At 63.2% G+C, this 56036-nt stretch carries 58 protein-coding genes, 1 tRNA gene and 1 pseudogene (1 of these 60 running past the window's edge); 20 read left to right on the forward strand and 40 right to left on the reverse strand.

The window, feature by feature from the left end:
- Nucleotides 1-193 (reverse strand): annotated as a pseudogene (locus VME63_RS01865) (OmpA family protein); the annotation flags it as partial.
- Between the two features lie 203 nt (nucleotides 194-396).
- Nucleotides 397-1848, reverse strand: coding sequence for a bifunctional 2-methylcitrate dehydratase/aconitate hydratase (locus VME63_RS01870; protein WP_325429671.1), 1452 nt, complete (start codon nucleotides 1846-1848; stop codon nucleotides 397-399).
- Nucleotides 1849-2138: 290 nt separating this feature from the next.
- On the opposite strand from VME63_RS01870, the gene VME63_RS01875 reads away from it, so the two are divergent.
- Nucleotides 2139-2810: a TerC family protein gene (locus VME63_RS01875; RefSeq protein WP_325429673.1), complete on the forward strand. Its 672-nt coding sequence runs from the start codon at nucleotides 2139-2141 to the stop codon at nucleotides 2808-2810.
- A 153-nt stretch (nucleotides 2811-2963) separates the two neighbouring features.
- Here the strand turns inward: VME63_RS01875 and VME63_RS01880 are convergent, their stop codons facing one another.
- The 7 genes from VME63_RS01880 to prpB all read right to left on the reverse strand — a co-directional run bounded on the left by VME63_RS01880 (nucleotide 2964) and on the right by prpB (nucleotide 9635).
- Nucleotides 2964-4358 (reverse strand): acetate kinase, encoded by a 1395-nt coding sequence (locus VME63_RS01880; RefSeq protein ID WP_325429675.1) that lies wholly within the window; start codon nucleotides 4356-4358, stop codon nucleotides 2964-2966.
- 32 nt (nucleotides 4359-4390) lie between these two features.
- A complete protein-coding gene (locus VME63_RS01885; protein ID WP_325429677.1) occupies nucleotides 4391-4927 on the reverse strand; it encodes a hypothetical protein in 537 nt (178 codons plus the stop codon).
- A complete protein-coding gene (locus VME63_RS01890) occupies nucleotides 4924-5616 on the reverse strand; it encodes a C39 family peptidase (protein WP_325429679.1) in 693 nt (230 codons plus the stop codon). Before VME63_RS01890 ends, VME63_RS01885 begins: the two co-directional genes overlap by 4 nt.
- Nucleotides 5613-6014, reverse strand: coding sequence for a hypothetical protein (locus tag VME63_RS01895; protein WP_325429681.1), 402 nt, complete (start codon nucleotides 6012-6014; stop codon nucleotides 5613-5615). The genes VME63_RS01890 and VME63_RS01895 overlap by 4 nt, the downstream gene beginning before the upstream one ends.
- 124 nt (nucleotides 6015-6138) lie before the next feature.
- Complete coding sequence (locus VME63_RS01900; protein ID WP_325429683.1) at nucleotides 6139-6894, reverse strand: hypothetical protein; 756 nt, start codon at nucleotides 6892-6894, stop codon at nucleotides 6139-6141.
- A gap of 630 nt (nucleotides 6895-7524) precedes the next feature.
- Nucleotides 7525-8676 (reverse strand): bifunctional 2-methylcitrate synthase/citrate synthase, encoded by a 1152-nt coding sequence (gene prpC / locus VME63_RS01905; protein WP_325429685.1) that lies wholly within the window; start codon nucleotides 8674-8676, stop codon nucleotides 7525-7527.
- Between the two features lie 71 nt (nucleotides 8677-8747).
- On the reverse strand, nucleotides 8748-9635 hold the full coding sequence (gene prpB / locus VME63_RS01910) for a methylisocitrate lyase (RefSeq protein ID WP_325429687.1): 888 nt from the start codon (nucleotides 9633-9635) through the stop codon (nucleotides 8748-8750).
- 166 nt (nucleotides 9636-9801) lie between these two features.
- Between prpB and VME63_RS01915 the strand changes: the two genes are divergently transcribed.
- The gene (locus tag VME63_RS01915; protein WP_325429689.1) at nucleotides 9802-11028 is read left to right on the forward strand and encodes a citrate synthase family protein; all 1227 of its coding nucleotides are present in this window, start codon (nucleotides 9802-9804) and stop codon (nucleotides 11026-11028) included.
- A gap of 414 nt (nucleotides 11029-11442) precedes the next feature.
- On the opposite strand, the gene VME63_RS01920 is transcribed toward VME63_RS01915, so the two are convergent.
- The 7 genes from VME63_RS01920 to VME63_RS01950 all read right to left on the reverse strand — a co-directional run bounded on the left by VME63_RS01920 (nucleotide 11443) and on the right by VME63_RS01950 (nucleotide 17669).
- Nucleotides 11443-11535: transfer RNA gene (locus tag VME63_RS01920), tRNA-Ser, on the reverse strand.
- A 67-nt stretch (nucleotides 11536-11602) separates the two neighbouring features.
- Nucleotides 11603-11806 (reverse strand): carbon storage regulator CsrA, encoded by a 204-nt coding sequence (gene csrA / locus VME63_RS01925; protein ID WP_325429691.1) that lies wholly within the window; start codon nucleotides 11804-11806, stop codon nucleotides 11603-11605.
- Between the two features lie 267 nt (nucleotides 11807-12073).
- A complete protein-coding gene (gene alaS / locus VME63_RS01930) occupies nucleotides 12074-14710 on the reverse strand; it encodes an alanine--tRNA ligase (RefSeq protein WP_325429693.1) in 2637 nt (878 codons plus the stop codon).
- An 82-nt stretch (nucleotides 14711-14792) separates the two neighbouring features.
- Nucleotides 14793-15314 (reverse strand): regulatory protein RecX, encoded by a 522-nt coding sequence (locus VME63_RS01935; RefSeq protein ID WP_325429695.1) that lies wholly within the window; start codon nucleotides 15312-15314, stop codon nucleotides 14793-14795.
- 52 nt (nucleotides 15315-15366) lie between these two features.
- Nucleotides 15367-15984 (reverse strand): short chain dehydrogenase, encoded by a 618-nt coding sequence (locus tag VME63_RS01940; protein ID WP_325429824.1) that lies wholly within the window; start codon nucleotides 15982-15984, stop codon nucleotides 15367-15369.
- Nucleotides 15985-16001: 17 nt separating this feature from the next.
- Nucleotides 16002-17036: a recombinase RecA gene (gene recA / locus VME63_RS01945; protein WP_325429697.1), complete on the reverse strand. Its 1035-nt coding sequence runs from the start codon at nucleotides 17034-17036 to the stop codon at nucleotides 16002-16004.
- A 123-nt stretch (nucleotides 17037-17159) separates the two neighbouring features.
- The gene (locus VME63_RS01950) at nucleotides 17160-17669 is read right to left on the reverse strand and encodes a CinA family protein (RefSeq protein WP_325429699.1); all 510 of its coding nucleotides are present in this window, start codon (nucleotides 17667-17669) and stop codon (nucleotides 17160-17162) included.
- A gap of 90 nt (nucleotides 17670-17759) precedes the next feature.
- Between VME63_RS01950 and mutS the strand changes: the two genes are divergently transcribed.
- From mutS to katG, 3 genes are all read left to right on the forward strand, one after another.
- Complete coding sequence (gene mutS, locus VME63_RS01955) at nucleotides 17760-20333, forward strand: DNA mismatch repair protein MutS (protein ID WP_325429701.1); 2574 nt, start codon at nucleotides 17760-17762, stop codon at nucleotides 20331-20333.
- A gap of 239 nt (nucleotides 20334-20572) precedes the next feature.
- The gene (locus tag VME63_RS01960; protein ID WP_325429703.1) at nucleotides 20573-20812 is read left to right on the forward strand and encodes a hypothetical protein; all 240 of its coding nucleotides are present in this window, start codon (nucleotides 20573-20575) and stop codon (nucleotides 20810-20812) included.
- Nucleotides 20813-20892: 80 nt separating this feature from the next.
- Nucleotides 20893-23088 (forward strand): catalase/peroxidase HPI, encoded by a 2196-nt coding sequence (gene katG, locus VME63_RS01965; RefSeq protein ID WP_325429705.1) that lies wholly within the window; start codon nucleotides 20893-20895, stop codon nucleotides 23086-23088.
- 87 nt (nucleotides 23089-23175) lie between these two features.
- Here the strand turns inward: katG and VME63_RS01970 are convergent, their stop codons facing one another.
- Entirely contained in the window at nucleotides 23176-23754 is a 579-nt protein-coding gene (locus tag VME63_RS01970; protein WP_325429707.1) for a response regulator, read from the reverse strand.
- A gap of 117 nt (nucleotides 23755-23871) precedes the next feature.
- Nucleotides 23872-24276 (reverse strand): RNA-binding S4 domain-containing protein, encoded by a 405-nt coding sequence (locus VME63_RS01975; protein ID WP_325429709.1) that lies wholly within the window; start codon nucleotides 24274-24276, stop codon nucleotides 23872-23874.
- Nucleotides 24277-24368: 92 nt separating this feature from the next.
- Between VME63_RS01975 and VME63_RS01980 the strand changes: the two genes are divergently transcribed.
- Entirely contained in the window at nucleotides 24369-24980 is a 612-nt protein-coding gene (locus VME63_RS01980) for a trimeric intracellular cation channel family protein (RefSeq protein WP_325429711.1), read from the forward strand.
- Here the strand turns inward: VME63_RS01980 and VME63_RS01985 are convergent.
- The 3 genes from VME63_RS01985 to htpX all read right to left on the reverse strand — a co-directional run bounded on the left by VME63_RS01985 (nucleotide 24977) and on the right by htpX (nucleotide 28871).
- A complete protein-coding gene (locus tag VME63_RS01985; protein WP_325429713.1) occupies nucleotides 24977-25882 on the reverse strand; it encodes an AEC family transporter in 906 nt (301 codons plus the stop codon). The two genes, VME63_RS01980 and VME63_RS01985, sit on opposite strands and share 4 nt — an antisense overlap.
- Before the next feature lie 127 nt (nucleotides 25883-26009).
- Nucleotides 26010-27875: a molecular chaperone HtpG gene (gene htpG / locus VME63_RS01990; protein WP_325429715.1), complete on the reverse strand. Its 1866-nt coding sequence runs from the start codon at nucleotides 27873-27875 to the stop codon at nucleotides 26010-26012.
- Between the two features lie 105 nt (nucleotides 27876-27980).
- Nucleotides 27981-28871, reverse strand: coding sequence for a protease HtpX (htpX, locus tag VME63_RS01995; RefSeq protein ID WP_325429719.1), 891 nt, complete (start codon nucleotides 28869-28871; stop codon nucleotides 27981-27983).
- Nucleotides 28872-29065: 194 nt separating this feature from the next.
- Here htpX and gluQRS point away from each other — a divergent pair, with 194 nt between their 5' ends.
- Nucleotides 29066-29929 carry a tRNA glutamyl-Q(34) synthetase GluQRS gene (gene gluQRS / locus VME63_RS02000; protein ID WP_325429721.1) on the forward strand — a complete coding sequence of 288 codons (864 nt, stop codon included), beginning with the start codon at nucleotides 29066-29068 and terminating at the stop codon, nucleotides 29927-29929.
- A gap of 146 nt (nucleotides 29930-30075) precedes the next feature.
- A complete protein-coding gene (gene phbB / locus VME63_RS02005; RefSeq protein WP_325429723.1) occupies nucleotides 30076-30816 on the forward strand; it encodes an acetoacetyl-CoA reductase in 741 nt (246 codons plus the stop codon).
- 101 nt (nucleotides 30817-30917) lie between these two features.
- Here phbB and VME63_RS02010 read toward each other — a convergent pair whose 3' ends face one another.
- Nucleotides 30918-31703 (reverse strand): tRNA threonylcarbamoyladenosine dehydratase, encoded by a 786-nt coding sequence (locus VME63_RS02010; protein WP_325429725.1) that lies wholly within the window; start codon nucleotides 31701-31703, stop codon nucleotides 30918-30920.
- A 153-nt stretch (nucleotides 31704-31856) separates the two neighbouring features.
- On the opposite strand from VME63_RS02010, the gene VME63_RS02015 reads away from it, so the two are divergent.
- Nucleotides 31857-32249, forward strand: coding sequence for a cytochrome C (locus VME63_RS02015; protein ID WP_325429727.1), 393 nt, complete (start codon nucleotides 31857-31859; stop codon nucleotides 32247-32249).
- A 244-nt stretch (nucleotides 32250-32493) separates the two neighbouring features.
- On the opposite strand, the gene VME63_RS02020 is transcribed toward VME63_RS02015, so the two are convergent.
- The 3 genes from VME63_RS02020 to VME63_RS02030 are packed head-to-tail and all read right to left on the reverse strand — an operon-like array spanning nucleotide 32494 to nucleotide 33608.
- Nucleotides 32494-32931, reverse strand: coding sequence for a hypothetical protein (locus VME63_RS02020; protein WP_325429729.1), 438 nt, complete (start codon nucleotides 32929-32931; stop codon nucleotides 32494-32496).
- Nucleotides 32932-32967: 36 nt separating this feature from the next.
- Complete coding sequence (locus tag VME63_RS02025; RefSeq protein WP_325429731.1) at nucleotides 32968-33225, reverse strand: hypothetical protein; 258 nt, start codon at nucleotides 33223-33225, stop codon at nucleotides 32968-32970.
- A 14-nt stretch (nucleotides 33226-33239) separates the two neighbouring features.
- The gene (locus VME63_RS02030) at nucleotides 33240-33608 is read right to left on the reverse strand and encodes a helix-turn-helix domain-containing protein (RefSeq protein ID WP_325429826.1); all 369 of its coding nucleotides are present in this window, start codon (nucleotides 33606-33608) and stop codon (nucleotides 33240-33242) included.
- Between the two features lie 23 nt (nucleotides 33609-33631).
- Here VME63_RS02030 and VME63_RS02035 point away from each other — a divergent pair, with 23 nt between their 5' ends.
- Nucleotides 33632-33835, forward strand: a complete 204-nt coding sequence (locus tag VME63_RS02035; RefSeq protein ID WP_325429733.1) for a hypothetical protein — start codon at nucleotides 33632-33634, stop codon at nucleotides 33833-33835.
- A 63-nt stretch (nucleotides 33836-33898) separates the two neighbouring features.
- Here VME63_RS02035 and VME63_RS02040 read toward each other — a convergent pair whose 3' ends face one another.
- The 7 genes from VME63_RS02040 to VME63_RS02070 all read right to left on the reverse strand — a co-directional run bounded on the left by VME63_RS02040 (nucleotide 33899) and on the right by VME63_RS02070 (nucleotide 39810).
- Nucleotides 33899-35440, reverse strand: coding sequence for a glycosyltransferase family 39 protein (locus VME63_RS02040; protein ID WP_325429735.1), 1542 nt, complete (start codon nucleotides 35438-35440; stop codon nucleotides 33899-33901).
- Between the two features lie 299 nt (nucleotides 35441-35739).
- A complete protein-coding gene (locus VME63_RS02045) occupies nucleotides 35740-36042 on the reverse strand; it encodes a DUF962 domain-containing protein (RefSeq protein WP_325429737.1) in 303 nt (100 codons plus the stop codon).
- Between the two features lie 59 nt (nucleotides 36043-36101).
- Entirely contained in the window at nucleotides 36102-36977 is an 876-nt protein-coding gene (locus VME63_RS02050) for a pirin family protein (protein WP_325429739.1), read from the reverse strand.
- An 11-nt stretch (nucleotides 36978-36988) separates the two neighbouring features.
- Nucleotides 36989-38047 (reverse strand): NADH:flavin oxidoreductase/NADH oxidase, encoded by a 1059-nt coding sequence (locus tag VME63_RS02055; RefSeq protein WP_325429741.1) that lies wholly within the window; start codon nucleotides 38045-38047, stop codon nucleotides 36989-36991.
- 54 nt (nucleotides 38048-38101) lie between these two features.
- Complete coding sequence (locus tag VME63_RS02060) at nucleotides 38102-38992, reverse strand: alpha/beta fold hydrolase (protein ID WP_325429743.1); 891 nt, start codon at nucleotides 38990-38992, stop codon at nucleotides 38102-38104.
- 106 nt (nucleotides 38993-39098) lie between these two features.
- Entirely contained in the window at nucleotides 39099-39308 is a 210-nt protein-coding gene (locus tag VME63_RS02065) for a cold-shock protein (protein ID WP_325429745.1), read from the reverse strand.
- A 292-nt stretch (nucleotides 39309-39600) separates the two neighbouring features.
- Nucleotides 39601-39810, reverse strand: a complete 210-nt coding sequence (locus tag VME63_RS02070) for a cold-shock protein (protein ID WP_126671911.1) — start codon at nucleotides 39808-39810, stop codon at nucleotides 39601-39603.
- Nucleotides 39811-40088: 278 nt separating this feature from the next.
- Here VME63_RS02070 and VME63_RS02075 point away from each other — a divergent pair, with 278 nt between their 5' ends.
- Entirely contained in the window at nucleotides 40089-40484 is a 396-nt protein-coding gene (locus VME63_RS02075; protein ID WP_325429747.1) for a hypothetical protein, read from the forward strand.
- Nucleotides 40485-40496: 12 nt separating this feature from the next.
- On the opposite strand, the gene VME63_RS02080 is transcribed toward VME63_RS02075, so the two are convergent.
- Nucleotides 40497-41756, reverse strand: coding sequence for a winged helix-turn-helix domain-containing protein (locus VME63_RS02080; RefSeq protein WP_325429749.1), 1260 nt, complete (start codon nucleotides 41754-41756; stop codon nucleotides 40497-40499).
- 171 nt (nucleotides 41757-41927) lie between these two features.
- Between VME63_RS02080 and VME63_RS02085 the strand changes: the two genes are divergently transcribed.
- Together VME63_RS02085 and VME63_RS02090 are read left to right on the forward strand one after the other, a co-directional pair.
- Entirely contained in the window at nucleotides 41928-42338 is a 411-nt protein-coding gene (locus VME63_RS02085; protein ID WP_325429751.1) for a hypothetical protein, read from the forward strand.
- A 170-nt stretch (nucleotides 42339-42508) separates the two neighbouring features.
- Entirely contained in the window at nucleotides 42509-43567 is a 1059-nt protein-coding gene (locus VME63_RS02090; RefSeq protein WP_325429753.1) for a phospholipase A, read from the forward strand.
- Nucleotides 43568-43651: 84 nt separating this feature from the next.
- Here VME63_RS02090 and VME63_RS02095 read toward each other — a convergent pair whose 3' ends face one another.
- The gene (locus VME63_RS02095) at nucleotides 43652-44134 is read right to left on the reverse strand and encodes a peptidylprolyl isomerase (RefSeq protein WP_325429755.1); all 483 of its coding nucleotides are present in this window, start codon (nucleotides 44132-44134) and stop codon (nucleotides 43652-43654) included.
- Between the two features lie 107 nt (nucleotides 44135-44241).
- Here VME63_RS02095 and VME63_RS02100 point away from each other — a divergent pair, with 107 nt between their 5' ends.
- Together VME63_RS02100 and dacB are read left to right on the forward strand one after the other, a co-directional pair.
- Nucleotides 44242-44472, forward strand: coding sequence for a hypothetical protein (locus tag VME63_RS02100; protein ID WP_325429757.1), 231 nt, complete (start codon nucleotides 44242-44244; stop codon nucleotides 44470-44472).
- 69 nt (nucleotides 44473-44541) lie between these two features.
- The gene (dacB, locus tag VME63_RS02105; protein WP_325429759.1) at nucleotides 44542-46062 is read left to right on the forward strand and encodes a D-alanyl-D-alanine carboxypeptidase/D-alanyl-D-alanine endopeptidase; all 1521 of its coding nucleotides are present in this window, start codon (nucleotides 44542-44544) and stop codon (nucleotides 46060-46062) included.
- Between the two features lie 22 nt (nucleotides 46063-46084).
- Here dacB and VME63_RS02110 read toward each other — a convergent pair whose 3' ends face one another.
- On the reverse strand, nucleotides 46085-46561 hold the full coding sequence (locus VME63_RS02110) for a glutathione peroxidase (protein WP_325429761.1): 477 nt from the start codon (nucleotides 46559-46561) through the stop codon (nucleotides 46085-46087).
- Nucleotides 46562-46659: 98 nt separating this feature from the next.
- Between VME63_RS02110 and VME63_RS02115 the strand changes: the two genes are divergently transcribed.
- From VME63_RS02115 to VME63_RS02125, 3 genes are all read left to right on the forward strand, one after another.
- A complete protein-coding gene (locus VME63_RS02115) occupies nucleotides 46660-47670 on the forward strand; it encodes a methionine ABC transporter ATP-binding protein (RefSeq protein WP_325429764.1) in 1011 nt (336 codons plus the stop codon).
- Nucleotides 47667-48353 (forward strand): methionine ABC transporter permease, encoded by a 687-nt coding sequence (locus VME63_RS02120; protein ID WP_325429766.1) that lies wholly within the window; start codon nucleotides 47667-47669, stop codon nucleotides 48351-48353. Before VME63_RS02115 ends, VME63_RS02120 begins: the two co-directional genes overlap by 4 nt.
- A gap of 92 nt (nucleotides 48354-48445) precedes the next feature.
- Nucleotides 48446-49243, forward strand: coding sequence for a MetQ/NlpA family ABC transporter substrate-binding protein (locus VME63_RS02125; RefSeq protein WP_325429768.1), 798 nt, complete (start codon nucleotides 48446-48448; stop codon nucleotides 49241-49243).
- Nucleotides 49244-49395: 152 nt separating this feature from the next.
- Here the strand turns inward: VME63_RS02125 and pncB are convergent, their stop codons facing one another.
- The gene (gene pncB / locus VME63_RS02130) at nucleotides 49396-50583 is read right to left on the reverse strand and encodes a nicotinate phosphoribosyltransferase (protein ID WP_325429770.1); all 1188 of its coding nucleotides are present in this window, start codon (nucleotides 50581-50583) and stop codon (nucleotides 49396-49398) included.
- 379 nt (nucleotides 50584-50962) lie between these two features.
- Between pncB and VME63_RS02135 the strand changes: the two genes are divergently transcribed.
- Nucleotides 50963-51790: a cytochrome c gene (locus VME63_RS02135; protein ID WP_325429772.1), complete on the forward strand. Its 828-nt coding sequence runs from the start codon at nucleotides 50963-50965 to the stop codon at nucleotides 51788-51790.
- Nucleotides 51791-51796: 6 nt separating this feature from the next.
- On the opposite strand, the gene VME63_RS02140 is transcribed toward VME63_RS02135, so the two are convergent.
- The 4 genes from VME63_RS02140 to VME63_RS02155 form a co-directional block, all read right to left on the reverse strand.
- On the reverse strand, nucleotides 51797-52897 hold the full coding sequence (locus VME63_RS02140) for an aminopeptidase (RefSeq protein WP_325429774.1): 1101 nt from the start codon (nucleotides 52895-52897) through the stop codon (nucleotides 51797-51799).
- 32 nt (nucleotides 52898-52929) lie between these two features.
- Nucleotides 52930-53319 (reverse strand): hypothetical protein, encoded by a 390-nt coding sequence (locus tag VME63_RS02145; protein ID WP_325429776.1) that lies wholly within the window; start codon nucleotides 53317-53319, stop codon nucleotides 52930-52932.
- Nucleotides 53320-53456: 137 nt separating this feature from the next.
- Nucleotides 53457-54152 (reverse strand): hypothetical protein, encoded by a 696-nt coding sequence (locus tag VME63_RS02150; RefSeq protein WP_325429778.1) that lies wholly within the window; start codon nucleotides 54150-54152, stop codon nucleotides 53457-53459.
- 77 nt (nucleotides 54153-54229) lie between these two features.
- Entirely contained in the window at nucleotides 54230-54838 is a 609-nt protein-coding gene (locus VME63_RS02155) for a rhomboid family intramembrane serine protease (RefSeq protein ID WP_325429780.1), read from the reverse strand.
- Between the two features lie 325 nt (nucleotides 54839-55163).
- Here VME63_RS02155 and VME63_RS02160 point away from each other — a divergent pair, with 325 nt between their 5' ends.
- Nucleotides 55164-56036, forward strand: partial view of a PhzF family phenazine biosynthesis protein gene (locus VME63_RS02160; protein WP_325429782.1) — the 5' portion only. The gene runs 9 nt beyond the window's last position; the window shows 873 of its 882 coding nt (coding positions 1-873); the start codon lies at nucleotides 55164-55166; its stop codon lies off the right edge, out of view.

The raw sequence follows: 56036 nt of genomic DNA on the forward strand, positions 1-56036 counted from the left end.
AGTAACCACCCACCGTCGGCGCAATGTACCAGCGGTCGTCAAATCCATTCGGCCACGCCGGCGCGCCAGCCGTCGAGCTGCTGCTGGAGCTCGTTGCCGGGGTTGCCGGGGCGGCAGTGTTGTCCTGCGCGTGAACGGCACTTACGCCGCCCAGGGCAAGCGCAATCAAAAAGTACAAGCCCTTACGTTTCATTAGGTCTCTCCTCTTCTTAATGATTTAGGGCATTCATCCCGCCAAAGAATGAAAGAAATCGCTTTGTTATTCCGCGACCCGGTATTAACGGGCCACGGAAATCCTTGCGACGGACTCAAACCCTGCATAATCGAGTTTAACAAAAACTAAATGTTTTGCAAAACCATCCCTAATTCACCATGAATTGTCTGCTCACGCTGTCTTTACAGTGTGAAGAGACCCAGAAATGCCTGGATGGGCATGGCGTCCAGCTTCGCCGGATCGGCCACAGCCTCCAGAATGGACTTAACCCGGTTGGCAGGCAAATGCCCGCGCATGGCGGCCTCGAATTTCTTCAGCAGCACCGGGATCCCCTCCGCACGGCGCTTGCGATGGCCGATGGGGTAGTCGATGGAGACCTTTTCGGTGCTGGTGCCGTCCTTGAAGAACACCTGGACCGAGTTGCCGATATAGCGCTTGTCGGGGTCGAAGTAGTCCTTGGTGAACTGCGGATTCTCCGTTACTTCCATCTTGTCGCGCAGGGCGTCGATGCGCGGATCGGCGGCGACGTCGTCGTTGTAGTCGTCGGCGGTGAGGCGGCCGAAGATCAACGGCACGGCCACCATGTACTGGATGCAATGGTCGCGGTCGGCGTAGTTGGCCAGCGGACCGGTCTTGTCGATGATGCGGCAACCCGCTTCCTGTGTCTGGATCACCACTTTTTCGATCTGCTCGAGCTTGCCGGCTACCTCGCCGTGCAGCTTCATCGCACACTCCACCGCGGTCTGGGCGTGGAACTCGGCCGGGAAGCTGATCTTGAACAGCACGTTCTCCATCACATAGCTGCCGAAGGGGCGCTCGAACTGGAATGCGTTGCCCTTGAAGGCCACGTCGTAATAGCCCCAGGTCTTGGCCGACAGCGCCGAGGGATAGCCCACCACGCCGCGGTAAACCGCGTTGATGGCGTGCGTGACGGCGCGGCGGCAGGCGTCGCCGGCGGCCCAGCTCTTGCGCGGCCCGGTGTTGGGGGCATGGCGATAGGTGCGCAGGGCGCCGTTGTCGATCCAGCTGTGCGAGACGGCCGTGGTGATCTGCCCCTTGTCGCCGCCCAGCATGGCCGTGGCGACCGCGGTGGAGGCCAGGCGCACCAGGATCACGTGGTCCTGGCCGACGCGGTTGAAACTGTTGAGCAGCGCGTAGCAGCCCTGGATTTCGTGCGCCTTGATGGCGTAGGTGAGCACGTCGCGCACGGTCAGCGCCTTGCCGCCTTCGCGTTCGGCCTTGCGGCTGAGGTAGTCGGCCACGGCAAGGATCGCGCCGAGGTTGTCCGACGGATGGCCCCACTCGGCCGCGAGCCAGGTGTCGTTGAAGTCCAGCCAGCGGATCTGCGTGCCGATGGCGAACGCGGCCTGCACCGGATCCAGCTCGTGGCTGGTGCCCGGCACGCGGGCACCGCCCGGCAGCGTCGCACCCGGCACCAGCGGGCCCAGGTGCTTGACGCACTCGGGAAACTTCATCGCCAGCATCGCCGTGCCCAGCGAATCGAGCAGCATGTAGCGCGCGGTGTCGTACGCTTCGGTCGAATCGATCGTGTAGTCGGCAACGTAGTTGGCGATATCGACCAGCGGCTGATCGGGGTCGGGACGCTTGGCGGAACGGATATCGTGCGCGCTCATGGCAGGCTCTCGGGGTAGGGAAAACGCCCATTGTATCCGGCCTGCCCGGCTTCAAGCACGGCGCGGCTTGACCGCCCGCCCTGCACCTGCCGACAATCGGCCGTGAACCATCATCCCAAAGGGGAGTAGTTCCGGATCCGGCCTGCCGCATCCGCGCGGTGTCCGTCATCACGAGCGAGGCTTCGCTCCGGGCGCCGCGGTGGCCATCGCCTCGAACGAGACTTTTGCGATGACCGCGGGCCGCGCGCGTCCGTCGTCATCGCTTGAGTCCGGCGCGCCAAGGACATCGCATGGCCTTCCCCACCCATCTGCTATCGGATCTGCTCACCATCGTCCTGCTGGACCTGGTGCTTGCCGGCGACAACGCCATCGTGATCGCGCTCGCCGCGCGCAACCTGCCCCGCTCGCTGCAGACCAGGGCGGTGTTCTGGGGCACGTTTGGCGCGGTAGCCGTGCGCATCGGGCTTACCGTGCTGGTGGTGTACCTGCTCAACCTGCCCGGCTTGATGCTGGCAGGCGGCCTGTTGCTGCTGCCGATCGCATGGAACCTCTTGCAGCCCGATCATGGCGACACGCACGACGTGGCTGCCGCCGCCGGCTTCTGGGCCGCGCTGCGCACGATCGTGCTGGCCGACGCCCTGATGGGCCTGGACAACGTACTGGCCATCGCCGGCGCCGCCAAAGGCCACATGGGCCTGGTGGTGATCGGTTTGCTGATCAGCATCCCGCTGGTGGTCTGGGGTTCGACCCTGATCCTGAAGCTGATCGAACGTTTCCCGATCATCGTCTACGCCGGCGCCGCCGCCATTGCATGGACGGCCGGCCGCATGATCAGCCACGAAAAACTGTGGTTGAAGTGGTTCACCGAACACGGATGGATGAAGCACGTACTGGAAGTGACGTTGGTTGTGTTCGTCTGCGGTGGGCGCTGGTGGCTCAACCGGCGCAGGCGAAGGGCCTGACACGGCACCGGCCGCGTGCGCGTGTAAACGGTGCGCATGCGCACCGCGCGTGGACAAACTCGCCGGCGGTCGCCCGAGCACGCATCATTGCGTGCGGCCAACGCAAGTTTCCACACGCTCAAAAGCGCAGGCGGTAGAACGCCTCAGGCTGCATCAAAACATCATGGGCACGCGAACCGTCACGGTTGCATCGGGCGTATCGCGCGTCACGCCCACACCCAGCGTAAAGTTGACGGTGCGCTTTTCGTTGAAGCGATACGAGCCGCCGATCAGCAGCGTACCCAGCCACACCTTGGTGGAGCCGGGCAACTTCTGGCCGCCCTCATAGGTGGTTCCAATGAAGGTCTGGTCGTAGCCGATGCTGAGCGAAGCCTTGTCGTTGAGCGCCATGCCCATGCCGATGCTGGCATCGGCCTCGTTGCCCACCTTCACATTGCCCACGTATTGCGTGCCGCCGAGCAGGATGTGCTCGTAAACGCCATGGCGCTCGACGTTGTACAGATAACTGAGGTTGCCGAAAAACACCACCGGATCGGACGGGAACAGCCAGGTCAGACCCGGCTGCAGCGTGTAAAAGCCCGTCCCCGTGGGTTGCTGCACGGGCAACCCGGTACCGGTGAGATTTTGCACGCAGCGAGTCAGGCAATCGGTCGTGACCTGGAACGGATCGGTACCCGTATGCGTCTTGAAGCGGAACCAGCCCACGTAATACGCCTTGTCCGCGCCGCCATCGTTGATCTGGTAACGCGCGGTGGCCTCGATGTCGCCCAGGCCCTTGCCGCTGGAACTGAACACGTTGTCTTCAGCCGAACCGGTCAGCACGGCGCGGCTCACAGTGTCGTCGTGCGTGTCCACATAGGGTACGCGTACCTCGATTTCCAGGCGATTGGTGATGCCGTAACGCCCGGTGAGAATGGCCGTCTGCGTGGTGTCGCGAACCTCGCGCACATCGATCAAGCCGATCAGGATGGCCGGTATGATGGTGTACCCCACCAAGGCGACGCGGTCGGCCGTCGAATAGCCAAACTGATAGGCGGGCTCCAGCACGAACTTTCCTTTCGGTGTCAGCACGCCAGGTTGCTGGAAGATCGGAGCCACCTCCGGTGGCCGGGAGTTTTGCGGCGGCGCCTGCCCCACCGGCGTGCTCGGCGTGACGCCCTGTTGGGGCGTTGCCTGCTGATCGGACGACGCATCGGGCGATGGCATCGGCAAGGCCGTCGCATTGGCTCCAGCCACGGCTATGTTGCCGCCGCGCTGCTGGTCCAGCACATCCATGCCCACGGCATGCCGAAGCGCTTTATAGTCGGCCTCCTGCTGCGCCAGTTGTCGCTGCAAGGCATCGATCTGCGTGCGCATGACTTCGATGCGCGCGTCCTGATCCTTCAGGCGCTGCCTGATCTCGGGCGAAGGCACTGTGCCCGTACTCGATGCCGACGCGGACTCCTGCGCGAACGTGCCCAAGGACAACACCAGGCACGCGCAACCGATCGCGCACGCCAACGGTGTGTGCGTTCCTGCCGTCCTGCCGCCCCCCAGCTTCCTGTTCATGTCCGCTCTCCGATAAAACCGCGCCCGGCGCCTCAGTGGCCCAACGCCTGCACTTGCACCGCCTGCAGCGCCTGCTGCAGGCCTTGACTGCGGAATGCATCGAGCGTGTTCACCGACACGTTCAATGTGGTGAGGCTTTGGATGGTCTGGTTATTGAGCGTGTTCTGGATCACCGTCGCCGCGGCCGTCTGGCCTATCGACGATGGATCGAAGGTATTGCCTGGGCCGTTCTGCACGACATTGACGGCGCTGAGCGCCGAGGCCAGCGACATCGCCTGCTGCGTGGTGATGTGGGCGACGTCGGGAATATTGATGCTGTTGTACGTCACCAGCGCGCCGTTGATGTACACCGCACGCTCGATGCCGAACGACACTTGCAAGCCATCGCCCAGATCGAAACCGCCACGTACGGCGTCGAGCTTTTCGGTGGAGATCGGAACCCCCAGATCGGCGACGCGACGTACCGACGCCGCCGATGATTGCGCATGCGCGAGAGCGGCACCGATCAGGCATGCGCCAAACAGCATCAGGCGCGGCAGGACATGTGTTCCATGCAAGCGCAGGTTCATATGTCCCCCGGCCCGTATTTGGACATGGTGATCGTGTCCAGCCCGCGCCGGTCGATGCCCACGCCCAGCGGCGCGATCGGCGCGTTGTGCCAATCGCTGTCGGTGTTGAAACGTGCGAACTGGCGCCGGTTGTGGATCACGAAGATCAATCCGTTCTTCCACAATTGGTCGAAACGGTCCAGCGGAATCGCCCGTGTGCCGCGCGCAGGATCGCCTACCAGCACGCGCCCGTAGCGAATCCCCTTGATCACCACGAAATGGTGATAGCCGCGGTCCTCGATCAGTACGATGGCCGGAAGATTGGCCTTCTGCAGTTGATCGAGCGACGCGCGGAAACCGTCGGCGTCGAAGCCGATGCTGGCCAGGTACAGCTTGATGTCCAGCAGCGAAAAGCCTTCCTTGTTGATCTTCTGGCGGTTGCCGTGCGCATACATCTGCTCGAACACCATCTGTTCGTTGACCGGATAGTTGTACTGGTAGGTCAGCAGCGTCGCCACGGCCGCCGAGCCGCAGCTGAAATCGTATTTTTGCCGCACGGTGTTGCGAAACTTCACTTCCTTCAACGTCGCGATGTGCAACGTATAGGTCTGTCCGGCGTTGTCGTTCAGCGCCATGGTGCCGGCGCGCACGCTGGTTGCCAGCCACATGCACAGCGTCGCGAACGCCAGCGTCGGCAGCCATCGCTTCATGGCTTCAACTGCACGTTGACGATGACGCCGTTCTGGATCAGCACGTTATTGCCCGTATTCTGGATTACCGAAGGCAAGCCCGATGCGCCGGAGAACGAATCGCCGGTGATCATATTGTTGCCCGTCGTCACCCGTTCGGCGCTATTGCCGGTCACCGCACCGTTGATGTTCTGCGTGCTCTGCACATTGCTGGAACCGCCGCTGTAATGCCCAAGCGTGCTGGCGCTCACAGCCTGGCCGAATCCTTCCAGGTACGCCGGCTGCGCGCTCGCCGGCTGATCGTTCTGTTGGGGTTGTACCGCACCGCCATGGCCGGGTGGATCAGACGCAAGCGCCCAGCCGGGCAATGCCACCATGCACGACAGCGTCACACCTACGAGAACTCTTGCAAGAGACATGGCACGACTCCGATCGCGTTGGCGCATTGAATGAGACCGTCCGCCGGCCGGCTGCATCGCAGTCGGCCGGCCCACATGGCAACGGCGAAGCGATGCGCGCCCCGCCGAGCCGATCAGTCATCGCTCAATGGCCACCCACATTCAGGTTCGCCTGCACGGTGACACCTTGCTGGATCAACGCGGCCGCACCGCTGTTCTGGGCAATGGTCGTGATGCCAGCTGCCGCTGCCGCGGTGCTATCCATCGTGTTGGACATGTCGAAGGTGCCCGCGTCGGCCGAGGTGCTGCCGCCCGCGCCGCCGCTACCGGCCGCGCCGCCGCTGCCCGCGCCGCCCGCGGCCATGCCGCCCGCGCCACCCGCGCCGCCGTCACCGCCGGCACTGGCTACCGTGCCGCTGGTTCCACCGGTGGACGTGCTGCTGCCGGTCGTCGACGATGCGGCACCGGCTGTTGCCGTACCGCCCGTACCTTGACCCTCGCCCGCGTCAGCCGAACCGCCGCTGCCGCCGTGGCCGCCGTTGGCCGTTGCGCCACCGCCGCTGCCTGACGCGCTGCCAGCCGAAGCACCGCTTCCGGCAAATGCGCCACCGCTGTTGGACAGCGAACCACCAGCCTTTCCGCTATGCGCGCTGCCATCGCCACCCGAACCACCTGCCGCACCGCCGCCTTCCACGGCTATGCCGCCCAGGCCCGCGCCGCCTTTTCCACCTTTTCCGCCATTCGCGTTGCCGTTATCGGTCGCGCTGTTGCCGATGCCCCATACCTGGACATTGCTGACATAGCCGTTGAGGTTGGTGGTGGCGATCGCATTGCTGGTGTTGAATGCGTCGCTGACTTCGGAGGCCGCCGAACCGCCGTTATTGGCCGCTGCGGTTCCCATGCCATCGCTGAGTGTGTCGTTACCGCTTTCGCTGGTACTGGTGCTGTTCGAATGGGTGCTTGAATTACTGTTTGAACTGGTTAGCGTCCCTGAGTTTCCGTTGTTCTGATGAGAGTTATTGTCTGCCATAGCCGGGAGAGCAAGTCCCAAGCCTAGCGTCAATGCCGTAAAAATTAGAGTCTTGCGCATGTTGATTCCTCCCGGAACGGATGCGATGACCCCCTGTTTTTTTGCTGGTGTAGCTCCTACGTATGGCAAGCTGCGTGCCAGTGGCGCGGCCACCGACGAGCACCGGCAACATGTAATGAAATCAGTCGATTGCAAGCACGCGGAGAAAACGCGAACGCGCCGCCAAGTCAGCTGTTGATGCACGAATGCAACACTTCTTTACGCAGCGGGCAAAATGACCTTTGCATGCGTGCCGACAGGCGCATGGCAGATGCGATGACGGCCTGATGCGCATGCGCGTGGCGGTGTATCAAATGTGCAACACCGGTTATGCACGCGTGGCACGCCATGGAGCCCATGTTTGTTCAAAAACAAGGGTCCAGGACAAGCGCGAAAAAAAAGGGGAGCCCAAGCGCCCTGGCTCAAGCCCCCTTTCATGTTGCTGACGAACCGTCTTTTGTCTCAGCGCTTTTCGATCGGCACGTAGGTGCGGTCTTCCGGCCCGGTGTAGTTGGCGCTTGGGCGGATGATCTTGCCGTCCTCGCGCTGCTCGATCACGTGCGCGCTCCATCCGGAGGTACGCGCGATGACGAACAGCGGCGTGAACATGGCCGTGGGCACCCCCATCATGTGATAGGCGCTGGCCGAGTACCAGTCGAGATTGGGGAACATCTTCTTCTGTTCCCACATCAGCTTTTCGATGCGCTCGGAAACGTCGAACAGATTGGGATTGCCGCCTTCCGTGCACAGCTTGCGCGAGATCTCCTTGATGATCTCGTTGCGCGGATCGGACACGGTGTACACCGGATGGCCGAAGCCGATGATGATTTCCTTGCGCTCCACGCGGGCGCGGATGTCGGCTTCCGCATCGGCCGGGCTGCGATAGCGAGCGATGATGTCCATCGCCACCTCGTTGGCGCCGCCATGCTTGGGACCGCGCAGCGCGCCGATCGCGCCGGTGATGGCCGAATACATGTCCGACCCGGTGCCCGCGATCACGCGTGCGGTAAAGGTGGACGCGTTGAATTCATGTTCGGCGTACAGCACCAGCGAGCGGTCCAGCGAATGCGCGCACAGCTCGCTCGCCTTCTTGCCGTGCAGCAGGTGCAGGAAGTGCGCGGCAATCGATTCGTCGTCGGTTACGGTTTCGATGCGCTTGCCGTTATGGCTGAAGTGGTACCAATACAGCAGGATCGAACCGAAGCTCGCCATCAGGCGGTCGGCGATGTCGCGCGCCCCGGTCAGGTTGTGGTCTTCCTTTTCCGGCAGCACCGTACCCAACACGGAGCAGCCCGTGCGCATCACGTCCATCGGGTGCGTAGCGGCGGGCAGCAGTTCAAGCGCGCTCTTTACCGGGGCCGGCAGCCCGCGCAGGCGCTTGAGCTTGGCCCGATAGGCATTGAGTTCGGCCCAGTTCGGCAGCACGCCGTGCACGAGCAGGTAAGCCACTTCCTCGAAGCAGCCCTTGGCGGCCAGGTCGTGGATGTCGTAGCCGCGATAATGCAGGTCGTTGCCGCTGCGGCCGACCGTGCACAGCGCGGTATTGCCCGCGGCCACGCCGGACAGGGCGACGGATTTCTTCGGCTTGGGGGCGGTTGCGGATTGCTCGCTCATCGGTGGTACTCCAGGGTGCGATACGTCATTCACGGCCGGGCATGTGCCGGCGGCCGCTGCGGAATGGGGGGTTACTTCTTGTTGGCGAACAGCGTGTCGAGTTTTCTCTCGAAGTCGTAATAGCCGATGCGGTCGTAAAGCTCTTCGCGCGTCTGCATCATGTCCACCACGTTGCGCTGGTGGCCGTCGCGGCGGATCGACTGGTAGACCGTTTCGGCCGCCTTGTTCATGGCGCGGAAGGCCGAGAGCGGATACAGCACGATGCCCACACCCGCACTGCGCAATTCGTCCACGCTGAAAAGCGGGGTCTGGCCGAACTCGGTAATGTTGGCCAGCACCGGCACTTTCACTGCATCGACGAAACGGCGATAAGTGGGCAAGTCGTAGGCGGCTTCGGCGAAGATGCCGTCGGCGCCGGCCTCCACGCAGGCAATGGCGCGCTCGATGGCGGCATCCACGCCCTGCACCGCGATCGCATCGGTGCGCGCGATCAGGAAGAAATTCGAATCGGTCTTCGCGTCGGCCGCGGCCTTTACGCGATCGGCCATTTCATCCGCCGGAACAACTTCCTTGCCGGGACGATGACCGCAGCGCTTGGCGCCGACCTGGTCCTCGATATGGCAGGCCGCCGCGCCGAACTTGATCAGGCTTTTGACCGTGCGCGCGATATTGAACGCACTGGGGCCAAAGCCGGTGTCGATGTCCACCATCAGCGGAAGGTCGCACACATCGGTGATGCGCCGCACGTCGGTCAGTACGTCATCGAGCGTGTTGATTCCCAGGTCCGGCACGCCCAGCGAACCGGCGGCCACACCGCCGCCAGAGAGGTAGATCGCGCGATAGCCGGCGCGCTTGGCCAGCAGCGCATGGTTGGCATTGATGGCACCGATCACCTGCAAGGGTTGTTCGGCGGCGAGCGCGGCGCGGAAGCGGCTGCCGGCGGAGTCGGGCTGAGTCATCGTGGTTCTCCGAAACAATGAATTGTAAATGATGTGCCGGCCGGACCATGCCGCGACGCAGCGCGCAACGGGTTCGGCGATGGCCGTTGGGGACACCCGGCCGGTCCATGGGGCGCCACTCTGTCACGTGGAAATATATTGATCAATCTTGATTAAAAGGATCAATATGTTCGCCATGCGCACCGACTATCTATCCGCTCACGAAGCCGCCACGCGGCTAGGCGTCAGCCTGGCGACGCTGTACGCCTACGTAAGCCGCGGGCGCATCGATTCGCGCGCGGGCGCCGATGGACGCAGCCGCGAGTACAGCGCCAACGACATCGACCATCTGATCGAACGGCGCCAGGCTGGACGAGGCGCCGCGCAGGCCGCCGCGCACAGTCTCGCATGGGGCCTGCCGGTGCTCGAAACGCGCATTTCGCTGATCCGCCCGCACGGTCACTACTATCGCGGTGAGTCGGCCATCGCGCTGGCCGAATCCGGCGCGACCCTGGAAGACGTCGCACGATTGCTATGGGATAGCGGCGACCACGATCCGTTCGCCGTCGCGCCGGCGCACGCGTGGTCCGAGGCGGTTTCATCCCTGCTTTGCCAACCGGGCATACCGCCACTGGAGCGCACCACTGCCGCGCTACCCCTGCTCGCGCTCGACGCGCCGCATACGCATAGCGCCGATCCGCGTCATCGGCGCGAACATGCCGCGCAATTGTTGCGTGAAACCGCGGCGCTGCTATGCGGCGTGCACGCCGACGCACGCCCGATCCATCGATTGATCGTGAACTGCTGGCGCGCCGACGATGCGCACCTATCCGAATTGGTGCGCTGCGCCCTGGTGCTGTGCGCGGACCACGAACTGAATGCGTCCTCATTTGCGACACGGGTGGCGGCATCCACGGGCGCAGGTTTGCACGTGGCCGTTTGCGCGGGCCTGGCGACACTGTCCGGTCCGCAGCATGGCGGTGCGGTGGCGCGCGCGCACGCTTTCATCCAGGACATGCTGGGCCAACCGCATCCCGCCGAAAAACTGCGCGAACGCCTGCGCCGTGGAGACGTACCGCCGGGGTTGGGCCATCCGCTTTATCACCAAGGCGATCCGCGCGGTGCGATGTTGCTGGCCAAGCTCAGTGCAACGCCATCGCAACCGGCACCGCTTCGCCGCATCCTGCATCTGGTCGAACTTTTGCAGATGCAATGCGGCCAGCGTCCCAATCTGGATTTTGCGCTCGCCGCCATGGCATCGGCTTACGAACGCGACGCCAACGCCGCCCTCGCCATGTTTGCGGCGGGGCGCATGGCCGGCTGGCTCGCCCACGCGCTGGAGCAGCAGGAAAGCGGCAGCCTGATTCGTCCACGCGCCAGCTACGTGGGGCGCCTGCCTGCGCGGGAAGATTAAGACCGTCGCACGGTCGGTGCCGCGACAGCCTTTTTTCAGGCCGATACAATGCCTGTCGAGGACATTAGTTGCACACGAACGATCCGCTGCGGACGCGCTGTTGCCGCCGGCCGCGAAAAACGCTGCCAAGGAGGCGCTTTTCAAATTTGTTCCGGACAAATTTGTCGAACCCTCGGGTTCTCATCCAGACCCTCACTCAGAAACGAAAAACGCCCCCAAGGGGCGCTTTTCGTTTCTGGCGGAGAGAGAGGGATTGTTGGGTGCATCCATGCACCCAACCCCTCCGCGCTACGCGCTGCGGGGCCAGCCTGCGGCTGTCCAAATTTGTTCCGGACAAATTTGTCGAACCCTCGGGTTCTCATCCAGACCCTCAGTCAGAAACGAAAAACGCCCCCAAGGGGCGCTTTTCGTTTCTGGCGGAGAGAGAGGGATTCGAACCCTCGATAAGGCTTTTGACCCTATACTCCCTTAGCAGGGGAGCCCCTTCGGCCTCTCGGGCATCTCTCCGTTTTTCTTCCGTGGCATCACGGAGCCGGCAAGGATACTTGCCATGGCCCTTAAGGTAAAGAGGCGGTCAGTGCGCGCCCGATTCACCCGGGGAGCTGTCGCCCTCGTTCTCGCCCTTGATGCGCTGGTAAATCTCTTCGCGGTGTACGGCCACATTCTTGGGCGCATTGATGCCAATGCGGACCTGGTTGCCTTTCACGCCCAGGACGGTAACGGTCACCTCGTCGCCGATCATGAGGGTTTCACCGACCCTGCGGGTCAGAATCAACATAGCTGCTACTCCATTTAATGCTTATGGTCACAGGCCATCCGCGTAGCGTTGCCTCACCCCTGAGCACAGCACCACACAGTTTCTGACGCTTGCGTCCGTCAAAGGCCTTACCGCCTTCCCGGCTCGGAACTTCAAGATGCCTCGAAAGACAACTCAACGGCTACAACACTAGCGCAACCAGCGACACCAATCTTACCGATACTAGCCGAGCGTGTGCGTTAGGCGCAATCTACACATAATCTTGACACGCGGTCCATACGCAGCGCGTCAACCGGCAAGATGTTGATCGATCCAATTGACAGTGCCCGCCAGCACTTCGGGCAGTTGCGGTTTGTCCAGACCGCCTCCCTGCGCCATATCTGGGCGACCGCCGCCTTTTCCTTCGATCTGGTTGGCGACATGCGCCACCACGTCGCCGGCCTTGATGCGACCGGCCGCCTTGCCATGAACGCCCGCGACCAGCGAAACGCGCCCATCCGCCGCGCCGGCCAGCACGACCACGCAGTCGGCCAGTTGCTGCTTGAGTTGATCCACGCCATCGCGCAGCGCCTTGGCGTCCAGGCCTTCCAGCCGCGCCGCAATCACCTTGATACCGCCGACATCGTGCGCCTTGTTGGCCAGATCGCCGGTCATGGAACCGGCGGCTTTGGCGCGCAGCGATTCCAGTTCGCGCTCAAGCTTTTTCTGCCGATCCAGCACTTGACGCAATTTCTCCGCAACGTCGTCGCCGGTGCTGGACAACATGTGCGAAATCTCGGCAAGACGGCGCTCTTCATCGGCCACGTAAGCCAGCGCGCCCGCGCCGGTCACGGCCTCGATACGACGCACACCCGATGCCACGCCCGCTTCGCTGACGATCTTGAACAGGCCGATATCGCCTGTGCGGCCCACGTGCGTGCCGCCGCAAAGTTCGGTGGAGAAATCGCCCATTTTCAGTACGCGCACTTCGTCGCCGTATTTCTCGCCGAACAAGGCCATGGCGCCGAAGGCGATGGCATCGTCGTAGGCCATGTGGCGCACCTGGGCTTCGCCGTTGCCGCGTACCTGGGCGTTGACCATGGCCTCGATCTGCGCCAGCTCTTCGCGGCTGACCGGCTTGAAGTGGGAGAAGTCGAAGCGCAGACGATCCGGCGCCACCAGCGAACCTTTTTGCGTGACGTGCGTGCCCAGCACTTTGCGCAGCGCCGCGTGCAGCAAATGCGTCGCGGAGTGGTTGAGCACCACCGCCTGGCGGCGCACGGCATCCACTTGGGCATCCACGTGATCGCCCGTTCGCAACGGTTGCGCGCCGCGCCATTGCCCGGCATGGCCAAAGAACACGCCGCCCATCTTGAGGGTATCGACCACCTCGAAACGGCCCGCGCCGTTGGAGAGCGCGCCAGTGTCGCCGACCTGGCCGCCGGATTCGGCATAGAACGGCGTGCGGTCAAGTATCACCAGCGCTTCTTCGCCTTCGTTGAGCTGGTCGATCTGCTTGCCGCCGCGCACGATGCCGACCACTTTGCCGGCCTGCGCCGATAAGGTTTCGTAGCCCAGAAATACGGTCGGCTTGAGCTGGCTGGCCAGTTCCGCCGGCATCTGGCCCTTGGCCTCGAAGCGGCTTGCGGCGCGCGCACGCTCGCGCTGCTGCTCCATCGCGCGCTCGAAACCTGTCATGTCTACATTCAGGCCGCGCTCGCGCGCGATGTCGGCGGTGAGATCGACCGGGAAGCCATAGGTGTCGTACAGGCGGAAGGCATCTTCACCGGGGATGGTCGTGCCGGACTTTGCCGCCACGTCGTCGAACACGCGCATGCCGTGCTCGAGCGTTTCGCCGAAGCGTTGCTCTTCGGTGCGCAGCGCCTCTTCCACAAAAGATTGCCTGGCGGCGAGTTCGGGGTAGGCCGCGCCCATTTCCTCGACCAGCGGCTGCACCATTTTCCAGAAGAAATCGCCGCGCACGCCAAGCATCCAGCCATGGCGCAACGCGCGGCGGATGATCCGGCGCAACACATAGCCGCGGCCTTCGTTGGACGGCAGCACACCGTCGACGATCAGGAACGAGCACGCGCGGATGTGATCGGCGATCACGCGCAGCGACTTGTTGGCCAGATCCTTGGTATGGGTCAGTTCGCCGGCGACCGCGATAAGGTGCTCAAACAGGTCGATCTCGTAGTTCGAATGCACGTGCTGCAGCACGGCGGCGAGACGTTCCAGGCCCATGCCGGTGTCCACGCACGGCGCCGGCAGCGGCGACAGCGTGCCGTCGGGCGCGCGGTCGAACTGCATGAACACCAGGTTCCAGATTTCGATGTAGCGGTCGCCGTCTTCATCGGGCGAGCCGGGCGGGCCGCCGGCGATGCCCGGACCATGGTCGTAGAAGATTTCGGTGCAGGGCCCGCAGGGGCCGGTGTCGGCCATCTGCCAGAAATTGTCGGAGGCGAACGGCGCGCCCTTGTTGTCGCCAATGCGCACGATGCGCTCGGCCGGCACGCCTATTTCCTTGTGCCAGATATCGTAGGCTTCGTCATCGGTGTGATAGACGGTGACCCACAGCTTTTCCCCGGGAAGCTTGAACACGCCGGTCAGCAATTCCCATGCGTAGCCGATCGCATCGCGCTTGAAATAATCGCCGAACGACCAGTTGCCCAGCATCTCGAAGAAGGTGTGGTGGCGCGCGGTGTAGCCCACCGCATCCAGGTCGTTGTGCTTGCCGCCGGCACGCAGGCAGCGCTGCACGTCGGCCGCGCGCACGTACGGCAGTTTCTCGCTGCCCAGGAATACGTTCTTGAACTGCACCATGCCCGAGTTGGTGAACAGCAAGGTCGGATCGCTGGCGGGCACCAACGAGCTGGAAGGCACGATGGTGTGATCCTTGGCGCGGAAATAATCGAGGAAAGCGGAGCGAATATCAGCGGTTTTCATGCGTATCGTGGGCTGGAAACGATGAGGACGCGGCAGCGCGGCGCTCTTGGAACCACCCTTCAGCCAGCGCCGAGCACGGGCATCAAGGGGTTTCGTCGGCAGCGTCGTCCACGTCGGAGTGGGTTACATCCCGTACTGTGGCGGCGGGAAAGCCTCGGCGCAAGAGGAATTGCGCCCTGCGGGCGCGTTCGGCCGGGTCCGAGACCCTGGCGGAGCCGTAACGGCGGCGCAGTTGGCTGGCGGCAAGATCGGTCCAGTCCACGTCGGCGGCATCGAGCAACTGGCGGATGCGCGCGTCCGCCAGGCCGTGGCTTTTCAGTTCCGCGCGCAGGCGCATCGGGCCATAACCCTGCGCGGAACGGCTGCGGATGAGGCCTTGGGCGAAGCGGTCGTCGTCCTGATAGTGCTGCTCACCCAGGCGATCCAGCGCATCGGCCGCCTCGTCGCGGGCATAGCCGCCACGGTCCAGTTTCTGCTGCAGCTCGCGGCGGGAGTGCTCGCGGCGTGCAAGCAGGCCCAGCGCCTTGCTGTAGGCACCGGGCCTGGGCTTGGCCTTGCTGGCCGGGGTATCGCCGGATTTGTCGTCGCCGGATTTGCGTTTCATGAAGTCAAGCGCCCGTGCAGCGCCGCAGCGACGCCACCTGAGACCGGCACGATCAGGAAAACACCTTGTAGACCTGCCCGGTCTGCGCGCCTTCCACGCTGCGGCTGAACGCCAGCGCGGCCTTGGCGGCGGTCGTGGGCTCGAATCCACGGAAGAACGGCGCGTACGCCGCCATGGCCTCGGCCAGCACGGTAGGGCTGACCGCATTGATGCGCAAACCGCGCGGCAACTCCACCGCCACCGCACGGACAAAGGCTTCCACCGCGCCATTGACCAGGCTGGCGGAACTTCCCGCCACAATCGGCTGATCGGCGAGAATGCCGGTGGTGAGCGTGATGGAGCCGCCGTCGCGCAAGTGATCGCGCGCAGCCAGGGCAAGGTTGACCTGCCCCAGCAGCTTGTCGGCGATGCCCAGCGTGTGCAGCGATTGGCCGTATGCGGCAGGCTTGAAATCGGCCAGCGGCGCGAATGTGACGTTGCCCGCCGCGCTGATCACCGCATCCAGCTCGCCTGCCTGCTTGAAGGCGCTGCGAATGCTTTGGGCGTCGGCGAGATCGACGCGGATGCTGCCGGAGTTGCGTCCGGCAGCGATCACTTCGTGGCGTTGCGCAAGCTCCGCGGCCACCGCGCTTCCCAGCGTACCGGAAGCGCCGACCAGCAGAATGCGCAAGCGCCGCCCGCTCATGCTCAGGCTTCTTCCAGCGCTTCTTCGGAAGATGCCGGCGCGCCGCCGCCGTTCACCAGCAGGCGCGCGCGCAGTTCGCGGTCGATCTCATCGGCGATGGCGGCATTGTCGCGCAGGAACTGGCGCACGTTTTCCTTGCCCTGGCCAATGCGCTCGCCCTTGTAGCTGTACCACGCGCCGGACTTGTCGATCAGGTTTTGCGCCACGCCCAGCTCGATGATCTCGCCTTCGCGCGAGGTACCCTCGCCGTAGAGGATCTCGAACTCGGCTTGGCGGAACGGCGGCGCCACCTTGTTCTTGACCACTTTCACGCGCGTTTCCGACCCGATCACTTCCTCACCCTTCTTCACCGCGCCGATACGGCGGATGTCCAGGCGCACCGAGGCGTAGAATTTCAGCGCATTGCCGCCGGTGGTGGTTTCGGGGTTGCCGAACATCACGCCGATCTTCATGCGGATCTGATTGATGAAGATCACCAGGCAGTTGGATTTCTTGATGTTGGCGGTGAGCTTGCGCAAGGCCTGGCTCATCAGGCGGGCGTGCAGGCCGACGTGGGAATCGCCCATTTCGCCCTCGATTTCCGCCTTGGGCGTGAGCGCGGCGACCGAGTCGACCACCACCATGTCCACCGCGCCGGAGCGCACCAGCATGTCGGCGATTTCCAACGCCTGTTCGCCGGTGTCGGGCTGGGAGACAAGCAGGTCGTCCACCTTCACCCCAAGCTTCTGGGCGTAGCTGGGATCGAGCGCATGCTCGGCGTCGACGAACGCCGCGGTACCGCCGTTCTTCTGGCAGTTGGCGATCGCCTGCAGGGTCAGCGTGGTTTTGCCCGAGGATTCCGGACCGTAGATTTCGACGATGCGGCCGCGCGGCAAGCCGCCGACGCCAAGCGCGATGTCCAGGCCCAGCGAGCCGGTGGACACGGTTTCGATGTTCTCGTCGGTGCGGTCGCCCAGGCGCATCACGGCGCCCTTGCCGAATTGCTTCTCGATCTGGCCGAGGGCGGAGGCGAGCGCCTTGCGCTTGTTGTCATCCATCGTCTTGATTCCGGTCGTGGTGAATATGGCAGGCATGATGCCTTGCGCCCGTCTCACGGGCTGGGATCACGCAAGCCTTGAGTATCCCACATCGGTCAAGCGGTCCAACGAGGTATTTTCTGATTAATCGGTCAGTGTTTTCGCTACGCCGATGAGCGCCGCCGCTACTGTCTGCCGGCGCACCGCCTCGCGATCGCCGGCAAAATGGAACAACCTGGCACTCGCCTCGCCGCCACGCTTCTGCCAGCCGATCCACACCGTGCCGACGGGTTTATCCGGCGTGCCGCCGGTCGGGCCGGCGATGCCGGTCACCGCCACCGCAACGCCCGCGGCGAAGCGCTCCAGGGCGCCGGACACCATTTCCAGCGCCGTTTCACGGCTTACCGCGCCGGCGCTCGCCAACGTGTCCGGGCTGACACCCAGCAAGGCTTGTTTGGCCGCGTAGCTGTAGGTCACCACGCCCGCGTCGAACCAGGCGGAGCTGCCCGCCAGATCGGTCAGCACCTTGGCGATCCAGCCACCGGTGCACGACTCGGCCGTCACCAGCATCAGGCCGTTGCGCTGCACCTCCTCGGCGACCTGGGTTGCCCACGCCGTCAATTGGGCATCAGTAGGAACGGACGACAACTCCATGCGAGACTCCATATTCTCTCCACGCCCATTGTTCCCGGCGCGAAGCTTTCGTTGTACCCCTTCCGTGCCACGACGCCAAGACTTGACCGAATGAATCAGGACGAACTTTCCCTGCACACCCCGTTGATGCGTCAATACCTTGCGGCCAAGGCCGCGCATCCGGACGTGCTGCTGTTCTTTCGCATGGGAGATTTCTACGAGCTGTTCTACGACGACGCGCGCAAGGCGGCGCGGCTGCTCGATATCACGCTGACGCAGCGCGGCCAATCGGCGGGGCAGCCTATTCCGATGGCCGGCGTGCCGTATCACGCGGTCGAAAACTATCTGGCCAAGCTGGTGCGGCTGGGTGAGTCGGTGGCTATCTGCGAACAGATCGGGGATCCCGCGCTGGCCAAAGGTCCGGTGGAGCGCAAGGTGGTGCGCATCGTCACGCCGGGCACGGTGACCGATGCCGCGCTGCTGGAAGAGCGCCGCGACAATCTGCTGTTGTCGATCGCCGCCGGTGCGCGTGGCGGCTACGGCCTGGCGTGGGTCGATCTGGCGAGTGGACGGTTCCTGCTGAGCGAAGTGTCCAACGCCGAAGCATTGGCCGCGGAACTTGCGCGCCTGCAGCCGGCCGAAACGCTGGTGGGCGAAGACGTGGCCTGGCCCAAGCTGGTCAGCACCCTGCCCGGCCTGCGCAAGCGGCCGCCGTGGCATTTCGACAGCGATGCCGCGCGGCGCGAACTCAACCGCTTTTTCGGTACGCGCGACCTTGGCGGTTTCGGTGTCGACAACCTGCCGCTGGCCATCGCCGCCGCGGGCTGCCTGCTCGGCTATGTAGAAGAAACGCAGAAAAGCGCGTTGCCGCATCTGTCCGGCATGGCGGTGGAAAGCGCCAGCGAGACGATCGCGCTGGATGCCGCCACACGCCGCAACCTGGAACTGGATACGCACCCCAGCGGACGCACCGAACACACCCTGCTGGGCGTGCTGGATGAAACCGTCACGCCGATGGGTGCGCGCCTGATGCGGCGCTGGCTCAATCGCCCGTTGCGCTCGCGCGATGTGCTGCGTCGCCGCCACCAGGCGGTGGGCGCGCTGATCGAAACGCGTCGCCACGAAGCGCTGCGCGATCAATTGCGCGGCATCGGCGACCTGGAGCGCATCCTTGCGCGCGTCGCGCTGCGCTCGGCCCGTCCGCGCGATCTATCCACGCTGCGCGACGGCCTCGCCGCCGCACCGGCGCTGCGCATGTCGATCAGCACGCTGGACAGCCCGCTGCTGCACGATCTAGTCAGTGGCATCGGCGATCACGCGGCCAATGCGCAACTGTTGGCGCGCGCCATCGTCGAGCAACCGCCCGTGCTGCTGCGCGACGGCGGCATCATCGCCGATGGCTACGACGCACAGCTGGACGAACTGCGCCGCCTGGCCACGCACGCCGACCAATACCTGGTCGAACTGGAAGAACGCGAAAAAGCCGCCAGCGGCATTCCCACCTTGAAAGTGGGCTATAACCGCGTACACGGTTATTACATTGAAATCAGCAAGGCGCAGTCGGACAAGGCGCCCACGCACTACACCCGCCGCCAGACCACCAAGAACGCCGAGCGCTACATCACCGAAGAGCTGAAAAGCTTCGAGGACAAAGTGCTTTCCGCCAAGGAGCGTTCGCTGATGCGCGAGCGCGCTTTGTATGAAGCCCTGCTCGACACGCTCACCGAAAAGCTGGAGCCGCTCAAGCACGCCGCCGCCGCGATGGCCGAACTGGATGTGCTGTGCACCCTGGCCGAACGTGCCCAGGCACTTGACTGGAGCGCACCGGAACTTACCGATGACGCCGGCATCGCAATCGAGCGCGGCCGTCATCCGGTGGTGGAGAAAGTGCGGCAGGAACCGTTCGAACCGAACGACCTCGCGCTGGACGAAAGCCGCCGCATGCTGGTGATCACTGGCCCGAACATGGGCGGTAAATCCACCTACATGCGGCAGAACGCGTTGATCGTGCTGCTGGCGCACATCGGCAGCTACGTGCCGGCGGCGCGGGCGGTGATCGGTGCTGTCGATCGCATTTTTACGCGCATCGGCGCGGGCGACGACCTGTCACGCGGGCAATCCACCTTCATGGTGGAGATGAGCGAAACAGCCAATATCCTGCACAACGCCACGCCGCAAAGCCTGGTGCTGATGGACGAAGTCGGCCGCGGCACCAGCACCTACGACGGTCTGGCGCTCGCGCGCGCGGCGGCCGTGCATCTGGCCGCCAGCAGTCGCGCCTACACCTTGTTCGCCACGCACTATTTCGAACTGACCGAACTGGCCTCTGAGTACGCAACGATCGCCAACGTGCACCTGGACGCCGTCGAATACGGCGATCAGCTGGTTTTTATGCACGCGGTGAAGGAAGGCCCGGCCAATCGCAGCTTCGGCCTGCAAGTGGCCGCACTGGCGGGTCTGCCCAAGTCGGTGATTGCCGATGCGCGCCGCACCCTGGCCGAACTGGAACGCGGCATGCACACGCATGTGGCCGCGCCTGCGGCGGCCACTGCCGCATCGCCGCAACTGGGCTTGTTTGCCGCCGCACCATCGGTGGTGGAGCGAGCACTGGAAAACATGGACCTGGATGCGATGACGCCACGCGAGGCGCTTGAAGCCCTTTATCGCTTGAAGTCGCTTGCCTGACATCGCACCCGCGTTGACCGTCGGCACCACGGACGGCCTGCGCGCCATCAGCATCTTTGCATCGCATCGTCGCTCTTGCCGGCAACGGGCGCTGCGTTTCTCCTTGGGCATGCCCAGGTGCACGATTTGCCATTTGTAAAGCCGCTTTTCACTGCGGTTTTACAGCGCACGCACAACACTTAACGGCTCTAGTCCGCGCTTGGGAACAGGATATCGGCCAGCGCGCCCGTTGATAGCCCATGCCTATGGAAAGCATTGAAAATATCAAATTCCAGTGGCGCAAGCGGGTACGTAGAGTGGGCGTGCAGCCAGCCAACGCCAGCCAGGCATGGGATCTCGCCATGAGCAACGCCCACACGATTTCCGTCGCCCTCGGCACGCAGGTTTCCGACCGTTTCGATCGCATAGCCTGTCACCATCGGCAGCGCCGGCTCGCGCGCACACTGACGCGCGGATGTGGCCTCAAACGCCACGCGTGAGGGAAAAACCATCACCCATCGATTTCCAGACATCACACGGATAGACCAGCAGGATGCCCATGACCGAAGGTGGAGAAAACATGTCAGCCGCAATCGAATCGAAGTGCCCGATCCATCACACTGGCCCCGGCAGTAGCAAAACCAACCGGGATTGGTGGCCCAATCAACTCAACCTCAACATTTTGCGCCAGCACTCGTCCGCTTCGAACCCGATGGGCGAGGAATTCGACTACGTCAAAGCATTCAAGAGCCTGGACTTCAACGCGCTCAAGCGAGATATCCAGGCGTTGATGACCGACTCGCAAGACTGGTGGCCGGCGGATTTCGGTCACTATGGTCCCTTGTTCATCCGCATGGCCTGGCACGCCGCCGGCACCTACCGCGTCGGCGACGGCCGTGGCGGCGCCGGCTCGGGCCAACAGCGCTTTGCCCCGCTCAACAGCTGGCCCGATAACGTGGGCCTGGACAAGGCGCGTCGCCTGCTGTGGCCGGTGAAACAGAAATACGGCCAGAAAATTTCCTGGGCCGACCTGATCGTACTGACCGGCAACGTCGCCCTGGAGTCGATGGGCTTCAAAACCTTCGGCTTCGGCGCGGGGCGCGAGGACGTATGGGAACCGGACCAGGACATCAACTGGGGTTCGGAAAGCACCTGGCTGGGCGACAGCCGCTACTCGGGCAAGCGCGATCTGCAGAAGCCGTTCGGCGCCGTGCAAATGGGGCTGATCTACGTCAACCCCGAGGGCCCCAACGGCAACCCCGATCCCCTTGCCGCGGCCACCGACATTCGCGAGACCTTCGCCCGCATGGCGATGAACGATGAAGAGACGGTCGCATTGATCGCGGGCGGCCACACCTTCGGCAAGACGCACGGCGCGGGCCCCACCTCCCACGTCGGCCCCGAGCCGGAAGGCGCCGGCATCGAAGAACAGGGCCTGGGTTGGAAGAGCAGCTTCGGCACCGGCAAAGGCGCCGATGCGATCGGCAGTGGCCTGGAGGTAACCTGGACCACCACGCCCACCAAGTGGAGCGGCAACTTCTTCTGGAACCTGTTCGGCTACGAATGGGAGCTCACCAAGAGCCCCGCCGGCGCGCACCAATGGACTCCGAAGAACGGCGCGGGTGCGGGCACGGTGCCTGATCCGGCCGATCCGGCCAATCCATCCAAACGCCGCGCGCCCTCGATGCTGACCACCGACCTGTCGCTGCGTGTCGATCCCGCCTACGAGAAAATCTCCCGGCGCTTCCATGAAAATCCCGACCAGCTCGCCGACGCCTTCGCGCGTGCATGGTTCAAGCTCACCCACCGCGACATGGGCCCACGCGCACGCTACCTCGGCCCGGAAGTACCCGCCGAGGCACTGATCTGGCAGGACCCGATTCCCGCGCTCGATCACAAACTGGTCGACGCCCAGGATGTGGCATCGCTCAAGGCCAAGCTGCTGGCCTCGGGCCTGACCATTGCGCAACTGGTATCGACCGCGTGGGCATCGGCATCTACCTTCCGCGGCACCGACAAGCGTGGCGGCGCCAACGGCGCGCGCATTCGCCTGGCGCCGCAGAAGGATTGGGAAGTCAACCAGCCCGCACAGTTGGCAAACGTGCTCAAGACGCTTGAACGCATCCAGCAGGAATTCAACAGCGCCCAAAGCGGCGGCAAGAAAATCTCGCTCGCCGATCTGATCGTGCTGGCCGGTTGCGCGGGTGTCGAACAGGCGGCGGCCCGTGCCGGCGTGAGCATCACCGTGCCGTTCTCGCCGGGGCGCATGGACGCCTCGCAGGATCAAACCGACGTGGATTCGTTCGAAGTGCTGGAGCCGATCGCAGACGGTTTCCGCAACTACGTCAAGGGCGACCCTGGTGTTGCGGCCGAAGTATTGCTGGTGGAGAAGGCCAACCTGCTGAAACTCAGTCCGCCGGAAATGACCGTGCTGGTGGGTGGCCTGCGTGCGCTGAACGCCAACGTTGGACAAAGCAAGCATGGCGTCTTCACCACGCAACCGGAGACGCTGACCAACGACTTCTTCGTCAATGTGCTGGACATGGACACGGAATGGAAGCCGACCGCCGACGCCAACGTCTTCGAATTACGCGACCGCAAGACCGGCGAGGTCAAATGGACCGGCACACGCGTTGACCTCGTCTTCGGCTCCAACTCCGAACTGCGAGCCCTGGCCGAGGTTTATGGCGCTTCGGATGCGAAAGAAAAGTTCGTGCGCGACTTTGTCGCGGCGTGGCACAAAGTGATGAACCACGATCGCTTCGACCTTGCGTAAGCAGCAACTCGGCCGGAAGGCCGTGTACGAAAACGCCGCAGTGCATACCGCTGCGGCGTTTTCGTTTTTGCGAACCGAAGAAAGGTTTCAGGCGGCCATGCCAGACATGGTGTCGCTGACATCCTTGTAAAGGCTGACCGGCTCCTCATGCCGCACTTCCATCGCAGCCGCAGCCGTAACCGCAGCCGCGGCTTGCAGGCGTGCGGGCAAGCGCCCGGCGCAGACGAGCTGATGCACGGACTGCTGCACTTCCCGCAGCCCGAACGGCTTCTTGATGAAGTCGTCGGCGCCGAAGCGCTGGACGTAGAATTGTTCGGTGGCCTGTTGATTGCCGCTGATCATCACAATGGGAATATGCCGCGTCAGCGGATCGTGCCGCAGCGCGCGAAGCACCGCGAAACCATTGATGCCCGGCAGCACGATGTCGAGAAAGATCAGCTCGGGCTGCTCGTTGTGCGCCGCCTCGATCGCGCTTTCGCCATCCACCGCCTTCTGCACCGCGTAGCCTTCCTGACCGAGCATTTTGCCCAGCACCGCACGAATGGTCGGCGAGTCGTCCACCACCAGCACCCGCGTGCCGGCCGCGGCCTGCAGAATCCGCTCCGGCCGGGTGGCCTGCGGTGCGGGATTGCCTAGCAAGCGCTTGAAGAATTCGATCCCGTTCATAGCCTGTCCCCTAACTTACAAAACGGTACTTTCCGCGGCGACGCCCGTTCGATGCGGGAGCGCTCGTGTGTGGAAGGATATTCAGGCAGATTCAGCGGGATTTCTGAGATGTGCTGCTCACGAGGAATCCTTAAGCCGTCGCAATTCTCGACGTTCCTGCTTGTTTGGACGCGTGGGCGGACGATTCAATCCGGCGCCGGACAGCCTTCGCTGCTCGCGCGCCTGCTCCCTGGCCGCGCGGCTCGCGTCGGTTTCGCGATAGAGCAGCTGTGCCGCGCTGGCCGGCCCGCGCCGTTCGCAAAGCGCCAGGACTTGCAGCTCCAAGCGCTCTTCGCCACGGGTGAGGCGGATGCTATCGCCTACGTGCAAGACCTTGGCCGGTTTGCAGCCGGCGCCGTTGACCTCGACCTTGCCGCCGTCGATCGCCTGCTTGGCCAGGCTGCGCGTCTTGTACATGCGGGCCGCCCATAGCCAGACGTCGGCCCTTGCCTGGTTGAGTGCTTCGGTCGTTGCATGTGTCATTGGTGGCATTATCGATTCAAAACCCGCTCAATGAGATGGGTCGTCCGTTAAGCTTGCACAAGCCTGGCAACGCGGATGCACAGGGGCCCTGAATGCTCTTCTATCTGCTCGACCTGATCGGGGTGGCCGTATTTGCGGCCAGCGGCGTATTGGCGGCCTCGCGATCGGGAATGGACCTGCTCGGCGGCTTCGCACTCGCAGCGCTCACCGCCATCGGCGGCGGCACCCTGCGCGACGTGCTGCTCAACCGCCATCCTATCTTCTGGATACGCGATGCACGCTACCTGCTGGTCATTTTCGCCGCCGCGGCGCTGACGATGATCTATATCGTCTTTCTTCCGCCACCAGGAAACAGCCTGCTGGTGGCCGATGCGCTGGGACTGGCGCTGTTTGCCATCAGCGGCGCGCAGATCGCGGAAAACGCGGGCCTCTCGCCCTTGATCGTGGTGCTGATGGGCACGATGACCGGCACGGCCGGCGGCATGCTGCGCGACGTAATGAGCGCGCGCGTCCCGCTTATCTTCACCCAGGATCTCTACGCCACCGCGGCGATCACGGGCATCGTCGTGTATCTGTTGCTGCAGAAGTTGAAGACGCCGCGCGCCCTGGCAGTGGGCCTGGGCGTCGCGGCTATTCTTGGCGTGCGGATGATGGCGGTGGTGTTGGGCATGCATCTGCCGCGCCTGCATGCGCTGCATCCCTAGCCAGCAGGCAAAAACACGTTTGCCAGCGGCACCGTCAACAACGAAAGCACGATGCCGGCGCCGAGCACCGCGTTGGCCAATGGCGGATCGAGTTCGTATTCGTCGGCAAGGATCGCCGCCGAGATCATCGGCGCCATCGCGGCCTGCAGCACGCTGACGGTCAACACCAGGCCACCCACGCCAGCCATGCGCGCAAGCAGCCAGCACAGCAGCGGTGCCAGGAGCAGCTTCCATCCAAGCCCCCACGCAAGAGCGCCGCCCTGCCCGCCTTCCAGCCGGAAGCGGAACTGCATGCCGACAGAGAACAGGGCCAGCGGCGTCAGCGTGGCTCCTATCGGTGCGAGCACCTCATGCAAGGGTGTGGGCCACCCGCCGAAAGCACCGGCGATAATGCCCGCCATCAGCGCCAGGAAAGCCGGAAACGTGAAGATGCGGCGTGCGATGACACCGGCACTCGCACTGCGCCCGGCATAGATGGAGGCCACCATGACGCCGGCCGATGCGAGCAACGGAAACGTGCCCAGCTGATCGGCCACCACGGCGAGCGACAAGCCGGCCTGCCCGCGCAGGGCCTGCAGCATCGGGTAACCCATGAACGAGGTGTTGCCCAACCCGCAGACCAGGATCAGCGCGCCGATGCGTCCGCGCGACCAACCCAGTCGCAAACCCACCAGGCCGAACAGCAGCCATGCGCCGCCGAAGACGATGAACATCGACACCACCGGCAGCCACAGGTGCGTATCCAACGTCACGCGCGGGATCAGGTCGAGCACCAGCGCAGGCAATGCCACATTGATCACCCACCAGTTGATACCGGGCACCGTGCCAGCCGGCGGCGCTGCCCAGCGGCCGACCACCATGCCCAGCACGAGACAGGCAAACAACAGGAGCAGCGCGCTCATGGATATCCTGAAAAAGGAAGGCGCCGTGAGTATAGCGATGGCGTTGCGCCGCCCGTTTCGTTTCGCGCGGGCGACTCAACGCAGAGGTGCCCTCTCCCCGAAAGGGAGAGGGTAAAGCCTGCAGCACTCAGCCGAGCAATACGCGATTCATGCGCTGCACGAACGCGGCGGGATCGGGCAACTGCGCACCCGCTGCGATTTCCGCCTGTTCCAGCAGCAGATTGGCCAGATCCCCGGCCTTGCCCTCGTCGCTTTCCGCTTCCACGCGCTTGAGCAGCGCGTGGTTCGGATTGATCTCCAGCGTCGGCCGGTTCGACGGCATCTCGTGTCCGGCTTCGCGCAGAAGACGCGCAAGATGGGGCGCCATCTCGTAATCGGACAAGGCCAGGCAGGACGGCGAATCGGTAAGGCGCGCGGATACCTTTACGTCCGCCACGCGATCGCCCAGCAGTTGCTTGAGCTTGTTGAGCAAGGGCTCGGCCAGCTTGCTGGCTTCTTCTTGCTGTTTCTTGCCCTCCTCGTCCAGCGGCAGGTCGCCCTTGGCGACGTTGCGCAGCTTCTTGCCCGCGTATTCGTTGAGATTGCCGAGCATCCATTCGTCGATGCGGTCGGACATCAGCAGCACTTCGATGCCCTTGGCCTTGAAGGCTTCGAGCTGCGGACTGCCCGCGGCCGCGGCGTGGCTATCGGCGGTGATGTACCAGATAGTGTCCTGCCCCACCGTCATGCGGCCGATGTAATCGTCCAGCGATACGCTCTGTGCGCCACCCTCGCCCTTGGTCGAGGCGAAGCGAAGCAGCTTGGCGATGCGCTCGCGGTTGGCGTGATCCTCGACGATACCTTCCTTGAGCGTGTTGCCGAAAGCCTTGTAGAAAGTGTCGAACTTGGCGGGTTCGTCCTTGGCCAGCTTTTCGATCAGGTCCAGCACGCGCTTCACGCAGGCCGCCTTGATGCGCTCAAGCTGGCGGTTGTGTTGCAGGATCTCGCGGCTGACGTTCAACGGCAGATCGTCGGCGTCGACCACGCCGCGCACGAAACGCAAGTAGTTGGGTAGCAGCTCTTCCGCCGCATCCATGATGAAGACGCGCTTGATGTAAAGCTTCAACCCCTTGCGCTCGTCACGGCCACCCATCATCAGCTCGAACGGCGGCTGCGAGGGGATGTAGAGCAAGGTGGTGAAACTCTGGCTGCCTTCGACGCGGTTGTGCGTCCATGCAAGTGCGTCGTTGAAATCGTGCCCAAGCGACTTGTAAAAGCTCTGGTAGTCCTCGTCGCTGATCTCGCTTTTGGGCTTGGTCCACAAGGCCGAGGCCGCATTGACGGTTTCCCATTCGTCGCCCGGCTTGCCGTCCTTTTCGACCGGCATGCGAATGGGAAAAGCAACGTGGTCGGAATAGCGGGTGATCAGCGAGCGCAACTCCCAACGCTTGAGGAACTCGTCTTCATCGGCCTTGAGGTGCAGCACCACTGCCGTACCACGCTCAGGCAGCTGGACCTGTTCCAGCGAGTATTCGCCCTTGCCATCGCTTTCCCACTTCGTACCTTCGCCGGCGGCAGCGCCCGCGCGACGGCTGAGCACCGTCACCTTGTCGGCCACCACGAACGCCGAATAGAAACCGACGCCGAACTGGCCGATAAGACGCGCATCGCTTTTGTGCTCGGCACTCATCGCCTCCAGGAAACGGCGCGTGCCGGAACTGGCAATGGTACCGATGTTGGCGACGATCTCATCGCGGCTCATGCCCACCCCGTTGTCGCGCACGGTGATGGTGCGGGCGTCCGGATCCCAGCTGACGTCGATGTGCAGCTCGGCATCGCCGGCGAGCAGATCGGGCTGGGCGATCGATTCGAAGCGAAGCTTGTCGCAGGCGTCGGAGGCGTTGGAAATGAGTTCGCGCAGGAAAATTTCCTTGTGCGAATAAAGCGAGTGCGTAACCAGGTGCAGCACCTGGGCGACTTCGGCTTCGAATTTGCGGGTTTCGGTGGTGGTCATGCGAAGGTTTCCAAAGCTTGGCTAGGTTCAAGAGAGGTTCCGCACCAACGCTTCGACGCCGGTCAAAGCGCCGAAGCGTTGGCGATTTACTGCCGATTGACGGGCTTACTGCGCTTTCTGCAGCGCGGCGATGCGCTCGTCCAGCGGCGGATGGCTCATAAACAAGCGCTGCAGCCCCTGCGCCAGCGGGCCGGCGATACCGAACGCGGCCATCGTCTTGGGCAAGGTACTTTCACCGTGGTTGAGCTGCAGCCGCTGCAGCGCGGACACCATGGCGCCGCGCCCGGCCAGCTTGGCCCCCGCCGCGTCGGCGCGAAATTCACGCCAGCGCGAGAACGCCATCACGATCATCGAGGCGAACAGCCCGAACACCAGCTGCAGCACCATCACCGAAACGAAATAACCGATGCCCGTACCCTCGCGGCTGTCGCGTCCGCCGGACAACCAGCTGTCGACCAGGCGGCCGACGATGCGCGCGGCCACGATCACCAGCGTGTTCAGCACGCCCTGGATCAAAGTAAGCGTCACCATGTCGCCGTTGGCGACGTGGCCGATCTCGTGGCCGAGCACGGCCGCGACCTGCTCGCGGTCCATCTGCTGCAACAGGCCGGTGCTGACGGCCACCAGTGAGCTGTTGCGGGTCATGCCGGTGGCGAAGGCATTCATTTCCGGCGCGTCGTAAATGGCCACTTCGGGCATGCCGATACCGGCATTCTGCGCATGGCGGCGCACCGTCTCGACCAGCCAGCGCTCGGTCTCGTTCTGCGGTTGCTCGATGACCCGGGCGCCGGTGGACATCTTGGCCATCCATTTGGACATGGCCAGTGAAATGAACGCACCGCCCATGCCGAACACGGCGGCGAAGATCAACAACCCCGTCATGCCGCCATAGCCACGCGCGGCCGCCCACTGGTCGACACCGAACAGGTGGCAGACGATGCTCAGCAAGAACAGGACGGCGATATTGGTTAGTAGAAAGAGTGCGATACGGCGCATGGTTTCCTCAGGTCGTCACGCAGATGGACAATGGTAATCCGTTACGGGGATGCCCTGGTTCAATTCGCTGGAACGCGGGTAAGGAACGCATCGGGCTTACCCGAAGATTCGGTCAAAATCACGTGTTTTCAAGAGCTAAGCAAATGAACGTGCGTTCATCTCGATGCGCGGCCCGGCGCACGTAGAATGGCCGGATGAACTATCGCGGACGCTTCGCTCCCTCACCGACCGGATTGCTGCATTTGGGCTCGCTGGCCGCCGCCGTGGGCAGCTGGCTGTGTGCCCGCCATGCCGGCGGGCGCTGGCTGGTGCGCATGGAAGATATCGATCCGCCCCGCGAAGTTCCCGGCTCGGCGGCCGCGATACTCGCCGCGTTGCCGAAGTTCGGGCTGATCCCCGATGAGGCGGTGCCGTATCAGTCCTCGCGCGTGGCCGCCTATGAGGCCGCCTTCGAGCAATTGCGCCGCGCCGACCTGGTCTTTCCGTGCTGGTGCAGCCGCAGCGACCTGGCCGCCGCCGGCCTGCATCGCGGCGGCCACTGCATCGCACCGGCCGACACCCACCGCGCACCGGCCTGGCGCCTGCGCGTGCCGGACGAGGAAATCGCCTTCGTGGACGCCTTGCAGGGCCCCCAGCGGCAGCGGCTGCGCGAGGCGGCCGGCGATTTCGTTATCCGCCGTGTGGAGGGGTTTTATTCTTATCAGCTGGCCTGCGTGGTGGACGATGCCTGGCAGGGCATTACCGAAGTGGTCCGCGGCAGCGACCTGCTCGACTCCACGCCCCGGCAGATCTGGCTGCAACGGTGCCTGGGCCTGTCCACGCCGCGCTACCTGCACCTGCCCCTGGTGCTGGACAGCCACGGCCGCAAATTATCCAAGTCCGAGCGTGCGCTCGAAGTCGATCCTTCGCACCCCTTGCCGAGCCTGCGCCGCGCGCTTGCGTTCCTGGGGCTGCAGCCCGATGAAGCGGCCGCCGACGCCGCCGGAGTGCTCCATACCGCCCTCAGGCATTTCGATCCGCGCAAATTGACGCGATGCAGCGGTCATCACGTCGCTTAACCCGGTATAACAGACGACGTATCGCTGCAACATGCCGGTGACATCAAGAACCGATAGTGCTTCGCGCGGTCAACGTATAGCCCCAGGCGGCGCCTTTGACACGGTACCGTTTTCTTTTCCCCAAGCAGACATCAAGGAGATAGGCCATGACACAGCGTACGGCATTGGTAACAGGCGGCACTGGCGGCATCGGTACCGCGATCGTGCGCAACCTGGCCAAGCAGGGACATCGCGTCGCCACCAACTTCCGCGATGAGGCGAAAGCCCAGGCCTGGCAGAAGGCGCTGGCCGACGATGGCATCAACGTCTGCATGGTCCACGGCGACGTCGCCGATCCCAAGTCGTGCGAGGCGCTGATCGAAGGCATCCACCACAAGTGCGGGCAGATCGACATCCTGGTCAACAACGCCGGCATCACGCGCGACACCACCTTCCATAAGATGACCTACCAGCAGTGGATGGATGTGGTGAACACCAACCTCAACGCCTGCTTCAACGTCACCCGTCCGGTGATCGAGGACATGCGCACGCGCAAGTGGGGCCGCATCGTGCAGATCAGCTCGATCAACGGCCAGAAGGGCCAGTATGGCCAGGCCAACTATGCGGCGGCCAAGGCCGGCATGCATGGCTTCACCATTTCGCTGGCGCAGGAAAACGCGCGCTTTGGCATCACCGTCAACACCGTATCCCCTGGCTACGTGGCCACCGACATGGTGATGGCGGTGCCTGAGGAAGTACGCGAGAAGATCGTGGCGCAGATCCCGGTCGGTCGCCTGGGCAAGCCGGAAGAAATCGCCCATGCGGTGGCTTTCTTTACCGGCGACGACGCGAGCTGGATCACCGGCGCCAACCTGGCGATCAACGGCGGCCACTACATGGGATGGTAAATTCAGGGGATGGTAAAGTCAGGGGATGGTAAAGTCAGGGGCTGGTGACGTCAGGAGCTGACAAGTTCAGCGGCGTATACGTGCGATAGATCACAGCACCCCTAGCGCTCCAGCACTTTTTCCAACACCTTGCCGACCGCGGCGAATGCGAACGCGCCGGTCACGTGCGTGGCGGCCCCCAGGCCGCCACCGCAGGCCAGGTTCAAGGGATCGCCGCCCGGCGGGCGCGTGCCGCACACGGTTCCATCCGGCTGCGGGTATTGCACGTTCTGCAGCGAATACACCGCCGACACACCGAAGTAGCGATCCGGGTTGCGCGGAAAACCGAAGTCCTGGCGAAGCTTCTTGCGGATCAGGCTGAACATCGCATCATGCTCGGTGCGCGAAAGGTCGCGTACGCGAATCTGCGTCGGATCGGTTCTGCCACCCGCCGATCCGACCGTCACCATCGGCAGCTTGCGCCGCCGGCACCAGGCGATTGCCTCCAGCTTCACGCGAAAGGCATCGCAGGCGTCCAGCACCACGTCGTAGCCGCGATCGAGCAATTCGTCCAGCGAGGCGGGGGTAAGAAAGCGCTCGATCGCCTCCAGCCGGATCGCCGGATTGATCGCATGCGCGCGTTCGGCGATCACGCCCACCTTGGGCTTGCCGTATTCGCCGTCCAGCGCATGCAACTGGCGATTGGTGTTGGACAGGCATACCTCGTCCGCATCGATCAGGGTCAGGCGCCCCACGCCCGTACGCGCCAGCGCCTCGGCGGCCCAGGAACCAACGCCGCCGATGCCGATCACGCACACATGCGCCTGGGTAAGGCGCGCCAGCGTACCCGCGCCGTAAAGCCGCTCGACACCGTCGAAACGCTCGGCCTGCAAGGCTGCGCCGCTCATCGCAGGGTACCCCGCGCGGCTTGAAAGACATACGGATTCACAGCTCTGTCCCGTCACAAAATCCTGCGCATTTTACCCGCGATCCGGAGCTTGTCAGGCGGACATGTCGCTGCGCTATGCTCCCGCCCCATTGACCCGGATATGGATAAAGCTATGCGTGCAGCGCTTTTGATCGTGCTTGGACTGGCTATCGGCATCATCGGCACGGCGTTTGCCATGCGTGCGCTGCAAGAGCGCGAAAACCCCATGCCCGGCGCGGTGATGGTTACCATGAGCTTCCACCGCCATCAGTTGCAGCAGGCGATCAAGGGGCAGCGCTGCGAAGCCGGCGCCAGTGCCGACCAGTTGCAACACATGCAGGTCACCGCCGCCGACATTCCCTACGCTTTTGCCGGCGCGCCGCAGCCGTTCCTGGATCTGGCCGGCCATCTGCGCACGGCCTTGCAGGCGGCCGCCCAGGCCGCACCGGCCGATTGCCCGGCGCTGACCGCCGCGCTCAAGCCGGTGGACCAGGCGTGCGATGAGTGCCACAAGCAATACCGTTGAACCGGTTGAGGCGCCTCGTTGAGGCTCACTCAATGAGGCCTGCTCAACTAGCCTGGATTCCCATGCTCGCACCGGCGACTAACGAGCTCGTCAAATACCCAGGTACCGGCAATTTGGTGCAGCCGAATGGCTCGGATTGATGGCACCGAATGGTTTCCCACACATCGCCGCGTACGCTTCCAGCGATTTCTCGCTCAGCTCATATCGATCTGGCGATGTCGTTGTCGTCGAGTGCGTAAGGCGATCACGCGTCCACGGGGTTCGCCGTCGGATGCCGCCACCATGGATCCCCCGGCTTCTTTACGAAATGCTCAAAGACATACGACCAGGGAACGAGCGGGACAAAGATAACGATCATCCCGACGGCGAATGTAGTTGTCCCCAGATCCGTGCTCCACTGCCCCCGCAGCCAATGCGGCAGTGCCACACTGAGCAGCCAGGAAGCTTTCCAGGTCAATTCCCAGAACAGTACCGGCAGCATTTTCAACGGGTATCGCAGACCCAATATTGACAGTATGGAAAGCGCGAACAACATGCAGATCACGGTCCCGGAATCCAATTGCATTGAATAGACCTGGTAGATCATCTTCGACCATACATGCAATTCCAATCCAATCCCGGTCACCAGGACGAGATAGAACACGCGCAGGAGATTGAGCCGCAAGATGGACACGGTATTCATATTTCGCCGCCTTTCACGGGAAGTTGACGTGTAATCTCATTCGACCTGCTTCAGAATCTTCTCGATCTCCCCCAGACTCGATGCCATCTTGGCAAGCTCCGCCTGGATCGCCGACAGGGCTTTCTGACTTTCCAACTGGGCGGCCGCGGTTCTCTCGGCAAGGGCGCGATATTGTTTATCGCTTGCCCCGGCGGCCCACGCCTGAATCATGCCGGAGATGTATTTGACTCCGAAGATCACCATGGCGCCGAAGACCAACGCGTAAATGATGTCTTGAACATCGACAGTCGTCATGCCGAACCCCTATTTCAATCTGATTCTCTCGGGAGCGTCGCGATGGCCTTAGTGATGCTTGCCGGCGTGATCTCTATCGCAAATCGAGTCACTTCGAAGTAGTTGAGCGCCTTGCCCTCGGGGGAAAGCTCGAGCTTGCTGCTGACCAAGCCCGCGGCCTCCAGCTTCTGCAGATGAAGGTGCAGTAATGGCCGGCTGATGCCGATTTCTCGCGCAAGCTGACTCACGTACTCGCGGCCCTTTGCATTGAGCACTCCGATGATGCGCAGCCGATGCGGATTGGCCAGCGCCCCCAGTACAGCCAGTAGGCGTTCCCCAGTAGTGCTCAGTGTATCAGCTCCAGTGGATACGTGTAAGAAATATATTACACATATACCGGACAGTCAAGCGGTGTCCGAGCCCGCCTTTGAACGAGGATGTGTTCAACGTGACCTTGCTAGAGGGTGCCCTCGGCAGCGTTCTGGTCCTCCTTGCGCACGGCGGCGTTGCCGCAGCAGAACACGCGCTTCTCGGTGTCCTGGGCGAGAAAGGCGAGTACGCCTTTTGGGCGATGGGCGGGGTTGGCCGGTTCGAGGAAAACCTGCCCGGGGTCGCTGTCTGTTATCGCTAAGAAGCCCCCGCCATGGGAGTCGAGGCCAGGCCTGCTCAACTAGGCCTGCTCAACTAGGCTCGTTCAATTAGGTACGGGGTCTTCCGGTGCCGGGAACATCAGGATGGTGATTTCCTTGCCTTGCGGGATCTCCGCCGCCGGCGTGCCGAGCACCGCGATGCTGTTCTTGAACGCATCCAGGTCCACGCGCTCGCCCAGCGCCGAGCGCCCGTTCACCGCCCACACGCGGCCGCCCTGCTTCCAACGCGCCAGTGCCTGATCGAGCTGGGATGTGATCAAGGCGGAATGCTCGATCGGCGTACCGTTCTTCGGTTGCAGCACGGTCAGCATGGTCGGCGCGTTCGGATCGATCGTATAGACCGTATCGCCGGGCCGCACGTTCGCCGCCAGGGTCGCGGCGGCCATGTCCCAGCGCGGCTTGGTTTCCACCCGGTACACCGGCCCAAGATTGACCGCGCCCAGCAGGAACAAGGCGGTGGCGCCCACCACATAGGTACGGCGCGGCAGCGCCGCGGCGCCAATGCCGGCGAGCACGAAAAACGGCGCCGCGCTCCACAGGATGTAGCGCGGCAACAGCATCGATTTGAATAGCGAGATGGCCAGGATCAGCAATGGCAATACCAGCACGGCCAGCAGCAATACCCGTCCATCCAAGCGCCGCCAGGTACGCAGCGCGCCCGCGCATCCCAACAGGGCGACCAAGCCGCCCAGCAACGGCACCGCCGTATGCAATACGTCGAACTTCACCACGGCGGGCACGCGCATCAGATAAACGCTGCTCGCCGCCACCCACAAATGCTGCCAGCTCAACTGCGGAATCCAGTTGAAATTCTGCAGCATATGCTTGTTTCCGGCGGCGAGGATCGCGCCGTAGAACGGCACCGTACAGGCCAGGATCACCAGCACGCTCACTAACCAGTTGCGGCCAAAGCCCAAGCGCGGCGCCATTGACGGTTCCGCGCGCAGCGAGCGCCACATCAGCAACAGCGAAAGATTGGAAGCAAGCAGCCATGGCGCCGCATCGCCAAGCACGTCCAGCGCACCAATCGTACCCAGGGCATAGGCGCCCCACCCCCAGCGCTCGGCCTCGGCGCTGCGCAAATCCAGCGCCGCGCGTCGCCGATTCTGCGCCAAACGCAACAGCCCCCACAGCGCGATGGTGATCAACAACGTCACCAGGGTGTAGGAACGCGCTTCCTGGCCGTATTGCACCTGCAGCGGCGACAGCGCCATCAGCAACCCCGCCACGATGGCGGCAGCGCGACCACCGACGCTGCGGCTCATCGCAAACACCATGCCCACCGACACCGTACCGAACAGGGCCGACGGCATGCGCAACCACGCGCTGCTGGAACCGAACTGGGAAATGAATTGCAGCAGCAGGAAATACGTCGGCATGTGCCGATTGGTAAAGCTGTCGGCGATCAGGCCCGCGGCCCCCAGCTGAATGCGCTGGGAGGTGAGCGCCTCGTCAAGCCAGAACGGCTGGTGATCGATGCGGAACCAACGCACCACCAAGGCAAGGCATAACACCGCCGCCATCCAGGCGATATCGCGCCCAGACCATGTCCGGCTCGTCTGCGGGTAGTCGCGCTCGATCAGCATGCGTGTCTTGAAGCAAGCCGGGGAGCTGCAGCCGGGCCCAGGGTCCGCACGCGTTCCAATAACGAAGGCTGGTACACCGGCATGATCTTTTGGACGAGCGATCTGGGCTGGAGATGCGAAATCTAACGCCCCTGGCATGAATCGGTTGTCGGGCGCATATGACAGGTTGGTGTGCATTCAGGCGATGCATTTCAAGCGTGACTTGCGGCATGCCTGCCATACATCAAGCTGTCGATGCGACACGAACCGATGTAACTCAAATGCAATAATGACGCGCCCCGTTCACCGGGCGTCCTCGATCAGATTTTTACCCGTCCGCGCAACACCTGCCAGTACATCACCCAGTCGCCCATCAGGCTGTAGAGGGGGTGGCGAAAGGTGGCGGGCCGATTCTTTTCGAATGCGTAGTGCCCGACCCAGGCAAAGCCATAACCCACCACAGGCACCAGCCACAGCCACACGAAGCGTGCGGAAAACAGCGCAAAAGCGATGATCAGCAGCACCAGCGAGCTGCCGATGAAATGCAGCAGACGGCAGCGCCGGTCGCGATGTTCGTTGAGATAATAAGGATAAAAATCCCGAAAGCTGGCAAAGTCGGCCATCGCGCACCCCGTTAACCTAGCCGTAACCAAGCGTAGCCCGAACACCCGCGCTACGCACCTCAACCGGGCAAGGGAATGAATTCGACCTCATCGCCCGGCACCTTGCCGAAGCGCCCGGCTGTCCAGTCCGCCTTGGCCTGCTCGATGCGTTCGCGCGAACTGGATACGAAGTTCCACCACAGGTGGCGGTCGCCATCCAGCGGCGCGCCGCCGAACAGCATCAACCGGCTAACCGTCTTCGCCTGCACCGGCGGCGCGGTATCGGCCGCCTGCACCGCCATCTCGCCGGGGGCCAGCGTGACGCCGCCCCAGCTCACCTCGCCTTCGACCACATGCACGCCACGTTCGGCATGCTCCTGCGGCAGGGCCAATTGCGCGCCGGCCTGCATGCGCGCTTCGATGAAAAACATCGGTGCGAATACCTTGACCGGGGATACCTGTCCATACGCCGTGCCCGCAATCAACACCAGCTGCGCACCGGGCATATCGATGTGCGGCAAGCTTCCCGCTTCGTGATGATGAAACTCCGGCGCGACCTCTTCATCGGCACGCGGCAGCGCCACCCACACCTGGATGCCATGCATACGCTGGCCATCGCGGCGCACATCCGGCGGCGTGCGCTCCGAATGGGCGATGCCCCGCCCTGCCGTCATCCAGTTCACCGCTCCGGGCGTGATGTCGGCCAGGCTTCCCAGTGTGTCACGGTGCCGGATCGTCCCCTCGAACAGCCAGGTAACAGTCGCCAATCCGATATGCGGATGCGGGCGCACGTCCATGCCGGTGCCGGGCTTGAATTGGGCCGGTCCCATGTGATCGTAGAAAACGAACGGCCCCACGTGGCGCGCTTTCAGCACCGGCAGCAGGCGCCGCACTACGAAGCCATCGCCCAGATCGTGCAGGCGCCCATTCTCGATCCGGCTGGGTTGCTGTTCCACGCTGCGCTCCCTTACCAGGCCCGCAGGTATTGTACCGGCGGCGTGATCGCCGCCCCCAGCTCCTGCGCCGCACGATGCGGAAAATAAGGATCGCGCAGGCTGGCCCGCGCAATCAGCACCAGATCCGCCGCGCCGCCGGCGATGATGCCTTCGGCCTGGGCCGGCTCGGTGATCAGACCCACCGCGCCGGTGGCGATGCCCGCTTCCTGCCGGATGCGCGCCGCGAACGGCACCTGGTAACCCGGTGCAACCGGAATTTTGACGTGCGGCACCAGCCCACCGCTGGAGACATCGACCAGATCGACACCCAACGCCTGGACCTCGCTCGCCAGCCGCACGCTTTCATCGATGTTCCAGCCGCCTTCGGCCCAATCGGTTGCCGAGATGCGCAACCACAACGGCCACTCCGCCGGCCACACCTCACGCACCGCGGCGATGACCTCGCGCACCAGCCGCGTGCGATTCTCGAAACTGCCGCCGTAGGCGTCGTCGCGATGGTTGCTGAGCGGCGACATGAATTGATGCAAGAGATAGCCGTGCGCGCCGTGGATCTCGATCAGCCTGAATCCCGCCGCTTTCGCCCGTAGCGCCGCGGCGCGGAAATCTTCGATCACCTGGCGCAAGCCTTGCGCATCCAGCGCCTGCGGCACGTGCCAGTCGGTATCGAAAGGTATGGCGGACGGGGCGACGGTTTGCCACGCGCCCTGCGCCGCGGTCAGCGAGCCGCCACCCTCCCAGGGGCGCAGCACGCTGGCCTTGCGGCCGGCGTGCGCCAGCTGCACGCCGGCAATGGCGCCTTCCTCGGCGATAAAAGCCGTGATCGGCTGCCACGCCTGTACCTGAGTATCGTTCCAGATACCGGTGTCGTGAGCGGAAATGCGCGCTTGCGGAGAAACCGCCGTGGCCTCGGCAATCACCGCGGCGGCGCCACCGACGGCACGGCTTCCCAGATGCACCGCATGCCAGTGACCCGGGACGCCATCGGTGGCGGAGTACTGGCACATCGGCGACACCACGATGCGATTGCGAAACGAGAGGCTGCGCTGGGTATAGGGTTCAAACAGCTTCATGGTCGATACCGAAGTAAGGGATGGGAAGCCAGATAGCGCCGCTATGCGCCGCAATCAAGAGTCGGCATGTTCGAGGCTTGCGCGGGACGCTTCGCTACGCTCCATCCACGCGAGCAGCTGCCCGGCCGGCGCATGGGGGAACTTCATCCAGGTGAAATGATCGGCCGCCTGCCCGGCGAGTTGTTCGGGCGTCATGACAACCACGCGCTGGGACGTGCCGGGCATCTTACCGAGCAACCAGGTCAAGGAGGCCTCCGGTACCATCCAGTCATCGCGCATGCGCAGGGCAAAAACTGGCATCGCCAGTGCGCCAAGCGCCTGCTCGAAATCCACCGCCATGCCATCGGCTGCGTAGCGCCCGGTGCGCCCGCTGCGCGACCAATCTGCGATGAGACCGCGCGCTTCGTTCCCGCCGAAGCCAAGGCGCCGTCCAGGGAGATAGCCCAACAGTCGCGCCAGGGGCGAGGCAAGCATATAGGCGATCGAAAGCAATGCGCCGAAACGAAAACGCCGCCAGTAAGGCGCGCCGCTGGCAATGAGCAGGATGCCCGCCAGCGTATCCGGGTGCAGGCTCGCGTACAGGCATGCCAGTTGGCCGCCGAGGCTGTGGCCGGCGATCCATAGCTTCGCCTGCGGCCAGCGTGCCCGCACCTGGGCGATGCCCACCGGCACATCCAACGCGAGCAGTTCACGATAGCCCCAGTCGCAATGCCGTCCCGCGCGGCGATCGCTCGATCCGATGCCGCGCCACTCGTGCAAGGCCATCGCCACGCCGCGCGCGGCAAACGCTTCGGCCAGCGGCAGATAGTGTTTCGCGGGTACGCCCAGCGCGGGTAACCAGTAAACCACGTGCTGGGGGGATGCATCGCCCTGAATAAGCATCAATTCGCTGCGCGCACCGTCTTGCGCGAGCAGCGGGACAATGGAAGGCGAAGGCGTATTCACGGCGCGAGAGATGGATGGGGCAAGCATCTGCGCAGGTTAACCAATGCGCATGGCGGAAACAAAAAGGCCGGCATCCGCCGGCCTATTGCGCATGAATTGGCAGAACTCAAGCGGGGCTGACTTCGTCAGCCTGCAGACCCTTCTGTCCCTGCACCACCTTGAAGCTTACTTTCTGCCCCTCTTTGAGGCTTTTGAATCCATTCCCCGTAATGGCACGGAAATGCACGAAGACATCGGGACCATTCTCGCGACTGATGAAACCGAAGCCCTTCGCATCATTAAACCACTTGACGGTACCAACCTCACGATCCGACATGATTCACTCCATCCGTTCGACCGTTTTACATTGAGACCAGTCGGCCCGCCCGGGCCGACGGCTTACTGGTATGCCGAGATGGGGTGAACGACATGGCGGAACGCCATCCGAACGCGCACTACGAGCAAACACAGTGCTTAAAGCATAGTGATAATCGTCAAGGCATGTGTGATGGAAAATTCACATTTAAAGCCACAAACGAAAACCGCATTTAAATATGCCAAATTTAAATATGCCCCATGCAAAAAGCCGGGCATGAAGCCCGGCTTTTTAAATCGATCCATTCAGCTATTTAGGCTGGGACCACTTCGTCCGCCTGCAGGCCCTTCTGGCCCTGCACGACCTTGAAGCTGACCTTCTGGCCTTCTTGCAGGCTCTTGAAGCCATTGCCCTGGATGGCGCGGAAATGCACGAAAACATCCGGGCCATTGTCGCGGCTGATAAAGCCGAAACCCTTGGCATCGTTGAACCACTTGACGGTACCGATCTGACGATCAGACATGAAACACACTCCAAAACTAGGTTTTTCGCATAAAAAGACTCACCCGCCGCATACGGTGGGCGACTTACTGGTGTGCTAAGGAAAACCCTAGGGGTGAGCGATGAGGCAGATCGTAATCGGCTGCATCGGGTCACATGACTCTGGTGACCCCGGCAAACACAGTGGCGCCATCATAACCGCAAATGCGCCGGTAAAGCGAATAAACGTTCATGGCCCCTGTTTTGCTGCCGGTAAAGCTGGTGTCTAATGCCGCTTATGAGCGGATTGGAAACGTATCCATGGATTTGGCCGGCCGGATAAATATCTTTCAAAGGGCTTTCGCGACCCGATCGGGCTGCCTTGCGCTGGGCTTGCTTTTGGCCGGCTGCGGCCATGCGGTACGCAAGGTACCGCCCCCGCCTCCCCAACCCGTCGCCATCACCGGCATTTCGCCGTGCGATGCCTACCTGGACAGCTATCTTGCCTGTCACCGTGCCGCGGGCATTTTTACGCCCGATACGCTGCAGGGACACTATCAGGCGATGCGTTCAAGCCTGCTGCAGGATGCGAGCGACCCCCGCACGCGGCCGTATCTGGCCAGCCGCTGCCTGGGCCTTCAGGCCCAGTTGAGCGCCGCCTTGAACGGCCGCGCCTGCAACGCGCCAACGCCCGTCGGCAACCCCAAGCCGCACTGACGCGTTGCCAGCTCAACCTCGCCACAGCGCGCGCAACGCGGTGGCGACAGACGCGGGCCGGCAACGCCCCAGCCGAAGCTTCGGGGTGCCGTGCCATTGAGCGGTGGCGGATATGGCTTGGGCCAGTTCTTGCAGCATGCGTGCCGACGGCGTCGTGCCCTCTTCGAGGAACAGCGCTTTCACCTCGAACACGTCTTGAGCGCGATGCGCCTTCGCATCGAGCCGCCCGACCAGCCGTCCACGATGGAGGATCGGCAGCACGTAATAGCCGTAACGGCGCTTGGCAGCGGGCACGTAGCATTCGATGGTGTAGTCGAAATCGAACAGCTCGCGCGCGCGTGCGCGGTCCCACACCACCGGATCGAACGGCGAAAGCAGCGCGGTGTGCGTGGCGCGCAATTTTCCTTGACGCGCCTGCTCCAGCCATGGCGCATGGTCGGCATGCACATAGGCAGGCTGCTCCCAGCCGGTCACCTTCACGCTCAGCAGCTTGCCCGTCGCCAGCAAAGGCTGCAGCTCGCTCGCGTCGACGGAAGGCTTGAGTCGAAAATAATCGGCGATCCAACGCGCCTGGGCGATACCCAGTGCGCGCACGCTGTCGAGAATGAAGCGTTCGCGCAATGCATCGCGGGTGTGCGCGGGCGCCGCTTGCTCCCATGGTGGATCGAGCTTGGCCAGCACGCGTTCGGCCAGGTCATAGACGCGCTGGAAACGTTCGCGCCGCGTCACCATCAACTCGCCCGATGCAAACCATGCTTCCAGCCAACGCTTTTCAGGCTTCCAGTCCCACCAGCCGGAAACGCCGCGCTCGGTGCGCCCGAAATCCGAAGCGCGCACCGGGCCCGAATGACGGATGCGCTCCAGCAAGTCGTGCATTTCCCGCAGGTGCGTATCACGGGCACGCGACGCGCTTCGGTCGGCCCAATGAAGACTTTCGGCCTGCGCGCGCCATGCGCGATGAAAGCCAATATCGGAGGCCGTGACAAAGCACGCTTCATGCGCCCAGCATTCGGCGATGCGTCCGGCATCGAGCATCTCTTCCAGCCACGCCGGCGGATAGTCGCCAAGCCGCGCATGCAGAACCAGGTACGGGCTGCGCGCCACGACATGAATGCTGTCTATCTGCAGCAGGCGCATACGTTGAATGGCAGCCAACACGTCGTCGCGCCTGGCGCGGCGTTTAGGCGCATGCAGCAACCCTTGCGCCGCCAGATGCATGGCACGCGCCTGCACCAACGAGATCGCCGCGTCCCCAGATGAAGATTTGCTCAACGGATGTTCGCCTTGACGAAAGGAAGACCTTTCTATTGTGCTTGGATTTACCGGCCGCTTGCTAAGGTAAAGCACAAGCTTGGCAGGCCAGGATCGTTACGGGCCGCTCCTTTTAGCTGCGGCAAGCACGCGGCCCTGGTATCTCAGGCGTCCCCCGCAGGAGCTATCACGATGACATACCGCATCCCACTACTAACCTCCCTGATCAGCACCGGCCTGCTCTTTACCGGCATCGCTTGGGCGCAGCCTCAACCTGCGCAGCTGACCTCCCCGTCCACGCAAAGCCAGCCGATGCAATCGGCCAATCCGTCGCAAGGCAACACGGCATCGCCGATGGCTGGCACCGACAGCATGACGTTCAACAGCCCGCAGGGCCAGGTGACCGTGCGTTCGATCATGGGCCAGACGCCGTCCACCGCCTCGCCGCCGTCGTTTGACCAGCTTTCCGGCGGCACCAAGTTCATCACCATGAGCCAGGCCAACGCTTATCCGCCGCTCGCCAACGACTTCGGTTACGCGGCCGACCATGGCAACCGCATCTCCAAGGCGCAATACCAGCACTGGCTGAAAGACTTGAACTAGGCGAGCCGAACGCCATCGGGCGCCCATGATTCACGCAGGCATCACGCCGGCCGTCGCGTGTCGACGGCCGGCTTTTTCTTTCCGGCACGCAAGCTGGCTAAACTCCACGCCAAAGCGCCTGGAGTGGCGCGTGCGTGGGGTGCGCCGTGAAACAGTGGATCGTCCGATGGATGGCGGTTTTATGCCTAACCGCGGCGAGCGCCTCGCCAGCGCAGACGCAAAACATCGATCCGGCGGACATCCGCGCCTGCACCGGCATCAAAAGCGATGCGCAGCGGCTAGCCTGCTACGACCGCGCCACCAGACGCACGCAGATGCCGGCAGCGCGCAAGCGCTCCGAACCGGTCTCTTCCAACGTGTTCTCACACGAACAAAGCACGGCGACGGCGGCAGCTACCGGCAGTAACGCCGCGCCGCTTTCCCTGCTCGACAGCCGCTGGGAACTTTCGCCGCAGAGCAAGCTGGGTACGTTCAATCTGCGCGGCTACAAACCCATCTACGTGTTGCCGGTGTTCGCTACCAGCAACCAGAACAACCTGCCCAGCAGTCCCAACCCCGTCAACACGGAACACACGCCGCTGGGCATGCAGGACCTGGAAGGCAAATTCCAGCTGAGCCTGAAAACCAAGGTCTGGCAGAACGTCTTCGGCGACACCGGCGACCTGTGGGTGGGATACACGCAGGACTCCTATTGGCAGGTCTACAACGCGAAATTGTCGCGCCCGTTCCGCGAAACCGACTACGAACCCGAAGCCATGCTGGTGTTCGACACCAACTATCAGCTGATGGGTTGGAATGGACGCCTGCTGGGCATCGGCGTCGATCATCAATCCAATGGACAATCAGACCCGCTTTCGCGCAGCTGGAATCGCGTGATGGGGCAGATCGGCTTCGAACGCGACAGCTGGACCGTCGTCTTCCGCCCATGGTGGCGCATTCCGGAACAGGCGGCCGATGACAACAATCCGGACATCAGCAATTACATGGGTCGCGCCGACATGCAGATCGTGCACGAATGGAACGGACAGGAGTTCGGCCTGATGCTGCGCGACTCCCTGCGCGGCGGCGGCGAGCAGCATGGCGCAGGGCGATTGACCTGGAGTTTTCCGCTGGCCGGCAACCTGCGCGGATACATGGAACTGTTCAAGGGCTACGGCGAAAGCATCATCGATTACAACCACAACGCCACCTATCTGGGCGCCGGCATCTCGCTGCTCGATTGGTACTAGGGATGCTCACACCCTGGACATGAAAATGGCCGGCCCATTCGGGGCCGGCCATCGTCTGGCGTACTGATGCGATCGCGACGAACGTCAGTGGTGGTGGCCACCCGCGCCGTGCACATGACCGTGCGCAAGCTCTTCTTCCGTCGCCGCACGCACTTGGGTCACTTCGATATCGAAATGCAACGTCTGGCCGGCCAGCGGATGGTTGCCGTCGATATGCACGGTTTGGCCGTCAACCTTGGTCACCGTCACATTGATCACGCCCTGTGGACCGTTTCCCTGGAACTGCATGCCGGGCTGGATGTCCTCCACGCCCTGGAACGCCTCGCGCGGCAGTTCCTGCACCAGTTCCGGATGATGCACGCCGTAGCCCTCGGCGGGTGCCACATCGACCTTGAACTGATCGCCGGCGACGCGGCCGGCCATGGCCTTTTCCAGGCCTGGCACGATCTGGCCGCTGCCATGCAGATAGGCAAGCGGCTCGCGCCCCTCGGAGCTGTCGATGACCTGGCCGGCGTCGTCGGTCAGCGTGTAGTGAAAGGCGGCTACGGTGTTGTCGGCAATCTGCATGATGATCTCGCTTGAGGTAAAGAAGCGCCGACCTGCGCCGACGAATGGGTAAGGTTAACACTCCTGCGCAGTATCGCGCCCGAACACGCCAAAATCCGGGTCTTCCAATGACACCACGTATCAACGCCTGGCGGGATCGCCAGACCCGCCGGCAGGTGTGGTCGCTGGCACTGCCGGTGATGCTGTCGGCATTGGCTTTCGCACTGCTGGCATGGACGACGCGCGGGATGGGCGATCAGGGCGTGTGGCTGGCTTTTCTGGCCTTCACGGTTATCCGCGGACTGAGCCTGGTGTGGTTCGGACTGCGCATTCACCTACACCACGCACGGGTGCGCTGAACCTATCGCGGCATCGACAGGCTAGGCATACTAAAACCCATGAATGGTTTTTTCTCTCGATTTCGGCTCGTGCTGAGCAGCGCCTGCGTGCTGCTCGTTTCGTTGGCAACGGTAAACGCCGCCGATACCGTGACGGCGCGGCCGATCGCTTCGACGCGGCAACTGGCCGCCGCCATCGATGCACAGATCGGGCAACCCCGCTACAGCGCATCAAGCTGGGGCATTGCCGTGGTTTCGCTCGATACGGGGCGCACGCTATATGCCCACGATGCCGACCGCCTGCTACAACCGGCCTCCACGGCGAAACTGTACACGGCGGCGCTGGTGCTCGATACGCTCGGCACCGACTATCGCATTCCCACGCAGCTCCTGGTTACGCGGCCGATCCAGCGCGGCCAGGTCGGTGGGCCGCTGATCCTGTATGGCATGGGGGACCCCACGCTAGGCACTCCCGACACCCATAGCGACTGGGCCGACGAGCTGGCCACCCAACTGGCGGCGGCCGGCGTGCGTGAAGTGCATGGCGACCTGATCGCCGACGACAGCTATTTCAGCGGGCCGGCGATGGGTTCGGGCTGGGAAGCGCGCGATCTGCAGAGCTGGTTCGCGGTGCCCTCCTGCGCGTTGAGCGTGCAGGAAAACGTGGTCAACCTCACCGTCACGCCTTCGAACCAGGCAGGTGGCTCGGTATCGCTGACCTTCGATTCACCGGAGTCGATGCCGCATGTGGTGAACACCATGACCACCGGCGCGCCGCACACACGCAGCGACATCAATCTCTACCGTGCACCAGGCGATGCGACGCTGTACGCCTTCGGCAGCATGCCAGCTGGCGCACAGCCGCAGACGTTCAGGCTCGCCATGGCCGATCCGGCGTGGTTTGCCGGCACGCTACTGCGCGATGCGCTCACCCGGCACGGCATCCGCATCGATGGCCGGCTGCGCGTCCAGCACTGGCCGCAACCGGATGACATAAACCTGGACCGTGCCACCGTCGTAGCGCAGGTTCTGTCGCCGCCGCTTATGGACGTGCTCACACGCGGGCTCAAGCGCTCGCAGAATCTCTACCTGCAGAATCTGCTGCAGATCGCCGGCGTCAAGGCGCAGGCCGAGGCACAGCAGGCCGGCGATCCGGACGAGGGCTTCCTCAGCAGCGAGGCCTGGGCCATTCGCGCGATGCGCCAATGGCTCGATCGCATCGGCATCGCCCCCGATGCCGCGCAGATCGAGGAAGGCGCGGGACTGTCGCGCGAGGATCTGGTCACGCCCCAGGCCACGGTGCAACTGCTGACCTACCTGTCGAGCCAGCCCTACGGCACGCAGTTGCGCGATGCGCTACCCAGCGCCGGCGTGGACGGCACGCTGGAATTTCGCATGCGCGGCAGCGCCGCGGCCGACAACGTGCAGGCCAAAACCGGCAGCATGACCTATGTGCACTGCCTGGCCGGTTATGTCACGACCAGTGCGGGCGAACGGTTGGCCTTCGCCCTGATGGTCAACAACTACGTGCGCCAGGGCGACGATCCCAGCGCCAGCCGCGATCTGGATGCAATCGCGGAAATGCTGGCCGCCTTCCAGGGGCACAGCTGAAGGGCCGGCTCGCGCGCTTTCTTCAGCGCTTGCGCAGATCTTTCTCGATTTTCTCCGGAGTGTCGTTGGGCGCGTAGCGTTTGACCACGTTGCCTTGGTCGTCGATCAGAAACTTGGTGAAATTCCACTTGATCGATTCGCTGCCCAGCAATCCCTTGGCCTGCTTCTTCATCCATTGATAGAGCGGATGCGCATGTTCGCCATTGACCTCGATCTTGGCGAACATCGGGAAGGTGACGTCATAGCTGGTCGAACAGAAGTTCCTGATTTCGGCCTCGTCGCCGGGCTCCTGATGACCGAACTGGTCGCACGGGAAGCCCAGCACCACCAGCCCCTGGTCCTGATGGCCGCGCCACAGCGCCTCCAAGCCCTTGTATTGCGGGGTGAACCCGCACTTGGAGGCTACGTTGACGATCAGCATGGTCTTGCCACGCCAGGCGTCGAGCGATTGCTCCTTGCCATCGATGTCGCGCGCGCTGAAATCGTAGACGGTGGTCATGGTGATCGCTCCGGTGATATCGATAGGACAGTCTACCCCAGCCTTCCCACGTCCGACTGGCATAGAATGCGGGTTCCGGCCATGGTTGAAGGTTCGTCGTGATCCGTTTCGTCGATGTCCACAAATCCTACACCGTCAATGGCAAGGTCATTCCCGCGCTGGAGATTTTCAGCCTGGACATTGCCGATGGCGACGTGTTCGGCATCATCGGCCACTCCGGTGCCGGCAAATCCACGCTCATACGCCTGATCAACCTGCTCGAACGCCCCAGCGGCGGACGCATCATGATCGGCGATACCGACATGACCCAACTGTCCGATGCCGAGCTGCGCGCGGCGCGGCAGCGCATCGGCATGATCTTCCAGCATTTCAACCTGCTTTCCTCGCAGACCGTGGCCGAGAACGTCGCGCTCCCGCTACGCATCGCCGGTGAAAAGGATCAAGCCGCCATTCGCGCACGGGTCGATGAATTGCTGCACCGGGTCGGCTTGAGCGATCACGCCGACAAGTATCCGTCGCAGCTTTCCGGCGGCCAAAAGCAACGTGTCGGCATCGCCCGCGCACTGGCCAATCGCCCTTCGATCCTGCTGTGCGACGAAGCCACCAGCGCGCTCGATCCGCAAACCACGGCGTCCGTGCTCGACTTGCTGGCCCAGATCAATCGCGAGCTGAAACTTACCATCGTGCTGATCACGCACGAGATGGACGTGGTACGGCGCGTGTGCGATCGCGTGGCGGTGCTGGATGCCGGGCGTATCGTGGAACGCGGCGCCGTCGCCGACGTGTTCCTGCATCCCACGCACGCCACCACCAGCCGCTTCGTCAACGAAGCCTTGCCGGAAGAAGAAGCGGGCGAACACGTGCCTTATCAAAACGTGCCGGGGCGCATCATGCGGCTTTCCTTTCGCGGCGAAGCGACCTGGTCGCCGACGCTGGGGCGGGTGATGCGCGAAACCGGCGTAGATTTCAATATCCTTGCCGGCCGCATCGACCGCATCAAGGACATGCCCTACGGCCAGCTCACCCTGGCCATGCAAGGCACCGGCGTGGACGCGGCGATGAACGCGTTGCGCGAGGCCGGTATCGACGTGGAGGTACTCATTCGATGATCGCCGCACCTTTGCTGCAAACCCTGTTTCCCAACATCGACGACTGGGCCGAGCTTGGCCGGGCATGCATCGATACCTTGCTGATGCTGGGTGGGTCGCTCCTGCTTACCGTGCTGCTCGGGCTGCCACTGGGCATCGTGTTGTTTCTCACCGGCAGAGGCCAGCTGCACGCGATGCCCGCGCTTTACGGCGCCCTCTCGCTGGTCGTCAACGTGCTGCGCTCGATTCCCTTCATCATTCTGATGATCGTGCTGATGCCGCTGACTTACGTGCTGGTCGGCACAAGGCTGGGTATCCGTGGCGCGATACCGCCGCTGGTCATCGGCGCCGCGCCCTTCTTTGCGCGCCTGGTCGAAACGGCGCTGCGCGAAGTGGAACGCGGCGTGATCGAAGCCTCGCAGGCAATGGGCGCGACCACCTGGCAGATCGTGCGCCATGTGCTGCTTCCCGAGGCGCGCGGCAGCCTGTGGGCCGGCGTCACCGTAACGGCCATCGCACTGGTCGGATATACCGCGATGGGCGGCGCCATCGGCGCCGGGGGGCTGGGCGACCTTGCCTACCGGTACGGCTACCTCAGCTACAAGTCCGACTATATGGTCGTAACGGTGTTGCTGTTGATCGTACTGGTCCAACTGCTGCAAATGCTCGGCGACCGCATCGTGGCGCATTACAGCCGCCGCTGAAGCGGCCCGCAGCCAGGCCTGCCGAAGCGGCTTTTTTGCAATCAGCCGTATGGACGGCTATTCTGTTGCGTCGCACAAGGACAAGCATCCCCATGAAAAAGCTGATGGCCCTCCTCGCCGCCGCGCTGCTGCTGGCCGGCTGCTCCTCTTCGGGTTCCGGCGATACCGGCGGCCAGACGCTGACGGTGGCTGCCACGGCCGTGCCGCACGCGGAAATCCTCAAGCAGGTCAAGCCCATCCTAGCCAAGGAAGGGGTGGATCTGCAGATCAAGGTGTTCGCCGATTACGTGCAGCCCAATACCCAGGTCGTGGAAAAGGCCATCGACCTCAATTATTTCCAGACCAAACCCTTCCTGGACACCTTCAACCGCGAGCACAACACCGACCTGGTGATCGTCACGGGCGTGCATATCGAACCGTTCGGCGCCTATTCGCGCAAGTACAAGTCGATCGACCAGTTGCCCGTCGGCGCAACGGTGACGCTGCCGAACGATCCGGCCAACGAAGGACGTGCCCTGCTCCTGCTGGCCAAGCACGGGTTGATCACACTGAACGATCCCAACAACGAGCTGGCCACGCCCAAGGACATCGTCGCCAATCCGAAAAACCTGGTGTTCAAACCGCTGGAAGCGGCGATGCTGCCGCGCACGCTGGATGAAGTGGACCTTTCGCTCATCAACACCAACTATGCGCTTGCCGCCGGCTTGAACCCGATCAAGGACGCGTTGCTGATCGAAGACAAGAACTCGCCGTACGTCAACTATCTGGTAGGCCGCCCGGACAATCTGCACGATCCGCGCGTGCAGAAACTGGCCAAGGCTCTGACCAGCCCCCAGATCAAGGCGTTCATCGAGCAGAAGTACAAAGGCGCGGTGTTGCCTGCATTCTGATCGGACTGATCGGCCGGTTTATCGCGATCAGATAGGGAGCCGGGTATCCGGCCCCTCCCGCACCGCCGTACATCCCGCCTTGCCGTAGTCACACCGTGCGCCGTTGCAGCGTGTTCGCCTGATCCCAGGTCGGGCAGCAACGTGCGTTTTTTTCACGCCTCGACCAGCACCGGAATATCGAATACCTGCCGCAGATAGGCGATGTATGCATCGTCCTCGCACATGTTCTTGCCCGGCGAATCGCTGAGCTTGGCCACCGGCTGGCCGTTGCAGCGAACCATCTTGATCACGATGTTAAGCGGCGTGGGGCCGACGTCGTTGGTCAGGTTGGTGCCGACACCGAACGCAAGTTGGCAACGGCCGTGGAAGTGATGGTAAAGCTTCATCACTTTGGGGATATCCAGGCCATCGCTGAAAACCAGCACCTTGCCGCGCGGATCCACGCGATTGGCCTGGTAGTGCGCCAGCACCCGCTCGCCCCACGCAAAGGGATCGCCCGAGTCGTGGCGCGTACCGTCGAACAGCTTGCAGAAATACATGTCGAAGTCGCGCAGGAAGGCCGTAAGGCCGTATACGTCCGACAGAGCAATACCCAGATCACCGCGATATTCCTTCGCCCAGGCCTCCAGCGCCGCCACTTGCGAATCGCGCAGACGCGGCCCAAGTGCCTGGTGTGCCTGTAGATATTCGTGCGCCAGCGTACCCAGCGGGCGCAGGCCAAGCTGCCATGCCAGCCATACATTGCTGGTACCGGCCAGTTGCATGCCCAGGCCGTCGCGCAAAGTGGTTGCCACCTCCCAGTGCCAATCGCGCGAATAGCGCCGACGCGTGCCGTAGTCGGCGATGCGGCATTCGGTATAGCCGGCGGTGTCGCGCAACAGCGAAATCTTTTCGCGCAAGCGACGCCGCCCTTCGTCCAGATCCGCATCGACGCTGTTATGCCGGAAATAGATCTCGTTGACGATCGCCAGCAACGGCACTTCGAACAGAATGGTGTGCAACCAGGGGCCGCAGATCTTGATCTCGATCTCGCCGTTGCCCAGCGCGGAGGGGCTTATCTGCACATACTTGGCATTTAGGTGGAACAGCGCCAGGAAGTCGATGAAATCGCTCTTGAGGAAGCGCCATTCGCGCAGGTAATCCAGCTCCTGCTCGGTGAAGCGCAGGCTGCACAGTGCGTGCAGTTCCTCGCGGATCTCCTCGATATAGGGCACCAGATCGACGCCCGGATTGCGGCATTTGAAGCGGTACTCCACATGCGCGGCAGGGTACTGATGCAGCACCACCTGCATCATCGAAAACTTGTAGAGGTCGGTGTCGAGCAACGAGGTGACGATCATGGCTTACTTCCGTGCCTGGGGGAACGCACAGCGCAACGGCGCGGCGCCCGGCAATTATCCTGCCGAAGCGATCCCAAGGAATAGGAAAAACCTTATAAACCGGAAAAGATAAAACCCCGGCAGCCAGGGGAGTAACTGCCGGGGCTTGTTAGGTCGCGTTCCGGGGGGAGGGTAAACAAGGAACCGACCCCTGGATGCCACGATGTTCTGTGCCACCCGGTCGTCGCCTCACGGCGATACGACTACTTAGTGTGGCTGCTGCCGGCTAAGTTCAAGGGTGACACCGAATCGGTTCAGCTTATCGATAACTTGCGTTGCGCAAGACCATACGGTTTCATGTGCGCACACCTCCAAGTGCCTGTCAGTGAAAGGACTTACCATGAAAGGCCTCATCCCGTTGCGTCGCTGCCTGTGCCTGTTGGCGCTATGCCTGGCCCTGCCCGTACACGCAGCGAGCCTGAACATCGACACCGGCCACGGCGTCCGCACCTGGACCACCGAAGCGTTGCTGGCGCGCCCGGACCTGCAAACGGTGACCGTCCCTGTCGACGTCGCGTTCCGCCAGACCATGCATTTTCGCGCTGTCCCGCTGCGCGCGCTGCTGCCCGGGTTGGAGCATGGGGACAGGTTGCAGTTCGTCGCCCATGATGGTTTCTCGGTCGATATTGCCGCCGATACGATCCTCAACAAGAAGGGCGCCACGGCGTGGCTCGCGATCGAAGATCCCGCCCATCCGTGGCCTGCCCTGCCGGGCAACAAGGGCGACGCGGGCCCGTTTTATGTGGTCTGGCTGCGCCCGGCGGTGGCCGGCGTGAGCATCGAGCAGTGGCCCTACCAGCTGGCGCGCATCCAGCGCACAAAGGATATCGCCGAGCGCTTTGCGCACATTGCGCCCGATGCCTCGGTGCCCGCGCAAAGTCCGATCCGCCGCGGCTACGCCGTATTCCAGCGCACCTGCTTCACCTGTCACACCCTCAACGGCGAAGGCGATGCGCAGATGGGACCGGACCTCAACATCCCCTATAACCCGACCGAATACCTGCGCCAGGACCTGTTGCGCGCTTTCATCCGCAATCCGCAGTCCCTGCATCACTGGCCGCAAGCCCGGATGCACGGATTTCCCACCCAGGAATCGCTGTCGGACGCCGACCTGGACGCACTGCTTGCGTACCTGCGCTATATGGCACAGCACAAAGTTTCGCCCTGAAGGCGCTCAAGGCGCCGCCGCGCCGGCACCTTGCAGCGAACCGGAGGCCTTAAGCAGTTGCTTGAGCCGTTCTTCGCGCTGCGGCGCCGGCGCCCTGGCCAGTTCACGCACACCGTTGTAAAAAGCCGGCCATTGGCCACCCGCCTGCTTAAACAGCACCGCGAACGCCTGCACCCATTGGTCGTAAAGACCGAACGGCAGCAAGGTCGCATTGTTGATCGGATGCGCTACCCAGGCGTCGTAGCGATGGTCGTTCGGCCAGTTCTTGTCGCGCCAGGCTGCGTAGCGAACGCGAAAATCCGCCATCGCACGCGCCTTGCCCGCGGCCATCGCCGCATCGCCGGCACCGCTCGCGTAAAGCGTTTTCAGCCGTGCACGCAGATCAAGCACCCGTTGGGTGAACCCGTCGTCCATCAACTGATTGCGATCGTCGCCCACCGGTTCACCCCGCGAGTGGTGCCATTGGCGCACGCCTTCGTCCTCCACGAACATCGCGTAGCTTTCGTTGAAGGCCGTATCGCCCTTCAGATAGATCAGCTGGTGTGCTAGTTCGTGAAATATCGTGCCGACCAGTTCATCATCGTCCCAACGCATCATGCTGCTGAGGATGGGGTCGGCGAACCAGCCAAGCGTCGAATAAGCCGGCACGCCGCCGACGTACACGTCGTCGCCTTGCGCACGCAGCTGCCTGGCGCTGTCGAGGGCTTTCTTCTCGTCGAACCAGCCGCGGTAAGCCACACAACCGGCAATGGGAAAGCATTGCGGCACCGCGTCCACCGAAAAGCGCGGCGTGGCGTAGACGTTCCAGACCACATATGGCCGATGCAACTGGACGTAATAGGTATAGCTGCGGTTATTGGGCAGATCCAACTGCTCGGAAGCGAATTGACGCGCCTGCTGCGACAGCTTCAAACGCGCCGCCAGCTTCGCATCCGTGGCGGGATCGGCAATGACCTTCCCGACCGCACGCCGCTGCAGCAGCAAGGCGGCCTCACCGTGCGTGACATGGGCGTAATAACGCAGATCGGCACAAGCGCCAAGCACCAGGATCACCGCCATGCACAGGACCAGTCGGGCGCCGGGAAGAAGAATGCGAAGTCGTGTCATCCTTCGCATTCTGACCTAAGAATCCCTCGCGGTCAGTGGTGATGCCCGCCGCCGGACGATCCATGCGATCCGCCACCGCCGTGGTAACCCCCACCGTGGTAACCGCCATGATAGCCGCCGTATCCCCCGTAGCCGCGACCGCGGTAGTAATGGCCGCCGTACCAGTAACCGCCGACGATGACGCCCGGGCCGTAGCAGCAGCCGTAACCGTAGTATCCATAGGGATACCCGTAATAGCCGTAGGGATATCCGTAATAGGGATAGCCGCCGTAGACGGTCGGAGCCGTGCCGTAATAGACGTCGCCCGCGTAGCCATTGCCTTGCACATAGCTATAGCCCGGTGCCACGTAGCAACCGGAAAGCAGGCTCATCAGCGCGACCAGGGCAAGGCCGGCAAGCACTCTTTTGACCGAGAATTTCATGGCGGGGACTCCATGCTTTCCACGTCGACACCATACTCCCGAACCGTTGAATATGTCCTGAGCAATATAAAGACCAACCCTGCGCTCCCGCGAAGCTGGCCTTTGCATGCATTGGCATACCGCGGCGACCATTTCGATCAGCTTTTGCCGTTCTTCGACTGGTCGCCGCGCCCGTGCGCAACGTGGTTGTGGACGGCATCGGCGGGGCCGCTGGCGTGGTTATGCGGATCGCCATTGCCCGCTTGCGGCGTCGCATTCGCACCAGGCCATGTCGGCCCCTGCTTGATCCGCTCCTGCTTGGCTTGAAGCAGCGCCTGGATATGCGCCACGGCCTCTTCCGGGCTGATGTGCGCCGGCGCCGACTGCGCCTCGGGCGAGGCTGGCTTTTTCGGCACAACGGGCCGTTGCGCCGGCGCGGGCTTCTTGGCAGCCAGAGGTTTGGGTGTGCTCGCCTTGACCGGCACGATCGGGCGTGCCGCTTTTTTTTGCGCCGCTTTCTTGGGTGCTGCCGCCTTGGGTGCTGCCGCCTTGGGTGCTGCTGCCTTGGGTGCAGGCGCCTTGGCTGCTGCGGTTTTCTTTACCGTCTCCTTGGCCATCGCTTTCTTCGCGACCTTGCTCGTGGCGGTTGTCCGGCCCACCGATTTCTTCGCCGTTTTAGCGGCCGTCTTTCCAGCAACCTTCTTCGCCGCCTTTTTGCTCGCCGTGGCCTTCCCGGGTGCTTTCTTCGAGGCGATGGGGGCGTTCTTGACTGCCTTCTTACTGGTCGAGCCAACGCGCTTGGATACGTTGCTGGCCGCGGACTTCTTCGCGGCAGACTTGCGGGTCATTGCCATGCGTGGTTACTCCGGCGGTGGACGGTATGTCACCTTGGCATCATCAGCATGTATGCGCCATGAGCAAGTGCCGGAATTCACATGCGAGGCTGCGACAGGGCGTCCAGGAAATGCGGCAACACCATGGGGTTCACCAGCATCGTGAAAACCACCCCATAAGCCGCTCCCCACAAGTGCGCACTATGGTTGACGCTGTCCCGTGCTTGCCGGTCCATGTAGATGGAATAACCCACGTACAGCACCGCATAGATGATCGCCGGCATCTGGACGAACAAGACCAGAATGCGCGTCCACGGCGATAGCGTGATGAAGCCGAACAGCACCGCCGACACCGCTCCGGAAGCGCCCAGGCTGCGGTAGTTGTTGTTGTGCCGGTTCTTCAGATAGGTCGGCAGGATCGAGACGATCAGGCCGCCCAGATAAAACAGCCCAAAGCCGAACGCTCCCAGCGACTGGTTGTAAAACGGCTCCATCTGCGTGCCCGCGAAGTACAGCGTGATCATGTTGAACAGCAAATGCATGCCGTCGGCATGGATCAGCCCGTAGGTGACCAGCCGGTAGTACTCGCGCTTGCGCTCGATCGCCGGCGGCCACAGGATCAGGTCGTCGATCAAGCGTCGATTGCTGAATGCCATGAACGAGACGATGCAGGTGGCGGCAAGGATGATCAGCAGCGTAATAGGCATGGATACTTCCGTGGATAGCTGGCGATGGACACGAGACGACGCACATGGCGCCTTGCCTCAAGCAGCGCACCGGCGCGCCGCGGGACGCATATTAGGGGCAACCGTCACGGGAACGCCACGCTGCGGCTTTAAAGCCATATCGGGCCGCCAAGGCAAAAATAGGCCCCATTGGACCCAGATCAAGCCCCCAAAGTCCTCAGCGTCATTTGAAATCGAACCTTTGGCATGGCTTGATGCAACGCTCCATGCCGCGCATTCGGTTCGCGCATCACCTTTGCCCTAGAATGCACGACTCAGCCATACGCTCCGCCGGCCGCTAAATTCCATGAATACCGTTCGATATATGCATCTGGACGTCTTTGCCGCCAGCCCCGGCGGCGGCAACCACCTGGGCGTGGTGACCGATGCAAAAGGCTGGAGCGACGCGCAGATGCAGCGCTATGCACGCTGGACGGACCTGGTGGAAACCACCTTCCTGCTACCGCCGACCGATCCAAAAGCCAGCTATCGCGTACGCATTTTCACCCCGCAAAAGGAAATCGCCTTCGCCGGCCATCCCAGCGTCGGCAGCGCGCATGCCGTGCTCGAATGCGCACTGGCCCAACCGAAGGACGGCCTGCTCTGGCAGGAATGCCGTGCGGGCATCCTGCCGATCCGCGTGGAAGGCAGCGGCCCGCAACGCAAATTGCTGCTGCAATCGCCGGCCGCCCGGGTCGTAAAGACCGGCCTGCACGCGCACCCTCTGCTTGCCGCCACGCTGGACAGCATCGGCATCGGCATCCTGCCCCCTGCCCTGGTCGATGGCGGCCGCCGCTGGTGGCTGGCCGAATGTGCGGACGAGGCGAGCCTGCGCGCGTGGCAGCCCGACCATAGCGCGATCGGTGCCCTGGCCGTGGCCAGCGGCAGCATGGGCCTGTGCGCCTTCGCGCGCAGCACGCATCCGGATTATCAGCTGGTCGTGCGCGCGTTCCCCTCCGGCGTGGGCATCGTGGAAGATCCCGCTTCCGGCGCGGCCAATGGCCTGATCGCCGCCTATTTGATGCACGCCGAACCGAACGGTCCGCTGGCGCACGGCTATTCGGTCAGCCAGGGACGCGAAATGGGACACGACGCGCTACTGATTGCGCACATGGCCGACGACACCATCTGGATCGGCGGCCACACCAATACGGTGATCGACGGCAAGCTGCTTTGGAAC

Source organism: Dyella sp., from assembly GCF_035503745.1.
Lineage (GTDB): Bacteria > Pseudomonadota > Gammaproteobacteria > Xanthomonadales > Rhodanobacteraceae > Dyella_B.

Bases quoted from the DNA above. Each gene is read 5' to 3' on its own strand.
- VME63_RS01870 (WP_325429671.1), bottom strand. From the start codon at position 1,848: ATGAGCGCGCACGATATCCGTTCCGCCAAGCGTCCCGACCCCGATCAG.
- VME63_RS01875 (WP_325429673.1), top strand. From the start codon at position 2,139: ATGGCCTTCCCCACCCATCTGCTATCGGATCTGCTCACCATCGTCCTG.
- VME63_RS01880 (WP_325429675.1), bottom strand. From the start codon at position 4,358: ATGAACAGGAAGCTGGGGGGCGGCAGGACGGCAGGAACGCACACACCG.
- VME63_RS01885 (WP_325429677.1), bottom strand. From the start codon at position 4,927: ATGAACCTGCGCTTGCATGGAACACATGTCCTGCCGCGCCTGATGCTG.
- VME63_RS01890 (WP_325429679.1), bottom strand. From the start codon at position 5,616: ATGAAGCGATGGCTGCCGACGCTGGCGTTCGCGACGCTGTGCATGTGG.
- VME63_RS01895 (WP_325429681.1), bottom strand. From the start codon at position 6,014: ATGTCTCTTGCAAGAGTTCTCGTAGGTGTGACGCTGTCGTGCATGGTG.
- VME63_RS01900 (WP_325429683.1), bottom strand. From the start codon at position 6,894: ATGGGAACCGCAGCGGCCAATAACGGCGGTTCGGCGGCCTCCGAAGTC.
- prpC (WP_325429685.1), bottom strand. From the start codon at position 8,676: ATGAGCGAGCAATCCGCAACCGCCCCCAAGCCGAAGAAATCCGTCGCC.
- prpB (WP_325429687.1), bottom strand. From the start codon at position 9,635: ATGACTCAGCCCGACTCCGCCGGCAGCCGCTTCCGCGCCGCGCTCGCC.
- VME63_RS01915 (WP_325429689.1), top strand. From the start codon at position 9,802: ATGTTCGCCATGCGCACCGACTATCTATCCGCTCACGAAGCCGCCACG.
- csrA (WP_325429691.1), bottom strand. From the start codon at position 11,806: ATGTTGATTCTGACCCGCAGGGTCGGTGAAACCCTCATGATCGGCGAC.
- alaS (WP_325429693.1), bottom strand. From the start codon at position 14,710: ATGAAAACCGCTGATATTCGCTCCGCTTTCCTCGATTATTTCCGCGCC.
- VME63_RS01935 (WP_325429695.1), bottom strand. From the start codon at position 15,314: ATGAAACGCAAATCCGGCGACGACAAATCCGGCGATACCCCGGCCAGC.
- recA (WP_325429697.1), bottom strand. From the start codon at position 17,036: ATGGATGACAACAAGCGCAAGGCGCTCGCCTCCGCCCTCGGCCAGATC.
- VME63_RS01950 (WP_325429699.1), bottom strand. From the start codon at position 17,669: ATGGAGTTGTCGTCCGTTCCTACTGATGCCCAATTGACGGCGTGGGCA.
- mutS (WP_325429701.1), top strand. From the start codon at position 17,760: ATGAATCAGGACGAACTTTCCCTGCACACCCCGTTGATGCGTCAATAC.
- VME63_RS01960 (WP_325429703.1), top strand. From the start codon at position 20,573: ATGCCTATGGAAAGCATTGAAAATATCAAATTCCAGTGGCGCAAGCGG.
- katG (WP_325429705.1), top strand. From the start codon at position 20,893: ATGTCAGCCGCAATCGAATCGAAGTGCCCGATCCATCACACTGGCCCC.
- VME63_RS01970 (WP_325429707.1), bottom strand. From the start codon at position 23,754: ATGAACGGGATCGAATTCTTCAAGCGCTTGCTAGGCAATCCCGCACCG.
- VME63_RS01975 (WP_325429709.1), bottom strand. From the start codon at position 24,276: ATGACACATGCAACGACCGAAGCACTCAACCAGGCAAGGGCCGACGTC.
- VME63_RS01980 (WP_325429711.1), top strand. From the start codon at position 24,369: ATGCTCTTCTATCTGCTCGACCTGATCGGGGTGGCCGTATTTGCGGCC.
- VME63_RS01985 (WP_325429713.1), bottom strand. From the start codon at position 25,882: ATGAGCGCGCTGCTCCTGTTGTTTGCCTGTCTCGTGCTGGGCATGGTG.
- htpG (WP_325429715.1), bottom strand. From the start codon at position 27,875: ATGACCACCACCGAAACCCGCAAATTCGAAGCCGAAGTCGCCCAGGTG.
- htpX (WP_325429719.1), bottom strand. From the start codon at position 28,871: ATGCGCCGTATCGCACTCTTTCTACTAACCAATATCGCCGTCCTGTTC.
- gluQRS (WP_325429721.1), top strand. From the start codon at position 29,066: ATGAACTATCGCGGACGCTTCGCTCCCTCACCGACCGGATTGCTGCAT.
- phbB (WP_325429723.1), top strand. From the start codon at position 30,076: ATGACACAGCGTACGGCATTGGTAACAGGCGGCACTGGCGGCATCGGT.
- VME63_RS02010 (WP_325429725.1), bottom strand. From the start codon at position 31,703: ATGAGCGGCGCAGCCTTGCAGGCCGAGCGTTTCGACGGTGTCGAGCGG.
- VME63_RS02015 (WP_325429727.1), top strand. From the start codon at position 31,857: ATGCGTGCAGCGCTTTTGATCGTGCTTGGACTGGCTATCGGCATCATC.
- VME63_RS02020 (WP_325429729.1), bottom strand. From the start codon at position 32,931: ATGAATACCGTGTCCATCTTGCGGCTCAATCTCCTGCGCGTGTTCTAT.
- VME63_RS02025 (WP_325429731.1), bottom strand. From the start codon at position 33,225: ATGACGACTGTCGATGTTCAAGACATCATTTACGCGTTGGTCTTCGGC.
- VME63_RS02040 (WP_325429735.1), bottom strand. From the start codon at position 35,440: ATGCTGATCGAGCGCGACTACCCGCAGACGAGCCGGACATGGTCTGGG.
- VME63_RS02045 (WP_325429737.1), bottom strand. From the start codon at position 36,042: ATGGCCGACTTTGCCAGCTTTCGGGATTTTTATCCTTATTATCTCAAC.
- VME63_RS02055 (WP_325429741.1), bottom strand. From the start codon at position 38,047: ATGAAGCTGTTTGAACCCTATACCCAGCGCAGCCTCTCGTTTCGCAAT.
- VME63_RS02065 (WP_325429745.1), bottom strand. From the start codon at position 39,308: ATGTCGGATCGTGAGGTTGGTACCGTCAAGTGGTTTAATGATGCGAAG.
- VME63_RS02070 (WP_126671911.1), bottom strand. From the start codon at position 39,810: ATGTCTGATCGTCAGATCGGTACCGTCAAGTGGTTCAACGATGCCAAG.
- VME63_RS02075 (WP_325429747.1), top strand. From the start codon at position 40,089: ATGGATTTGGCCGGCCGGATAAATATCTTTCAAAGGGCTTTCGCGACC.
- VME63_RS02085 (WP_325429751.1), top strand. From the start codon at position 41,928: ATGACATACCGCATCCCACTACTAACCTCCCTGATCAGCACCGGCCTG.
- VME63_RS02090 (WP_325429753.1), top strand. From the start codon at position 42,509: ATGGCGGTTTTATGCCTAACCGCGGCGAGCGCCTCGCCAGCGCAGACG.
- VME63_RS02095 (WP_325429755.1), bottom strand. From the start codon at position 44,134: ATGCAGATTGCCGACAACACCGTAGCCGCCTTTCACTACACGCTGACC.
- VME63_RS02100 (WP_325429757.1), top strand. From the start codon at position 44,242: ATGACACCACGTATCAACGCCTGGCGGGATCGCCAGACCCGCCGGCAG.
- VME63_RS02110 (WP_325429761.1), bottom strand. From the start codon at position 46,561: ATGACCACCGTCTACGATTTCAGCGCGCGCGACATCGATGGCAAGGAG.
- VME63_RS02120 (WP_325429766.1), top strand. From the start codon at position 47,667: ATGATCGCCGCACCTTTGCTGCAAACCCTGTTTCCCAACATCGACGAC.
- VME63_RS02125 (WP_325429768.1), top strand. From the start codon at position 48,446: ATGAAAAAGCTGATGGCCCTCCTCGCCGCCGCGCTGCTGCTGGCCGGC.
- pncB (WP_325429770.1), bottom strand. From the start codon at position 50,583: ATGATCGTCACCTCGTTGCTCGACACCGACCTCTACAAGTTTTCGATG.
- VME63_RS02135 (WP_325429772.1), top strand. From the start codon at position 50,963: ATGAAAGGCCTCATCCCGTTGCGTCGCTGCCTGTGCCTGTTGGCGCTA.
- VME63_RS02140 (WP_325429774.1), bottom strand. From the start codon at position 52,897: ATGACACGACTTCGCATTCTTCTTCCCGGCGCCCGACTGGTCCTGTGC.
- VME63_RS02145 (WP_325429776.1), bottom strand. From the start codon at position 53,319: ATGAAATTCTCGGTCAAAAGAGTGCTTGCCGGCCTTGCCCTGGTCGCG.
- VME63_RS02150 (WP_325429778.1), bottom strand. From the start codon at position 54,152: ATGGCAATGACCCGCAAGTCTGCCGCGAAGAAGTCCGCGGCCAGCAAC.
- VME63_RS02155 (WP_325429780.1), bottom strand. From the start codon at position 54,838: ATGCCTATTACGCTGCTGATCATCCTTGCCGCCACCTGCATCGTCTCG.